General features: G+C 61.9%; 50 protein-coding genes and 2 pseudogenes (1 of these 52 cut by a window edge). 35 read left to right on the top strand and 17 right to left on the bottom strand.

From position 1 onward, the window contains the following. From ACN0X6_RS21620 to map, 6 genes are all read right to left on the bottom strand, one after another. On the bottom strand, positions 1-1,010 hold the 5' portion of the coding sequence (locus tag ACN0X6_RS21620) for an aminotransferase class V-fold PLP-dependent enzyme (protein ID WP_417707119.1). The gene continues 196 nt to the left of window position 1, outside the view; only the first 1,010 of its 1,206 coding nucleotides appear in the window; it begins with the start codon at positions 1,008-1,010; its stop codon lies off the left edge, out of view. A gap of 79 nt (positions 1,011-1,089) precedes the next feature. Further along, positions 1,090-2,124 (bottom strand): 2,3,4,5-tetrahydropyridine-2,6-dicarboxylate N-succinyltransferase, encoded by a 1,035-nt coding sequence (gene dapD / locus ACN0X6_RS21615; protein ID WP_417707117.1) that lies wholly within the window; start codon positions 2,122-2,124, stop codon positions 1,090-1,092. 38 nt (positions 2,125-2,162) lie between these two features. Continuing rightward, positions 2,163-2,510 (bottom strand): ArsC family reductase, encoded by a 348-nt coding sequence (locus ACN0X6_RS21610; protein ID WP_192985557.1) that lies wholly within the window; start codon positions 2,508-2,510, stop codon positions 2,163-2,165. Between the two features lie 290 nt (positions 2,511-2,800). Next, positions 2,801-3,997 (bottom strand): succinyldiaminopimelate transaminase, encoded by a 1,197-nt coding sequence (gene dapC / locus ACN0X6_RS21605; RefSeq protein WP_417707115.1) that lies wholly within the window; start codon positions 3,995-3,997, stop codon positions 2,801-2,803. Positions 3,998-4,034: 37 nt separating this feature from the next. Continuing rightward, positions 4,035-6,734 (bottom strand): [protein-PII] uridylyltransferase, encoded by a 2,700-nt coding sequence (locus ACN0X6_RS21600; protein WP_417707113.1) that lies wholly within the window; start codon positions 6,732-6,734, stop codon positions 4,035-4,037. Positions 6,735-6,819: 85 nt separating this feature from the next. Beyond that, positions 6,820-7,602, bottom strand: a complete 783-nt coding sequence (gene map, locus ACN0X6_RS21595) for a type I methionyl aminopeptidase (protein ID WP_417707111.1) — start codon at positions 7,600-7,602, stop codon at positions 6,820-6,822. Positions 7,603-7,883: 281 nt separating this feature from the next. On the opposite strand from map, the gene rpsB reads away from it, so the two are divergent. The 23 genes from rpsB to ispD all read left to right on the top strand — a co-directional run bounded on the left by rpsB (position 7,884) and on the right by ispD (position 33,980). Next, a complete protein-coding gene (gene rpsB / locus ACN0X6_RS21590; protein WP_017674791.1) occupies positions 7,884-8,627 on the top strand; it encodes a 30S ribosomal protein S2 in 744 nt (247 codons plus the stop codon). Positions 8,628-8,756: 129 nt separating this feature from the next. Next, positions 8,757-9,620 (top strand): translation elongation factor Ts, encoded by an 864-nt coding sequence (gene tsf / locus ACN0X6_RS21585; protein WP_160019647.1) that lies wholly within the window; start codon positions 8,757-8,759, stop codon positions 9,618-9,620. 188 nt (positions 9,621-9,808) lie between these two features. Beyond that, the gene (pyrH, locus tag ACN0X6_RS21580) at positions 9,809-10,552 is read left to right on the top strand and encodes a UMP kinase (RefSeq protein WP_004424012.1); all 744 of its coding nucleotides are present in this window, start codon (positions 9,809-9,811) and stop codon (positions 10,550-10,552) included. Next, positions 10,549-11,106: a ribosome recycling factor gene (frr, locus tag ACN0X6_RS21575; protein WP_160019646.1), complete on the top strand. Its 558-nt coding sequence runs from the start codon at positions 10,549-10,551 to the stop codon at positions 11,104-11,106. Before pyrH ends, frr begins: the two co-directional genes overlap by 4 nt. Before the next feature lie 17 nt (positions 11,107-11,123). Continuing rightward, the gene (uppS, locus tag ACN0X6_RS21570; RefSeq protein WP_160019645.1) at positions 11,124-11,870 is read left to right on the top strand and encodes a polyprenyl diphosphate synthase; all 747 of its coding nucleotides are present in this window, start codon (positions 11,124-11,126) and stop codon (positions 11,868-11,870) included. Next, entirely contained in the window at positions 11,870-12,685 is an 816-nt protein-coding gene (locus ACN0X6_RS21565; RefSeq protein WP_417707109.1) for a phosphatidate cytidylyltransferase, read from the top strand. Before uppS ends, ACN0X6_RS21565 begins: the two co-directional genes overlap by 1 nt. Continuing rightward, positions 12,682-13,866: a 1-deoxy-D-xylulose-5-phosphate reductoisomerase gene (gene ispC / locus ACN0X6_RS21560; protein WP_417707107.1), complete on the top strand. Its 1,185-nt coding sequence runs from the start codon at positions 12,682-12,684 to the stop codon at positions 13,864-13,866. The genes ACN0X6_RS21565 and ispC overlap by 4 nt, the downstream gene beginning before the upstream one ends. Positions 13,867-13,923: 57 nt before the next feature. Next, positions 13,924-15,276 carry a sigma E protease regulator RseP gene (gene rseP / locus ACN0X6_RS21555; RefSeq protein WP_417707105.1) on the top strand — a complete coding sequence of 451 codons (1,353 nt, stop codon included), beginning with the start codon at positions 13,924-13,926 and terminating at the stop codon, positions 15,274-15,276. 85 nt (positions 15,277-15,361) lie between these two features. Continuing rightward, a complete protein-coding gene (gene bamA / locus ACN0X6_RS21550) occupies positions 15,362-17,722 on the top strand; it encodes an outer membrane protein assembly factor BamA (protein ID WP_417707103.1) in 2,361 nt (786 codons plus the stop codon). Between the two features lie 44 nt (positions 17,723-17,766). After that, positions 17,767-18,270: an OmpH family outer membrane protein gene (locus ACN0X6_RS21545; RefSeq protein ID WP_013716416.1), complete on the top strand. Its 504-nt coding sequence runs from the start codon at positions 17,767-17,769 to the stop codon at positions 18,268-18,270. Next, positions 18,267-19,328: a UDP-3-O-(3-hydroxymyristoyl)glucosamine N-acyltransferase gene (gene lpxD / locus ACN0X6_RS21540; protein WP_417707102.1), complete on the top strand. Its 1,062-nt coding sequence runs from the start codon at positions 18,267-18,269 to the stop codon at positions 19,326-19,328. Before ACN0X6_RS21545 ends, lpxD begins: the two co-directional genes overlap by 4 nt. 47 nt (positions 19,329-19,375) lie before the next feature. Continuing rightward, on the top strand, positions 19,376-19,816 hold the full coding sequence (fabZ, locus tag ACN0X6_RS21535) for a 3-hydroxyacyl-ACP dehydratase FabZ (protein ID WP_003244215.1): 441 nt from the start codon (positions 19,376-19,378) through the stop codon (positions 19,814-19,816). Continuing rightward, the gene (lpxA, locus tag ACN0X6_RS21530; protein ID WP_160019638.1) at positions 19,813-20,589 is read left to right on the top strand and encodes an acyl-ACP--UDP-N-acetylglucosamine O-acyltransferase; all 777 of its coding nucleotides are present in this window, start codon (positions 19,813-19,815) and stop codon (positions 20,587-20,589) included. The genes fabZ and lpxA overlap by 4 nt, the downstream gene beginning before the upstream one ends. Positions 20,590-20,594: 5 nt before the next feature. Continuing rightward, the gene (gene lpxB, locus ACN0X6_RS21525) at positions 20,595-21,728 is read left to right on the top strand and encodes a lipid-A-disaccharide synthase (protein WP_417707100.1); all 1,134 of its coding nucleotides are present in this window, start codon (positions 20,595-20,597) and stop codon (positions 21,726-21,728) included. After that, positions 21,728-22,327, top strand: a complete 600-nt coding sequence (gene rnhB, locus ACN0X6_RS21520) for a ribonuclease HII (protein WP_417707099.1) — start codon at positions 21,728-21,730, stop codon at positions 22,325-22,327. The genes lpxB and rnhB overlap by 1 nt, the downstream gene beginning before the upstream one ends. A 215-nt stretch (positions 22,328-22,542) precedes the next feature. Beyond that, positions 22,543-26,073: a DNA polymerase III subunit alpha gene (gene dnaE, locus ACN0X6_RS21515; RefSeq protein WP_417707097.1), complete on the top strand. Its 3,531-nt coding sequence runs from the start codon at positions 22,543-22,545 to the stop codon at positions 26,071-26,073. A 137-nt stretch (positions 26,074-26,210) separates the two neighbouring features. After that, positions 26,211-27,161 carry an acetyl-CoA carboxylase carboxyltransferase subunit alpha gene (locus tag ACN0X6_RS21510; protein ID WP_417707095.1) on the top strand — a complete coding sequence of 317 codons (951 nt, stop codon included), beginning with the start codon at positions 26,211-26,213 and terminating at the stop codon, positions 27,159-27,161. A 161-nt stretch (positions 27,162-27,322) separates the two neighbouring features. Then, positions 27,323-28,645, top strand: coding sequence for a tRNA lysidine(34) synthetase TilS (tilS, locus tag ACN0X6_RS21505; protein WP_417707094.1), 1,323 nt, complete (start codon positions 27,323-27,325; stop codon positions 28,643-28,645). A gap of 152 nt (positions 28,646-28,797) precedes the next feature. Further along, positions 28,798-30,429, top strand: a complete 1,632-nt coding sequence (locus ACN0X6_RS21500) for a CTP synthase (protein ID WP_417707092.1) — start codon at positions 28,798-28,800, stop codon at positions 30,427-30,429. 3 nt (positions 30,430-30,432) lie between these two features. Beyond that, a complete protein-coding gene (gene kdsA / locus ACN0X6_RS21495) occupies positions 30,433-31,278 on the top strand; it encodes a 3-deoxy-8-phosphooctulonate synthase (protein ID WP_017674773.1) in 846 nt (281 codons plus the stop codon). Between the two features lie 150 nt (positions 31,279-31,428). Beyond that, positions 31,429-32,718 carry a phosphopyruvate hydratase gene (gene eno, locus ACN0X6_RS21490; RefSeq protein WP_417707091.1) on the top strand — a complete coding sequence of 430 codons (1,290 nt, stop codon included), beginning with the start codon at positions 31,429-31,431 and terminating at the stop codon, positions 32,716-32,718. Between the two features lie 288 nt (positions 32,719-33,006). Further along, positions 33,007-33,285: a septum formation initiator family protein gene (locus tag ACN0X6_RS21485; RefSeq protein ID WP_417707089.1), complete on the top strand. Its 279-nt coding sequence runs from the start codon at positions 33,007-33,009 to the stop codon at positions 33,283-33,285. Continuing rightward, positions 33,282-33,980, top strand: coding sequence for a 2-C-methyl-D-erythritol 4-phosphate cytidylyltransferase (gene ispD, locus ACN0X6_RS21480; RefSeq protein WP_417707087.1), 699 nt, complete (start codon positions 33,282-33,284; stop codon positions 33,978-33,980). Before ACN0X6_RS21485 ends, ispD begins: the two co-directional genes overlap by 4 nt. A gap of 15 nt (positions 33,981-33,995) precedes the next feature. Here the strand turns inward: ispD and ACN0X6_RS21475 are convergent, their stop codons facing one another. Both ACN0X6_RS21475 and ACN0X6_RS21470 read right to left on the bottom strand, forming a co-directional pair. Beyond that, on the bottom strand, positions 33,996-34,319 hold the full coding sequence (locus tag ACN0X6_RS21475; RefSeq protein ID WP_160019629.1) for an HPF/RaiA family ribosome-associated protein: 324 nt from the start codon (positions 34,317-34,319) through the stop codon (positions 33,996-33,998). Between the two features lie 142 nt (positions 34,320-34,461). Next, positions 34,462-35,358: a LysR substrate-binding domain-containing protein gene (locus tag ACN0X6_RS21470; RefSeq protein WP_417707084.1), complete on the bottom strand. Its 897-nt coding sequence runs from the start codon at positions 35,356-35,358 to the stop codon at positions 34,462-34,464. A gap of 186 nt (positions 35,359-35,544) precedes the next feature. On the opposite strand from ACN0X6_RS21470, the gene ACN0X6_RS21465 reads away from it, so the two are divergent. The 9 genes from ACN0X6_RS21465 to rpoS all read left to right on the top strand — a co-directional run bounded on the left by ACN0X6_RS21465 (position 35,545) and on the right by rpoS (position 43,697). Further along, entirely contained in the window at positions 35,545-36,657 is a 1,113-nt protein-coding gene (locus ACN0X6_RS21465) for an S-(hydroxymethyl)glutathione dehydrogenase/class III alcohol dehydrogenase (RefSeq protein WP_206418269.1), read from the top strand. Between the two features lie 80 nt (positions 36,658-36,737). Then, positions 36,738-37,580 carry an S-formylglutathione hydrolase gene (fghA, locus tag ACN0X6_RS21460; RefSeq protein WP_417707082.1) on the top strand — a complete coding sequence of 281 codons (843 nt, stop codon included), beginning with the start codon at positions 36,738-36,740 and terminating at the stop codon, positions 37,578-37,580. Positions 37,581-37,757: 177 nt separating this feature from the next. Further along, positions 37,758-38,231, top strand: coding sequence for a 2-C-methyl-D-erythritol 2,4-cyclodiphosphate synthase (gene ispF / locus ACN0X6_RS21455; protein ID WP_417707081.1), 474 nt, complete (start codon positions 37,758-37,760; stop codon positions 38,229-38,231). Continuing rightward, positions 38,228-39,286 (top strand): tRNA pseudouridine(13) synthase TruD, encoded by a 1,059-nt coding sequence (gene truD, locus ACN0X6_RS21450; RefSeq protein WP_417707079.1) that lies wholly within the window; start codon positions 38,228-38,230, stop codon positions 39,284-39,286. Before ispF ends, truD begins: the two co-directional genes overlap by 4 nt. After that, entirely contained in the window at positions 39,274-40,023 is a 750-nt protein-coding gene (gene surE, locus ACN0X6_RS21445; RefSeq protein WP_417707077.1) for a 5'/3'-nucleotidase SurE, read from the top strand. Before truD ends, surE begins: the two co-directional genes overlap by 13 nt. Before the next feature lie 38 nt (positions 40,024-40,061). Continuing rightward, positions 40,062-40,697, top strand: coding sequence for a protein-L-isoaspartate(D-aspartate) O-methyltransferase (locus ACN0X6_RS21440; RefSeq protein WP_417707138.1), 636 nt, complete (start codon positions 40,062-40,064; stop codon positions 40,695-40,697). Between the two features lie 25 nt (positions 40,698-40,722). After that, positions 40,723-41,661: a DUF368 domain-containing protein gene (locus ACN0X6_RS21435; protein ID WP_417707075.1), complete on the top strand. Its 939-nt coding sequence runs from the start codon at positions 40,723-40,725 to the stop codon at positions 41,659-41,661. 111 nt (positions 41,662-41,772) lie between these two features. Further along, positions 41,773-42,588 carry a peptidoglycan DD-metalloendopeptidase family protein gene (locus ACN0X6_RS21430; protein WP_417707136.1) on the top strand — a complete coding sequence of 272 codons (816 nt, stop codon included), beginning with the start codon at positions 41,773-41,775 and terminating at the stop codon, positions 42,586-42,588. A 101-nt stretch (positions 42,589-42,689) separates the two neighbouring features. Next, a complete protein-coding gene (gene rpoS, locus ACN0X6_RS21425) occupies positions 42,690-43,697 on the top strand; it encodes an RNA polymerase sigma factor RpoS (protein WP_004424060.1) in 1,008 nt (335 codons plus the stop codon). 457 nt (positions 43,698-44,154) lie between these two features. Here the strand turns inward: rpoS and fdxA are convergent, their stop codons facing one another. The 3 genes from fdxA to ACN0X6_RS21410 all read right to left on the bottom strand — a co-directional run bounded on the left by fdxA (position 44,155) and on the right by ACN0X6_RS21410 (position 48,581). Further along, positions 44,155-44,478 (bottom strand): ferredoxin FdxA, encoded by a 324-nt coding sequence (gene fdxA, locus ACN0X6_RS21420; RefSeq protein ID WP_021206625.1) that lies wholly within the window; start codon positions 44,476-44,478, stop codon positions 44,155-44,157. A gap of 139 nt (positions 44,479-44,617) precedes the next feature. Beyond that, positions 44,618-47,185 (bottom strand): DNA mismatch repair protein MutS, encoded by a 2,568-nt coding sequence (gene mutS / locus ACN0X6_RS21415; protein WP_417707072.1) that lies wholly within the window; start codon positions 47,183-47,185, stop codon positions 44,618-44,620. A gap of 91 nt (positions 47,186-47,276) precedes the next feature. Further along, positions 47,277-48,581, bottom strand: a complete 1,305-nt coding sequence (locus tag ACN0X6_RS21410) for a methyl-accepting chemotaxis protein (protein ID WP_417707071.1) — start codon at positions 48,579-48,581, stop codon at positions 47,277-47,279. Positions 48,582-48,692: 111 nt separating this feature from the next. Here ACN0X6_RS21410 and ACN0X6_RS21405 point away from each other — a divergent pair, with 111 nt between their 5' ends. From ACN0X6_RS21405 to recA, 3 genes and pseudogenes are all read left to right on the top strand, one after another. Then, the gene (locus tag ACN0X6_RS21405) at positions 48,693-49,193 is read left to right on the top strand and encodes a CinA family protein (protein WP_417707069.1); all 501 of its coding nucleotides are present in this window, start codon (positions 48,693-48,695) and stop codon (positions 49,191-49,193) included. Between the two features lie 87 nt (positions 49,194-49,280). Continuing rightward, positions 49,281-49,799: pseudogene (locus ACN0X6_RS21400) on the top strand (ATPase domain-containing protein); the annotation flags it as partial. A 103-nt stretch (positions 49,800-49,902) separates the two neighbouring features. Beyond that, the gene (gene recA, locus ACN0X6_RS21395) at positions 49,903-50,949 is read left to right on the top strand and encodes a recombinase RecA (RefSeq protein WP_045735105.1); all 1,047 of its coding nucleotides are present in this window, start codon (positions 49,903-49,905) and stop codon (positions 50,947-50,949) included. Between the two features lie 312 nt (positions 50,950-51,261). On the opposite strand, the gene ACN0X6_RS21390 is transcribed toward recA, so the two are convergent. The 6 genes and pseudogenes from ACN0X6_RS21390 to ACN0X6_RS21365 form a co-directional block, all read right to left on the bottom strand. Beyond that, positions 51,262-51,585 (bottom strand): hypothetical protein, encoded by a 324-nt coding sequence (locus ACN0X6_RS21390; protein WP_045735106.1) that lies wholly within the window; start codon positions 51,583-51,585, stop codon positions 51,262-51,264. A 285-nt stretch (positions 51,586-51,870) separates the two neighbouring features. Further along, complete coding sequence (locus ACN0X6_RS21385; protein WP_417707067.1) at positions 51,871-52,344, bottom strand: DUF1348 family protein; 474 nt, start codon at positions 52,342-52,344, stop codon at positions 51,871-51,873. A gap of 48 nt (positions 52,345-52,392) precedes the next feature. Then, positions 52,393-54,452: pseudogene (locus ACN0X6_RS21380) on the bottom strand (pyridoxamine 5'-phosphate oxidase family protein). A gap of 53 nt (positions 54,453-54,505) precedes the next feature. Beyond that, positions 54,506-55,135: a glutathione S-transferase family protein gene (locus tag ACN0X6_RS21375; protein ID WP_417707066.1), complete on the bottom strand. Its 630-nt coding sequence runs from the start codon at positions 55,133-55,135 to the stop codon at positions 54,506-54,508. A gap of 122 nt (positions 55,136-55,257) precedes the next feature. Next, complete coding sequence (locus ACN0X6_RS21370; protein WP_417707064.1) at positions 55,258-56,184, bottom strand: LysR family transcriptional regulator; 927 nt, start codon at positions 56,182-56,184, stop codon at positions 55,258-55,260. Position 56,185: 1 nt separating this feature from the next. Next, the gene (locus ACN0X6_RS21365) at positions 56,186-57,100 is read right to left on the bottom strand and encodes a LysR family transcriptional regulator (RefSeq protein ID WP_417707062.1); all 915 of its coding nucleotides are present in this window, start codon (positions 57,098-57,100) and stop codon (positions 56,186-56,188) included. Between the last annotated feature and the right edge of the window lie 105 nt (positions 57,101-57,205).

The raw sequence follows: 57,205 nt of genomic DNA, 5'->3' as shown, positions 1-57,205 counted from the left end.
ACGGCCTCGACGCAGAAACTGGCCAGGGCCAACTGCGGCGCGCCCAGCAGGCGAACACCATCACGCGCTTGCAGACCGGCCAGCAGTTCGGCATGCAGAGCCGCTTCATGCTGACTCACGGCCAGGTGATCCAGGCTGCCCAACCAATCGAGTGCAGCGCCCAGGGCGATGACCGCTGAAACCGCGGGTGTGCCGGCCTCGAAACCCAATGGAGCAGGGCGAAAGCGCGCGCTCTGGTAGTCGGCATCGAGCACCATCTCGCCGCCGAATTGCCAGTGCTGCAATTGGCCCAGCGCTTCGCGGCGCCCATACAGCAGGCCGACGCCATCCGGGCCGTAGAGCTTGTGCGACGAACACAGGTAGAAGTCGCAGCCCAGCGCCTGCAGGTCATGACGACCATGCACCGCGCCCTGGGCGCCGTCGACCACGCTGAGTGCGCCTTGCGTGCGGGCCAGGCTCAGCAGCTCGCTCAGTGGTTGCCAGCGCCCGAGGACGTTGGACAGCTGCGAAACCGCCAGCAAGCGGGTACGCGGGCCGATCAGGCGAGCCGCTTGCTGCAGATCGATGCTGCCGGCGTGATCCAGCGGCAATACCACCAACTCGAGATTGCGCCGCTTGGCCAGTTGCTGCCAGGGCAGCAGATTGGCGTGGTGCTCCAGCGCGCTGACGACGATCTGCTCGCCAGGCTGCAGCAGATGCTCCAGGCCATAGGCAAGCAGGTTCAGTGATTCGGTCGTGCCACGGGTAAAGATGATCTGCTCGGCGCTGGCCGCATTCAGCCACTGTGCCGCCTTGCCACGTGTGGCCTCGAAGGCGCGGGTGGCACGCTCGCCCGGCAGGTGCTGGGCGCGGTGCACATTGGCCACGCCGCCGGCCAGGTAGCCGAGCAGGGCGTCCAGCACTGCCTGCGGTTTCTGCGCAGTGGCGGCGCTGTCCAGATAGGTCTGGCCTTCGGCTTCGAGGGCGAGAATGCCGGGGAAGTCGGCACGCCAGGGGGAGATCAGTGACATGAGGAGCCTATCCCGTAGGGTGCGCCATGCGCACCGGATCGCATGGCTGAGCGGTGCGCACGGCGCACCCTACGTGGGATCAGTTGTGGGCGTGCAGGGCTTCGTTCAGCTCGATGGCCGACTTGTGGGTCTTGCACTCCACGGCGCCGGTCAGCGAGTTGCGACGGAACAGCAGATCCGGCTGACCCGCCAGGTCGCGCGCCTTGACCACCTTGACCAGGGCGTTGCCTTCGTCGAGCAGGTTCACCTTGGTGCCGGCGGTGATGTACAGGCCGGCTTCGACGGTGTTGCGGTCGCCCAGTGGGATGCCGATACCGGCGTTGGCACCGATCAGGCAACCTTCGCCGACGCTGATGATGATGTTGCCGCCGCCGGACAGGGTGCCCATGGTCGAGCAGCCGCCGCCCAGGTCCGAACCCTTGCCGACGAAGACGCCAGCGGAAACGCGGCCTTCGATCATGCCCGGGCCTTCGGTGCCGCCGTTGAAGTTGACGAAGCCTTCATGCATCACCGTGGTGCCTTCGCCGATGTAGGCGCCCAGGCGCACGCGGGCGCTGTCGGCGATACGCACGCCGGCCGGTACCACGTAGTCGGTCATTTTCGGGAACTTGTCCACCGAGAACACTTCCAGCAGCTCGCCCTTCAGGCGGGCTTCCAGCTGGCGCCCGGCCAGCTCGGCGAGGTCGACGGCGCCCTGGCTGGTCCAGGCCACGTTGGGCAGCAGCGGGAAGATGCCGGCCAGGCTCAGGCCGTGAGGCTTGACCAGGCGATGCGACAGCAGGTGCAGCTTGAGGTAGGCCTCCGGGGTGCTGGTCAGCGCGGCATCTTCAGCCAGGAAGGTGGCGACCAGCGGGTTGTGGCTTTCGGCCAGGCGGGTCAGCAGCGCCGCTTGAGCGGCGTCCAGGCCTTTCAGCGCTTCGGCCAGGTCGGCGGCCTGTGTGCTGGTGAAGGCGATGGCCTGGTTGCCGCCCTGGTAGCCGAGCTTCTCGGCGGCCTTGGCCACCAGTTCGCTGGCCGGGTTGAGCAGCGGCTGGGCGTAGAAGACTTCCAGCCAGTTGCCCTGGCGGTTCTGGGTGCCAACACCAAAGGCGATGCTGTAAAGGGAGGTGCTCATTGGATAGGGTTCCTTGCAACGAAATCGGGTGAGAGTGATCAGGCCAGCGCGGCTTGGTAGTTATCCGGCTTGAAACCGACCAGGGTCTTGTCGCCCAGATCGAGTACCGGGCGCTTGATCATCGAGGGTTGGGCCAGCATCAGTTCGATGGCCTTGGCCTGGTCGAGATCGGCTTTGTGCGCGTCATCCAGCTTGCGGAAGGTGGTGCCAGCGCGGTTCAGGACGGTCTGCCAGCCATGCTCGTTGCACCACTTTTCCAGGTTTGCACGGTCGATTCCGACGCTCTTGTAGTCGTGAAAGGCATAGTCGACCTGGTGTTCATCGAGCCAGGTTCTGGCCTTTTTCATGGTGTCACAGGCCTTGATGCCATACAGGACGTAACTCATTGATCTTCCTCTGATGAGTGGCGTGCCGGAAGGTCCGGGAAATACGGCGGGCCATTATGCCACGTCGCGTCCTGACGTGGCGGCGGCTGTCGCTGCTATGTGTTACAGGGCCGGCACTCGCCAGCCAGCGGCGATGACAGATACGCGTAGCCCGGATGCAATCCGGGGATAGCCGGCATACGGCGTCCCGGATTGCATCCGGGCTACGGAGTCGAAAGCTCGCGGCTGAAGCCCCTCCTGCAAGCCAAGTAGCTGTGGCAGGGGGCTTTAGCCGCGACGGTTGAAGTGGCTCAGGCGCTGCGGATGAAGCGGGCGATGCGCTCGGCGGCCTCGATGCACTCGGCCAGTGGCGCCACCAGCGCCATGCGCACGCGGCCGGCGCCCGGATTGACGCCGTTCACTTCACGCGACAGGTACGAGCCGGGCACCACGGTGACGTGCTCGGTGGCGAACAGGTCGCGGGTGAACAGGGTGTCGTCACCCGGTGTGCGTGCCCACAGGTAGAAGCCGCCATCGGGGCGCTGCACGTCCATCACCGGGGCCAGGATGTCCAGCACGGCAGCGAACTTCTCGCGGTACATGTCACGGTTGCTGCGCACATGCGCTTCGTCATTCCAGGCGGCCACGCTGGCCAACTGGGTTTGTACCGGCATGGCGCAGCCGTGGTAGGTGCGGTACAGCAGGAAGTGCTTGAGGATGCTGGCGTCGCCGGCGACGAAGCCCGAGCGCAGACCCGGCAGGTTGGAGCGCTTGGACAGGCTGTGGAACACCACGCAACGGGCGAAATCGCTACGGCCCAGTTCGGCGCAGGCGCTGAGCAGGCCGGGCGGTGGTGCGTCCTCATCGAAATACAGCTCGCTGTAGCACTCGTCGGCGGCGATGACGAAGTCATGCTCGTCGGCCAGGGCGATCAGCTTCTTCAGCGTCTGCACCGGGATCAGTGCGCCGGTGGGGTTGCCTGGCGAGCAGAGGAACAGGATCTGACAGCGCTTCCAGATCTCGGCCGGCACGGCATCGAAGTCCGGATTGAAGCCATGGGCTTCCAGACACGGCAGGTAGTGCGGCTCGGCGCCGGCGAGAAAGGCTGCGCCTTCGTAGATCTGATAGAAGGGGTTGGGGCTGACCACCAGGCCCTTGGCGTTGCGGTCGACCACCGCCTGGGTGAAGGCAAACAGGGCTTCGCGCGTGCCATTGACCGGCAGCACATGGCGCGCGGCATCCAGCCAGCCACTCGGCACGCCGAAGCGGCGTTCGCACCAGCTGGCAATGCTCTGGCGCAGTTCCGGCAGGCCGAGGGTGGTCGGGTAGACGGCGAGCTTGTCGAGATTGGCGGTCAGCGCCTGGCCGACGAACTCGGGCGAGCGATGCTTGGGTTCACCGATGGACAGGGCAATCGGGCGCTTGTCGGCGGCCGGCTGCACGCTACCGAGCAGTTCGCGCAGTTTCTCGAAAGGGTAGGGCTGGAGCTGGTCGAGGGCTGGATTCATCGTTATCTCGCGTACTTCGGAAAACGGGGCGGCGCAATCATATGTTGATCTGCAGGGTTTGCGGCTGAGCGCTGGGCTCGGACAGGCGGCGGACGATGGTTTCCTGCAGGCGCGCGCAGAGTTCGGGGTCGGACAGCGGCTGGTTGTTGGCGTCGGTGACGAAGAATACGTCCTCGACGCGCTCGCCGAGGGTGGCGATCTTGGCGTTCTGCAGCGACAGGTCGTATTCGAGGAAGATTCGCCCGATCCGCGCCAACAGTCCGGGCCGGTCCGGTGCGGTCAGTTCGAGGATGGTCACCGGGCGCTGCGCGTCGTTGTGGATGGTCACCTGCGGCGCGAAAGCGAAGTGCTTGAGCTGGCGCGGTACGCGGCGCTGGATAATGGTCGGGTAGTCGTCCGGGTTCTTCAGCGCTTCGATCAGGCCTTCGCGAATCTGCTGGATGCGTGCCGGGTTGTTGCCGATCGAGCCGCCGTCGGCATCCAGCACCACGTAGGTATCGAGGGTGAACTGGCTGGTGGAGGTGATGATCCGCGCGTCGTGAATGTTCAGGTTGAGCTGGCTCATCGCGGCCACGGTCACGGCGAAGAAGTCGTGCTGGTCCGGTGCGTAGATGAAGATCTGCGTGCCGCCCTCGAACTCGCGCTGGGTGGTTTCCTTCATCAGCACCAGCGGGCCGCCATCGTTGGGGTGCTGAAGAATGGCATCGGTATGCCAGGCCACGTCGGTGGCGGTGTGGCGCAGGAAGTAGTCGTCGCCGAGCTGGCTCCACAGTTGTTCGGCATCGTCCGGGTCGGTGCCGCCCCGTACCAGGGTGTCCAGGGCCGCGCTCTGGGTCTGGCGAATCTGCTCTTCACGATCCAGCGGGTTTTCCAGGCCACGGCGCAGGGCACGCTTGGTCTCGGTGTAGAGCTGGCGCAGCAGGCTGGCGCGCCAGGAATTCCAAAGGCTGGGGTTGGTGGCGTTGATGTCGGCCACGGTCAGCACGTAGAGGTAGTCCAGGTGGGTCTGGTCGCCGACGAACTGGGCGAAGTCGTGAATCACCTGTGGGTCGGAAAGGTCCTTGCGCTGGGCGGTGGTGGACATCACCAGGTGGTGCTGCACCAGCCAGACGATCAGTGCGCTGTCCCAGGCTGGCAGGTGATGACGGCGGGCGAAGGCTTCGGCGTCCACCGCGCCCAGTTCCGAGTGATCACCACCGCGGCCCTTGCCGATGTCGTGATACAGGCCGGCGAGGTAGATCAGCTCGGATTTGGGCAGCTTGTCGATCAGCTTGCTGGCCAGCGGGAATTTCTCCGCCAGCTCCGGCCAGCGGAACTTGCGCAGGTGCTTGATCAGGTTGAGCGTGTGCGCGTCGACCGTGTAGATGTGGAACAGGTCGTGCTGCATTTGCCCGACGATATGGCCGAACTCCGGCAGGTAACGGCCGAGAATGCCGTAGCGGTTCATCCGGCGCAGGTTGCGGTGAATGCCTTCCTTGCACTTGAACAGTTCGATGAACAGGCTGGTGTTGCGGATGTCCTTGCGGAACTCGTCATCGATCAGGTGGCGGCTGTCGCGCAACAGGCGGATGCTGTCGGCGCGTACACCTTTGATTTCCGGGTGCTGCGCCATCAGCACGAAAATCTCGATGATGGCGAAGGGCGTGCGCTTGAACACGTTCGGGTGGGTGACTTCGATGTAGCCGTCGCGCACCTGGAAACGGCTGTTCAACGGCGTGGCCTGGCCGCTTTCGCCGGCGCGCAGGATGACTTCCTCGAAGTGCTGGTTGATCAGGTCCGACAGCTCGGAAATCCCCATCACCACGCGGTAGTACTTCTGCATGAAGTGTTCGATGCTGCGTTTGCCGTCGCCGTCCTGATAGCCGAACAGGGCGGCGATCTTCACCTGGTAATCGAACAGCAGGCGGTCCTCGGCGCGCCCGGCCAGCATGTGCAGGGCGTAGCGCACCTTCCACAGGAACTCCTGGCTGGAGGAGAGCAGGGCGTATTCGCTTTCCAGCAGGAAGCCGTGGCTGACCAGGGCCTGCAGATTGAGCGTGCCGAACTGGCGGCGCGCCACCCAGAGCACGGTCTGGATATCGCGCAGGCCGCCAGGTGAGCCCTTGACGTTGGGTTCTAGGTTGTACTCGGTGTCGTTGTACTTGCCGTGGCGCGCCTTGCGTTCCTCGCGCTTGGCCAGATAGAAGTGCTTGCTCGGCCACATGGCGTCGGTGCTGGTCACCTGCTGCATGCGCTGGCGCAGGTGCTCCGGGCCGGCGATGGTGCGGCTTTCCATCAGGTTGGTGATCACCGTCAGGTCGGCGCGCGCCTCTTCGGCACATTCGTCGACCGAGCGCACGCTCTGGCCGACTTCCAGGCCGATGTCCCAGAGCAGGGTGAGAAAGCCTTCGATGGGCTCGCGAAAGATTTCGTGATCGCTGCTGTCGAGCAGGATCAGCAGGTCGATATCCGAATAGGGATGCAGCTCACCACGGCCGTAGCCGCCGACGGCGAGCAGGGCGATGTCGGCATCTTCACTCCAGGTGAAGCGTTTCCAGGCTTCCTGCAGGATCTGATCGACGAACCAGGCGCGGTCTTCGACCAGGCGGCGAATGTCGCGACCGGCTCGAAAACGCGCATCCAGCACCTCATGCGCGCCACGGATGGCCTTCTTGAATGCAGCGATGGGGCTGGATTTCAGGGCCAGCTCGGCCTGGAACTGACCACGGTCAAACAGTTCGGGGTCCATCTGCGGCATGCAGTTGCCTTCCTTATATAGAGTGGGGTGCGCTGTACGCACCACAAGCTTCGATGGGGCGCACGGCGCACCCTGCGGATCGCGGTCAGGCCGAGGTGCGCGGCAGGCTGTCGTCGCTGCGCAGGGTCAGGATCTCATAGCCGTCAGCGGTGACCAGCACGGTGTGCTCCCATTGTGCCGACAGCTTGCGGTCCTTGGTGATGGCGGTCCAGCCGTCGCCGAGCAGGCGGGTTTCCGGGCGGCCCTGGTTGATCATCGGCTCGATGGTGAAGGTCATGCCTTCCTTGAGCTCCATGCCGGTGCCGGCCTTGCCGTAGTGCAATACCTGCGGCTCTTCATGGAAGACCGCGCCGATGCCATGACCGCAGTATTCGCGGACCACGGAGAAACCGTTCTTTTCCGCGTGCTTCTGGATGACTTCGCCGATATCGCCCAGGCGGGTGCCGGGTTTGACCAGCTCGATGCCTTTATACATGCATTCCTGGGTGACCTTGGCCAGGCGCTCGGCCCACTCGGCGACCTTGCCGACCATGAACATCTTGCTGGTATCGCCGTGGTAGCCGTCCTTGATCACGGTGACGTCGATGTTCAGCACGTCGCCGTCTTTCAGCGGCTTGTCATTGGGGATGCCGTGGCACACCACATGGTTGATCGAGGTGCAGATCGACTTGGGGAAGCCCTTGTAATTGAGCGGTGCGGGAATGGCCTGCTGCACGTTGACGATATAGTCGTGGCAGATGCGGTCGATTTCCTCGGTGGTGACGCCTGGCTTGACGTGTTCACCGATCATCTCCAGCACTTCGGCGGCCAGACGGCCGGCCACGCGCATTTTCTCGATTTCTTCGGCGGATTTGATGGTGACGGTCATATGAAGCTCTCGGGCACGAACGGAAAGGGCGATATATTAGCAGCTTCACCGTGCCAGCCCCAAAGGCGCTGCAACCGCTGCGAGGCGTTACTGCGTTGTTTGCCAGCTCTTGTAGCCTGAGCCGGCATTGTGTGGTATAAAACGCGCCGCTTTACGGGCACTAAGCCCGAAAGCTCAAACCCACACACGTATCGACACGGTTTCCTGGGTGCCTTTCGACAAGTTCGAGGGTTGGAAGCTGGGATACGTGGAGGCCTAACCCGACTTATCAAGGAACTACCATGTCCCAAGTCAACATGCGCGATATGCTGAAGGCCGGTGTGCACTTCGGCCACCAGACCCGTTACTGGAACCCGAAAATGGGCAAGTACATTTTCGGCGCGCGTAACAAGATTCACATCATCAACCTCGAAAAAACCCTGCCGATGTTCAACGAAGCCCAGGCTTTCGTTGAGAAGCTGGCTGCTGGCAAGAACAAGATCCTGTTCGTCGGCACCAAGCGTTCCGCTGGCAAGATCGTTCGCGAAGAAGCTGCTCGTTGTGGCTCGCCGTTCGTCGATCACCGCTGGTTGGGCGGCATGCTGACCAACTACAAGACCATCCGCGCCTCGATCAAGCGTCTGCGTGAGCTGGAAGTTCAGTCCCAGGACGGTACTTTCGCCAAGCTGACCAAGAAAGAAGCCCTGATGCGTACCCGTGATCTGGAAAAACTGGATCGCAGCCTGGGTGGTATCAAGGACATGGGCGGTCTGCCGGACGCTCTGTTCGTGATCGACGTTGACCACGAGCGCATTGCTATCACCGAAGCCAACAAGCTGGGCATCCCGGTTATCGGCATCGTCGATACCAACAGCAGCCCGGAAGGCGTTGACTACATCATCCCGGGTAACGACGACGCCATCCGCGCCATCCAGCTGTACATGGGTGCCATGGCCGACGCCGTGATCCGTGGTCGCAGCAATGCTGGCGGCGGCACTGAAGAGTTCGTCGAAGAAGCCGCGGCTGCCGAGAGCGCCGAAGGCTAAGCGGTAACGCAAAGCATCTAGCGTTACGCGCTGTGCAAGAAGGGGGCTAAGCCCCCTTTTTGCCACTCACAGATTTGATCGCCCGCCATGCGGGTGAATGGTTGAAGACCTACCGAGAGGATTTTCAAGATGGCAGAGATTACTGCAGCCCTGGTTAAAGAACTGCGCGAGCGTACTGGCGAAGGCATGATGGATTGCAAAAAGGCCTTGACCAAGGCTGGCGGCGACATCGAAAAAGCCATCGATGACATGCGCGCCTCCGGCGCCATCAAGGCCGCCAAAAAGGCTGGCAACGTTGCAGCTGAAGGCGCTATCGCCGTCAAGGCCGACGGTCAGGCCGCGGTCCTTATCGAAGTCAACTCGCAGACCGACTTCCTGGCTCTGCAGGACGACTTCAAGAACTTCGTCACCAGCAGTGTGGACAAGGCATTCGCCGACAAGCTGACCGACGTAGCTCCGCTGATCGAGGCTCAGGAAGCCGAGCGTACCGCTCTGGTTGCCAAAGTAGGCGAGAACGTCAACATCCGTCGCCTTGTGCGCGTTGAGGGTGACGTTGTCGGTTCCTACCTGCACGGCAACAAGATTGGTGTTGCCGTTGTCCTGAAAGGCGGCGACGTCGAGCTGGCCAAAGACATCGCGATGCACGTTGCTGCAAGCAACCCGGAGTTCCTGCTGCCCAGCGACGTTTCGGCTGAAGCAATCGAGCGCGAGAAGGCTGTCTTCCTGCAATTGAACGAAGAGAAGCTCAAGGGCAAGCCTGCCGATATCGCCGAGAAGATGGTTGCCGGCCGTATCTCCAAGTTCCTGGCAGAAGCCAGCCTGGTTGAGCAGGCGTTCGTCAAGAACCCTGAGATCAAGGTCGGTGAGCTGGCCAAGAAAGCCGGCGCTGAAATCGTTTCCTTCACTTACTTCAAAGTAGGCGAAGGCATCGAGAAGCCGGTCGACAACTTTGCTGAAGAAGTTGCTGCCCAGCTGGCCGCCAGCAAGCAGTAATCGGTTTTTCGGCATGTGCCCCAAAGAGGCTGCCCGTTTACGCGGGCGGCCTCTTTGCCGAATAAGGGGTGACGAATAAAGTATCGGTCGTTTCAACGAACGGCCGTTGGCGCTGTCGAAGTGCCGGATAACTGCAGCCCTCAGAGGCGCTGCTGACGAATTTCATATCGCCGCAGGAGAGACTTGCAATGGCTCAGCAGACAACTGGTCGCCAACCTCGCTACAAACGCATTCTGCTCAAACTTAGCGGCGAAGCCCTGATGGGCTCGGAAGATTTCGGCATCGATCCCAAGGTGCTCGATCGCATGGCGCTGGAAGTCGGCCAACTGGTCGGTATCGGCGTGCAGGTTGGCCTGGTGATCGGTGGTGGCAACCTGTTCCGTGGCGCGGCGCTGTCCGCTGCCGGCATGGATCGCGTCACCGGCGACCACATGGGCATGCTGGCCACCGTGATGAACGCGCTGGCCATGCGTGATGCGCTGGAGCGCTCGAACATCCCGGCCATCGTCATGTCGGCGATCTCCATGGTCGGCGTGACCGATCACTATGACCGCCGCAAGGCCATGCGCCACCTGAAGACCGGTGAGGTGGTGATTTTCGCTGCTGGCACCGGCAACCCCTTCTTTACCACCGATTCGGCTGCCTGCCTGCGCGCCATCGAAATCGATGCGGACGTGGTACTGAAGGCGACCAAGGTCGATGGCGTGTACACTGCCGACCCGTTCAAGGACCCGCATGCCGAGAAGTTCGAGCGCCTGACCTATGACGAGGTGCTCGATCGCAAGCTGGGCGTGATGGACCTGACCGCCATCTGCCTGTGCCGCGATCACAACATGCCGCTGCGGGTTTTCAACATGAACAAGCCCGGCGCACTGCTGAACGTTGTAGTGGGTGGCGCCGAAGGAACTCTGATCGAGGAGGATGCACAATGATCAACGACATCAAGAAAGACGCTCAGGAACGCATGAGCAAGTCCCTGGAATCGCTGGGTCGTAACCTGGCCTCCATTCGAACCGGTCGTGCCCATCCGAGCATTCTCGACAGCATCAAGGTGCCGGCCTGGGGCAGCGACATGCCGCTCAATCAGGTGGCAGCGATCACCGTCGAGGACGCGCGCACCCTGAAGATCGTCGCACATGACAAGACCCTCGGCGCCGCCATCGAGAAGGCCATCATGACCTCCGATCTGGGTCTGAATCCGAGCAGCGCCGGTACCACCATTCGCGTGCCGATGCCTGCGCTGACCGAGGAAACCCGCAAGGGCTATACCAAGCAGGCGCGTGGCGTTGCCGAAGATGCCAAGGTCGCTGTGCGCAACGTGCGTCGTGATGCCCTGGCCGAGCTGAAGAAGCTGTCCAAAGCCAAGGAAATCAGCGAGGACGAAGAGCGTCGCGCCGCTGACGAGCTGCAGAAGATCACCGACAAGTTCATCGGTGATGTCGACAAGGCGCTCGAGGTCAAAGAAGCGGACCTGATGGCCGTTTGACGGCTGGGCGCCCATACATGGACAAGAACAAGCAGGGGGCGGTGCCGCGGCATGTCGCCATCATCATGGATGGCAACAATCGTTGGGCGAAGAAGCGCCTGTTGCCGGGTGTGGCTGGGCACAAGGCCGGGGTCGATGCGGTTCGCGCAGTGATCGAGGTGTGTGCCGAGTCGGGCGTCGAGGTACTGACCCTGTTCGCCTTCTCCAGCGAGAACTGGCAGCGTCCGGCCGACGAGGTCGGTGCGCTGATGGAGTTGTTCCTGGGGGCGCTGCGTCGTGAGGCCAAGCGCCTGCTGGATAACGACATCAGCCTGCGCATCATTGGTGATCGCTCGCGTTTTCATCCCGAGTTGCAGGCTGCCATGCGCGAAGCCGAGCTGCTGACGGCCGGCAATCGTCGTTTCACCCTGCAGATCGCGGCCAACTACGGCGGTCAGTGGGACATCGCCCAGGCCGCTCAGCGCCTGGCGCGTGAAGTGCAGGCGGGTCATTTGCAGCCCGAGGACATCACCCCGCAATTGCTCCAGGGCTGTCTGGCTACCGGTGACCTGCCTCTGCCCGACCTGTGCATTCGTACGGGCGGCGAGCGCCGCATCAGTAACTTCCTTCTGTGGCAGTTGGCTTACAGCGAGCTGTACTTCTCCGACCTCTATTGGCCGGACTTCAAGCACGAGGCCATGCGCAAGGCGCTGGCTGATTTCGCTACCCGCCAGCGTCGCTTCGGCAAGACCAGCGAGCAGGTGGAAGCTGAGGCGCGCTCTTAATGTTGAAACAACGAATCATCACGGCGCTGGTGCTGTTGCCCATCGCCCTGGGCGGTTTTTTTCTGCTCGACGGCGGTGCCTTTGCCCTGTTCATCGGTGCGGTGGTCACGCTGGGGGCCTGGGAATGGGCGCGCCTGGCGGGGTTCGAGGCGCAGCCCAGGCGCGTCGCCTATGCCGCAGTGGTGGCTGTGTTGCTCGGTGCGCTTTACCTGGTTCCGCTGTTCGCGCCAGTGCTGTTGGCGGTGGCTGTGCTGTGGTGGTTGGCTGCGACCTTCCTGGTGCTGACCTACCCCGATAGCAGTCGTTACTGGGGTGGTGTGCCGGGGCGTTTGCTGATCGGCTTGCTGATCCTGTTGCCGGCCTGGCAGGGGCTGGTCCTGCTCAAGCAGTGGCCGCAGGCCAATGCGCTGATCATCGCGGTGATGGTGCTGGTCTGGGGGGCGGACATCGGCGCCTATTTCTCCGGCAAGACCTTCGGCAAGCGCAAGCTGGCGCCCAAGGTCAGCCCGGGCAAGAGCTGGGAAGGGCTCTATGGTGGTCTGGCTGCCAGCCTGCTGATCACGCTCGTGGTCGGTCTGCAGCAGGGCTGGTCTGCTGGTGGGCTGCTGCTGGCTCTGGCAGGTGCTGCTGTGGTGGTGCTGATTTCCGTGGTTGGCGATCTGACCGAGAGCATGTTCAAGCGTCAGTCCGGGATCAAGGACAGCAGCAATCTGCTGCCGGGGCATGGTGGAGTGCTGGATCGTATCGACAGCCTGACAGCGGCCATTCCGCTGTTCGCCGCGTTGCTCTGGCTGGCAGGCTGGGGTTCGCTGTGAGCGCCGTGCAGCAGGTCACCGTACTGGGGGCGACCGGGTCCATCGGCCTCAGTACGCTGGATGTGATTGCGCGCCATCCCGGGCGCTACGGCGTCTTCGCGCTGACGGGTTTTTCGCGCCTGGCAGAGCTGCAGGTATTGTGCGTGCAACATCGGCCGCGCTACGCGGTGGTGCCTGATGACGCATCAGCGCTCGAGTTGCAGAACGCTCTGCGTGCTGCCGGGCTGGCGACCGAGGTACTGGTCGGCGAAGCAGGGCTGTGCGCGGTATCTGCCGACGCCGCCGTCGATTGCGTGATGGCGGCCATCGTTGGCGCTGCAGGCCTCAAGCCAACGCTGGCGGCGGTGCAGGCCGGCAAGAAGGTGCTGCTGGCGAACAAGGAAGCGCTGGTGATGTCCGGCGCCTTGTTCATGCAAGCGGTCAAGCGCAGTGGGGCGGTGCTGTTGCCTATCGACAGCGAACACAACGCCATTTTCCAGTGCCTGCCCGGTGACTATTCGCGAGGGCTTCCGGCTGTCGGTGTGCGTCGCGTACTGCTGACGGCTTCTGGTGGGCCTTTTCGCGAAACGTCCTTGGCCGATCTGCAGTGCGTCACGCCAGAGCAGGCCTGTGCGCATCCGAACTGGTCGATGGGGCGCAAGATATCGGTCGATTCGGCCAGCATGATGAACAAGGGGCTCGAGTCGATCGAGGCCTGCTGGTTGTTCGATGCCCGCCCCGAGCAGATCGAAGTGGTCATCCATCGGCAGAGCGTGATTCATTCGCTGGTCGATTATATCGACGGGTCGGTGCTGGCCCAGTTGGGTAATCCGGATATGCGCACGCCCATCGCTCATGCGTTGGCCTGGCCGGAGCGCATCGACTCGGGCGTGTCGCCTCTGGACCTGTTTGCCGTCGGTCGTCTGGATTTCGAGCGCCCCGACGAGCAGCGCTTCCCCTGCCTGCGCCTGGCGCGGGAGGCGGCGCAGGCTGGCGGCAGTGCACCGGCGATGCTCAATGCGGTCAACGAGGTGGCGGTCGAGGCTTTCCTGCAGCGGCGCATCCGTTTCGTGGATATCGCGCGTATGATTGAGTCCGTGTTGAACGCCCAGCCTGTGCACGCTGTCGAAGCGCTCGATGCGGTATTCGAGGCCGATGCCCGTGCGCGTGAACTGGCTGGGCAGTGGCTAGCTGGTCGTTGATGACGCCCGTATCGGCCTGGCCGGAACCTGAGCGGCTCGTAGAGCTGGAGAAGTGAAATGAGTGGGTTGTACATGCTGCTTGGCACCCTGATCGCATTGGGTGTCCTGGTGACCTTTCACGAGTACGGGCACTTCTGGGTGGCCCGGCGCTGCGGCGTCAAGGTGCTGCGCTTCTCCGTTGGCTTCGGCACACCGCTGTTGCGCTGGCACGACCGCCAGGGCACCGAATTCGTGGTGGCGGCCATTCCTCTGGGCGGCTACGTCAAGATGCTCGATGAGCGCGAGGGCGACGTACCGCCCGAGCTCGTCGAGCAGTCCTTCAATCGCAAGAGCGTGCGTCAGCGCATCGCTATCGTGGCCGCAGGTCCTCTGGCCAATTTCCTGCTGGCGTTGTTGTTCTTCTGGTTCGTCGCCATGCTCGGCAGTCAGCAGGTGCGGCCGGTTATCGGTGCCGTGCAGCCGGACAGCCTGGCGCAAGTGGCCGGGCTGCGTGCCGGGCAGGAGATCGTTGCGGTCAACGGCGAGGCCACCAGCGGCTGGGCGGCGGTCAATCTGCAGCTGGTAAGTCGTCTGGGTGAGAGCGGTACGCTCGATCTGCGTGTGCTCGAGCCGGGCTCCAGTGTCGAGACGTCCAAGCAGGTGCAGTTGGACAACTGGCTGCGCGGTGCCGACGAGCCGGACCCGATTGGCTCGCTGGGCATTCGTCCCTGGCGTCCGGTGCTGGAGCCGGTGCTGGCAGAGGTCGATTCCAAGGGGCCTGCCCATGCCGCGGGTCTGCAAGCCGGAGATCGACTGCTGGCGCTCGATGGTGAGCCGCTTGCCGATTGGCAGGACCTGGTCGACCGTGTGCGGGCATTGCCGGGCGAGGCGGTCACGTTGCGCTTCGAACGCGGCGGGCAAACGCAGGACGTGCAGCTGACCCTGGCTTCGCGCGGAGAAGGGGAGGCCCGCAGTGGCTACCTGGGCGCGGGTGTGCAGGGCGTCGAATGGCCGCCGGAAATGCTTCGCGAAGTGCGCTTCGGTCCGCTCGAGGGGGTTGTCGAAGGCATGCGGCAAACCTGGTCCATGAGCCTGCTGACCCTCGATTCGCTGAAGAAAATGCTGTTCGGGGAGCTCTCGGTAAAAAACTTGAGTGGGCCGATAACCATTGCTAAAGTGGCGGGCGCTTCAGCTGAGTCAGGGCTGGGGGATTTCCTGAAATTCCTTGCCTATCTGAGTATTAGCCTGGGGGTTCTCAATCTGCTGCCCATTCCCGTACTGGATGGTGGGCATCTGCTGTTTTACCTGGTCGAGTGGGTGCGTGGTCGCCCCTTGTCTGAGCGGGTTCAGGGTTGGGGGATGCAGATCGGCATCAGTCTGGTCATCGGGGTCATGTTGCTTGCCCTGGTCAACGACCTCAGCCGCCTGTGAGCATTGCTGAATACGTTCTTGAGATTTAAAAGAAGTGTCGCTTGAGCGGCAGTTTTTATCGTCAGTTGGAATAAGAAAGGACTTCATGAAACGTCTGCTGCTACCTGCGGTACTGTCCGCATTGATGATCGCCGAAGTTCACGCCGAGTCCTTCACCATCTCCGATATACGCGTCAACGGCCTGCAGCGGGTATCCGCCGGCAGCGTATTCGGCGCACTGCCCCTGAATGTGGGCGAACAGGTCGATGATCGCCAGTTGGTCGATGCCACTCGCTCCCTGTTCCGTACCGGCTTCTTCCAGGATATCCAGCTCGGTCGCGATGGCGACGTGCTGGTGGTTACCGTGGTCGAGCGTCCTTCCATCTCCGGTATCGAGATCGACGGCAACAAGGCCATCACCACCGAAGACCTGCTCAAGGGCCTGAACCAGTCTGGTCTGGCCGAGGGCGAGATCTTCCAGCGTGCCACCCTCGAGGGCGTGCGCAACGAGCTGCAGCGCCAGTATGTCGCTCAGGGCCGCTATTCGGCCGAGATCGAAGCCGAAGTGATTCCGCAGCCGCGTAACCGCGTGGCGCTGAAGATCACCATCAACGAAGGCACTGTTGCCGCCATCTCCCACATCAACGTGGTCGGCAACACCGTGTTCTCCGATGAAGACCTGGTCGACCTGTTCGAGCTGAAGACCACCAACTGGTTGTCGTTCTTCAAGAACGACGACAAGTATGCCCGCGAGAAACTGTCCGGTGACCTCGAGCGTCTGCGCTCCTACTACCTGGACCGCGGCTACATCAACATGGATATCAGCTCCACCCAGGTATCCATCACCCCGGACAAGAAGCACGTCTACATCACCGTCAACGTCGAAGAGGGCGAGAAGTACAGCGTCCGTGACGTGAAGCTGTCCGGTGACCTCAAGGTCCCGGAAGAAGACGTGCGGGCGCTGCTGCTGGTCAAGGAAGGGCAGGTCTTCTCGCGCAAGATCATGACCACCACCAGTGAGCTGATCACCCGCCGCCTGGGTAACGAAGGCTATACCTTCGCCAACGTCAACGGCGTGCCGGAAGCGCACGACGAGGACAACACCGTTTCGATCACCTTCTTCGTCGATCCGGGCAAGCGCGCCTACGTCAATCGCATCAATTTCCGTGGCAACACCAAGTCCGAAGACCAGGTGCTGCGTCGCGAAATGCGCCAGATGGAAGGTGGCTGGGCCTCGACCTACCTGATCGACCAGTCCAAGGTGCGTCTGGAACGTCTGGGCTTCTTCAAGGAAGTCAACGTCGAAACCCCGCAGGTGCCGGGCACCGACGATCAGATCGACGTGAATTACAGCGTCGAAGAGCAGCCATCCGGCTCCATCACCGCCAGCGTCGGTTTCGCCCAGAACGCCGGTCTGATCCTCGGTGGTTCGATCAGCCAGAACAACTTCCTCGGTACCGGTAACCGCGTCAGCATCGGCCTGACCCGTAGCGAATACCAGACCCGATACAGCTTCGGCTTCGTTGACCCCTACTGGACCGTCGACGGTGTCAGCCTGGGTTACAACGCCTTCTACCGCACCACCGACTACGATGAGCTCGATGTCGACGTATCCAGCTACTCGGTCGACAGCCTGGGTGCAGGTATCAACATCGGCTATCCGATCAGCGAAACCGCGCGTCTGACCTATGGCCTGACCGTGCAGCAGGACAGCATCGACACCGGCCGTTACACCGTCGACGAGATTTTCGATTTCATCGACGCCGAGGGTGACAATTACCTGAACTTCAAGGGTTCCATCGGTTGGTCCGAGTCGACCCTGAACCGTGGTGTACTGGCCAACCGTGGTCATTCGCAGAGCCTGGTGCTGGAAACCACCCTGCCAGGTAGCGATCTGTCGTTCTACAAGCTCGACTACCGTGGTCAGCTGTTCACCCCGATCAGCGACAACTACACCCTGCGCTTCCATACCCAGCTGGGTTACGGCGACAGCTATGGCTCTACCGCTGAGCTGCCGTTCTACGAACACTACTATGCCGGTGGCTTCAACTCGGTGCGTGGCTTCGAGGACAGTAGCCTGGGCCCGCGCAGCACGCCGAGCACTGGTACCAAACCCGGCACACTGGCTGACCCGGATCAGGATCCGCTGCCGTTCGGTGGTAACGTCCTGGTGCAGGGCGGTGTGGAGATGCTGTTCCCGCTGCCGTTCGTCAAGGATCAGCGTTCGCTGCGTACCGCATTGTTCTGGGACGTGGGTAACGTCTTCGATACCAACTGCTCGTCGACTCAGAAGAGACTCAGCGAGAGCTGCGACATCGATTTCAGCAACCTGGCCAGCTCCGTGGGTGTTGGCCTGACCTGGATCACCGCGCTGGGCCCGTTGAGCTTCAGTCTGGCCATGCCGATCAAGAAGCCGGATGATGCCGATACCCAGGTATTCCAGTTCTCTCTGGGTCAAACCTTCTAATCTCGTTTCACCGAAAGCCAACAGTTTTGTTGCAGGAGTGCATTGTGCGTAAGTTGACTCAACTGGTTCTGTTCACCGCCGCCCTGATCGCCACTCCGGCGTTCGCCGAGATGAAGGTGGCCGTGCTGAACTATCAGATGGCGCTGCTCGAGTCGGATGCGGCCAAGCGTTACGCAGTCGATGCCGAGAAGAAATTCGGCCCACAGCTGAACAAGCTCAAGACGCTGGAAAGCGACGCCAAGCGCATCCAGGATCGCATGGTCAAGGACGGCGAGAAGATGCAGCAGGCCGAGCGCGAGCGCCTCGAGCTCGAATTCAAGCAGAAGGCCCGTGACTTCCAGTTCCAGTCCAAGGAGTTGAACGAAGCCAAGGCCATCGCTGACCGCGAGATGCTGGCCAAGCTCAAGCCGAACCTGGACAAGGCCGTCGAAGAAGTGATCAAGAACGGTAACTTCGACCTGGTGCTCGAGCGCGGTGCGGTGATCGATGTCAAACCTCAGTACGACATCACTCGCCAGGTCATCGAGCGCATGAATCAGATGCGTTGAGCATGGCTGCGACATTTACCCTCGGCCAATTGGCCGAGCGCCTGGGCGCCACCTTGCGTGGCGCCGAAGCTAAGGTCATCACGGGCCTGGCCACCTTACAGGAGGCCGGGCCCGAACAATTGAGCTTCCTGGCCAATGCCCAGTACCGCAAGTTTCTGGCGCAGACCCAGGCCGGTGCCGTGCTGCTCACCGCAGCCGATGCCGAGGGCTACGCTGGCGATGCCTTGGTCGTTGCCAACCCTTATCTGGCCTACGCTCAGCTCTCGCACCTGTTCGATCGCAAGCCCAAGGCCGTTCCCGGCATCCATGCCACCGCCCAGGTTGCAGGCGACGCTGAGGTCGATCCGACTGCCAGCATCGGCGCCTTTGCGGTGATCGAGAGCGGCGCGCGTATCGGCGCCGAGGTCAGCGTCGGTGCGCACTGCGTGGTCGGTGCGCGCAGCGTGGTGGGTGAGGGTGGCTGGCTGGCTCCGCGCGTGACGCTGTACCACGATGTGCAGATCGGCAAGCGGGTGGTGATCCAGTCGGGCGCGGTGATCGGCGGTGAAGGCTTCGGCTTCGCCAACGAGAAGGGTGTCTGGCAGAAGATCGCGCAGATCGGTGGGGTGACCATCGGTGATGACGTCGAGATCGGCGCCAACACCACGGTCGATCGCGGGGCGCTGTCCGATACCTTGATCGGCAATGGTGTGAAGCTGGATAACCAGATCATGATCGCGCACAACGTGCAGATCGGTGACAACACTGCCATGGCCGGCTGCTGCGGTATTTCCGGCAGCACCAGGATCGGCAAGAACTGCATGATCGCGGGTGGTGTTGGCATGGTGGGTCATATCGAGGTGTGCGACAACGTGTTCGTCACCGGCATGACCATGGTGACCCGTTCGATCACCGAGCCGGGCGCTTATTCTTCAGGGACTGCCATGCAACCGGCGGGCGAGTGGAAGAAGAGTGCGGCCCGTATTCGTCAGTTGGATGATATGGCCAAGCGACTGCGTGAGCTGGAAAAACAGCTGGCCGCCGTGACCCAGACGGCAAACGTCTCATCTGATGCCTGAGCACGGCGTGACCGTGCTCTTTTCTTTTCTTACAGGCTTAACCGGACATGATGGACATCAACGAAATTCGTGAATATTTGCCGCACCGCTATCCGTTCCTGCTGGTGGACCGCGTGGTGGACCTGGACGTCGAAGGCAAGCAGATTCGCGCCTATAAGAATGTCAGCATCAATGAGCCGTTCTTCAACGGCCATTTCCCCGAGCACCCGATCATGCCGGGCGTTCTGATCATCGAGGCCATGGCCCAGGCGGCCGGTATCCTCGGTTTCAAGATGATGGGCGTGAAGCCGGCCGATGGCACCCTGTATTACTTCGTCGGTTCCGACAAGCTGCGCTTCCGCTCGCCGGTGCTGCCGGGCGATCAACTGACGTTGGAAGCCAAGTACCTGAGCGACCGTCGCAGCATCTGGAAATTCGAGTGCCGCGCGACTGTCGATGGCAAGGAAGTCTGCTCCGCTGAAATCATCTGCGCGGAACGCAAGCTATGAGTTTGATTGACCCTCGCGCGATCATCGACCCCAGTGCCAGATTGGCCGACGACGTCGTCGTTGGCCCTTGGAGCATTGTCGGCGCCGATGTGGAAATCGGCGAGGGTACAGTCATCGGCCCGCACGTAGTGCTCAAGGGGCCGACCGTGATCGGCAAGCACAACCGCATCTACCAGTTTTCTTCGGTCGGTGAAGACACCCCAGACCTGAAATACAAGGGCGAAGCGACGCGCCTGGTGATCGGTGATCACAACACCATTCGCGAAGGCGTCACCATTCACCGTGGCACCGTGCAGGATCGCAGTGAAACCACCATTGGCGACCACAACCTGATCATGGCCTATGCCCATATCGGCCATGACAGTGTGATCGGCAATCATTGCATTCTGGTCAACAACACGGCACTGGCCGGGCATGTCTGGGTCGATGACTGGGCGATTCTGTCCGGTTATACCCTGGTGCATCAGTTCTGCCGCATTGGTGCGCACAGCTTCTCGGGCATGGGCACCGCGATTGGCAAGGATGTGCCAGCTTTCGTTACCGTATTCGGTAACCCGGCCGAGGCGCGCAGCATGAACTTCGAGGGCATGCGTCGTCGTGGTTTCTCCAACGAGGCCATCGCCGCGTTGCGCAAAGGCTACAAGCTGGTTTATCGCCAGGGACTGACCGTCGAGCAGGCACTGGCCGAGCTGGCCGAGTCTGCTGCTCAGTTCCCGGAAGTGGCGATTTTCCGTGACTCGATCCAGGCCTCCACGCGCGGCATCACCCGCTGATTCCTATGAACAGACCTCTTCGCGTCGCACTGGTCGCCGGTGAGGCGTCCGGTGACATTCTCGGCTGCGGCCTGATGCAGGCCATCAAGCAGCGCTATCCAGATGCCGAGTTCATCGGTGTTGGCGGCGCGCGCATGGAAGCCGAAGGCCTCAAATCCTATTTCCCGATGGAGCGCCTGGCCGTGATGGGCCTGGTCGAGGTGCTGGGGCGTCTGTTCGAGCTGCTGGGGCGCCGTCGGCAACTGGCTCGCGACCTGATCGCCGCCAAGCCGGACGTGTTCATCGGTATCGATGCGCCCGACTTCAATCTGGGGCTGGAGCTCAAGCTGCGTCGTGCCGGCATCAAGACCGTGCACTACGTCAGTCCTTCGGTCTGGGCCTGGCGGCAGAAGCGCGTGCTGAAGATCCGTGAAGCCTGCGACCTGATGTTGACCCTGTTCCCGTTCGAGGCGCAGTTCTACGACGCGCATCAGGTGCCGGTGCGTTTCGTGGGGCATCCGTTGGCCGATGCCATTCCGCAGCAGGCTGATCGTGCTGCCGCGCGGGAGACGCTGGACCTGCCGCAGGACGAGCCGGTAGTGGCCCTGATGCCCGGCAGTCGTGGCGGTGAAGTCGCGCGTCTCGGTGAGCTGTTTCTGGATGCGGCGATTCGTCTGCGCGCGCTGCGCCCTGGCATTCGTTTCCTGCTGCCTTGTGCCACGCCCGAGCGCCGCGAGCAGTTGGAACAGATGCTGGCCGGGCGTGATTTGCCGCTGACGCTGCTCAATGGTCGTTCCCACGAGGCGCTGGCTGCCTGCGACGCGGTGCTGATCGCTTCGGGTACCGCGACCCTGGAAGCGCTGCTGTACAAACGGCCGATGGTGGTGGCCTACCGTGTGGCGCCGCTGACCTACCGCATCCTCAAGCGCCTGGTGAAGAGTCCCTATATCTCGCTGCCCAATCTGTTGGCCGAGCGTCTGTTAGTGCCCGAGCTGATTCAGGATGCGGCGACGCCAGAGGCGCTGGCCCAGGCCGTGGCACCGCTGATCGACGGTGGGCAGGTGCAGACTGAAGGCTTCGACGTGATTCACCGCGCGCTGCGTCGCGATGCCTCGTTGTCGGCGGCCGATGCGGTGCTCAAGCTCGCTGGGCGAGTCTGATGCAGCTGGGATTGGACTTCACCCTGGTCGAGGAGCTGGTCGCCGGCGTCGATGAAGTGGGCCGTGGCCCGCTCTGCGGTGCCGTGGTCACGGCTGCGGTCATCCTCGACCCTGCGCGCCCGATTATCGGCCTGAACGACTCGAAGAAACTCTCCGAGGCGCGTCGTGAAGCGCTGTTCGACGAGATTCGCGAGAAGGCTCTGGCCTGGTGCATCGCCCGCGCCGAGGTGGAAGAGATCGACCGCCTGAATATCCTGCATGCCACCATGCTGGCGATGCAGCGCGCCGTCGAAGGGCTGAGCGTGACGCCGAGACTGGCACTGATCGACGGCAATCGTTGCCCGCAGCTGGCGGTGCCGAGCGCCCCGGTCGTGAAGGGCGACAGCCGGGTACCGGCCATCGCCGCGGCTTCGATCCTGGCCAAGGTCAGTCGTGACCGCGAGATGCTCGAGATGGATCGTCTCTATCCCGGTTACGGCATCGCCGGTCACAAGGGCTACCCCACGCCGGTTCATCTCGAAGCGCTGATACGCCTGGGACCTACACCGATTCATCGTCGTTCCTTCGCCCCGGTGCGCGCACTGCTGGGGGCCGTGTAGGGCGTACTCGGCTTTGGCCTCCTGCGCCGCTCTACCTCCTACATCCTTGTAGTCGTCGCGAAGCAGTACGCCACTGGTGTTTCGATGGTGCGTGCTGTGACGGATGGATTCGACATGGTTCGGCGGACTGTTCGCTGCGCTACGAGCGGACGGCGATCCGGGCCGCCCTACCTGCTACAATCCGCGCTTTGTCGTTTTCACCTGCAAGGCCGCCCATGACTCACGCGTTCGTCCACCTGCGTCTGCACACCGAATACTCCCTGGTCGATGGCCTGGTGCGGGTCAAACCGCTGATCAAGGCCGTCGCCGGGGCCGGCATGCCGGCGGTGGCGGTTACCGACATGAGCAACATGTGCTCGCTGGTGAAGTTCTACAAGACGGCCATGGGCGCCGGGGTCAAGCCGATCTGCGGCGCCGATATCTGGATGGCCAGCGCCGAGGAAGACGGTCCGCTGACGCGCCTGACCCTGCTGGCGATGAACGCCAAGGGCTACCGCAACCTCACCGAACTGATTTCCCGTGGCTGGGCCGAAGGGCAGAGCAACGACCTGGTGATCATCCAGCGTGACTGGGTCAAGGGCGCCGCAGAAGGCCTCATCGCGCTCTCTGGTGCGCGTGAAGGCGAAGTCGGTCAGGCGCTGCTGGCCGGTGACGAAGCGCTGGCCGAAACGCGCCTGCGTGAATGGATGGCCGCGTTCCCGGATCGTTTCTATCTGGAAGTGCAGCGCACCAGCCGAGTTGGCGACGAAGAGTACCTGCACGCGGCGGTGGCGCTGGCCGATCGTGTCGAGGCGCCGCTGGTGGCGACCAACGACGTGCGCTTCATCAAGCAGGGCGACTTCGAGGCGCACGAAACCCGCGTCTGCATCGGTGAAGGTCGTACCCTCGACGACCCGCGCCGGCCACGGCATTACTCCGATCAGCAGTACCTGAAAAGCGCCGAGGAAATGTGGGAGCTGTTCTCCGACCTGCCCGAGGCACTGGAGAACACCGTCGAGATCGCCAAGCGCTGCAATATCGATGTGCAGCTCGGCAAATACTTTCTGCCGGATTTCCCCACGCCCAATGGCATGGGCATCGACGACTACCTGCGCCATGCCTCGTTCGAGGGCCTGGAGGAGCGTCTCGAAGTTCTGCTGCCCAAGGACATCCCGGACTATGAGGCCAAGAGGCAGGTCTACATCGATCGCCTCAACTTCGAACTCGACATCATCATCCAGATGGGCTTTCCCGGTTACTTCCTGATCGTGATGGACTTTATCAAGTGGGCCAAGAACAACGGCGTGCCGGTCGGGCCGGGCCGTGGTTCGGGCGCCGGTTCGCTGGTGGCCTACGTGCTGAAGATCACCGATCTCGATCCGCTGGCCTATGACCTGCTGTTCGAGCGCTTCCTCAACCCCGAGCGGGTGTCCATGCCCGACTTCGACGTCGACTTCTGCATGGACGGCCGCGACCGGGTGATCGACTACGTCGCCGAGAAATACGGACGCAACGCGGTGAGCCAGATCATCACCTTCGGCTCGATGGCGGCCAAGGCGGTGGTGCGCGACGTGGCTCGCGCCCAGGGCAAGTCCTATGGCCTGGCCGACCGTCTGTCGAAGATGATCCCCTTCGAAGTGGGCATGACCCTGGAGAAGGCTTACGAGATGGAGGAGCCGCTGCGCGACTTCCTCAAGAACGACGAAGAAGCCGCCGAAATCTGGGACATGTCCCTCAAGCTCGAAGGCGTGGTGCGTGGTACCGGCAAGCACGCCGGCGGCGTGGTGATCGCGCCCACCAAGCTCACCGACTTCTCGCCGATCGCCTGTGACGAAGAGGGCGGCGGCCTGGTGACCCAGTTCGACAAGGACGACGTCGAGCAGGCCGGCCTGGTCAAGTTCGACTTCCTAGGTCTGCGTACCCTGACCATCATCAAGTGGGCGATGGAAACCATCCACCGCATCCAGAAGCGCGACGGTGCCCCGGACGAGGATCTGGTCAACATCGACTTCATCCCGCTGGATGACAAGAAAACCTACGACATGCTGCAGAAGGCGGAGACCACGGCGGTCTTCCAGCTCGAATCACGCGGCATGAAGGAACTGATCAAGAAGCTCAAGCCCGACTGCCTGGAAGACATGATCGCACTGGTGGCGCTGTTCCGCCCCGGCCCGCTGCAGTCCGGCATGGTGGACGACTTCATCAACCGCAAGCACGGCCGCGCCGAGCTGTCCTATCCGCACCCGGACTACCAGTACGCCGGCCTCGAGCCGGTGCTCAAGCCCACCTACGGCATCATCCTGTATCAGGAGCAGGTGATGCAGATTGCCCAGGTCATGGGTGGCTACACCCTGGGGCAGGCGGACATGCTGCGGCGTGCCATGGGCAAGAAGAAGCCCGAGGAAATGGCCAAGCAGCGCGGCGGCTTCATCGAAGGTTGTGCCAGCAATGGCATCGACGCCAATCTGGCGGGCAACATCTTCGATCTGGTGGAGAAATTCGCCGGTTACGGCTTCAACAAGTCGCACTCGGCCGCCTACGGTCTGGTGTCCTACCAGACGGCCTGGCTCAAGGCGCATTACCCGGCGCCGTTCATGGCGGCGGTGCTCTCGGCGGATATGCACAACACCGACAAGGTGGTGATCCTGGTCGAAGAGTGCCGCAACATGAAGTTGCGCATCGATCCGCCGGACGTGAACGTGTCCGAGTTCAAGTTCACCGTCAACGACGACGGTCGTATCGTCTACGGCCTGGGTGCGGTCAAGGGCGTGGGCGAGGGGCCGGTCGAGGCCATCGTCGAATGCAGAGCCTCCGGTGGTCCGTTCAAGGACCTGTTCGACTTCTGCAACCGCGTCGACCTCAAGCGCATCAATAAGCGCACCCTGGAAGCGCTGATCCGCAGCGGTGCGCTGGATCGTCTCGGTCCGTACTATCAGGACGAGCTCAAGGCCTATCAGGCCAGCGTGGACAAGAACCGCGCCGTGCTGCTGGCGTCCATGGAAGAGGCCGTGCAGTCCGCCGAGCAGACCGCGCGCAGCGCCGAGAGCGGCCACATGGACCTGTTCGGCGGCCTGTTCGCCGAACCCGAGGCGGACGTCTACGCCAATCATCGCAAGGCGCGCGAACTGCCGATCAAGGAGCGCCTGAAAGGCGAGAAGGACACCCTGGGCATCTACCTGTCCGGCCATCCCATCGACGAATACGAAGGCGAGATTCGCCGTTTCGCCCGCCAGCGCATCGTCGAGCTGAAGCCGGCGCGCGACACCCAGACCATCGCCGGGATGATCGTCAACCTGCGGGTGATGAAGAACAAGAAGGGCGACAAGATGGGCTTCATCACCCTTGACGACCGCTCCGGGCGCATCGAAGCCTCCTTGTTCGCCGATGCCTTCGCCAGCAACCAGGCGTTGCTGCAGAACGATGCGTTGGTGGTGGTCGAGGGCGAAGTCAGCAATGACGACTTCTCCGGTGGCCTGCGTCTGCGTGCCAAGCGCGTGATGAGTCTGGAAGAGGCCCGTACCGGCCTCGCTGACAGCCTGCGGCTGAAGGTCGCTGGCGAAGCGCTCAAGGGGGATCGCCTGCGCTGGCTGGCCGAACTGTGCAGCAAGCACAAGGGCGCCTGCCCGGTGACGCTGGACTACAGTGGCGAGGAGGCACGCGCCTTGCTTCAATTTGGCGATGCCTGGCGAATCGACCCGGCCGACACTTTGATTCAGGCATTGCGTGACCAGTTCGGGCGCGACAACGTCTTTTTGCACTACCGCTGATGCAAGAGGGGAAAATACCCCTTTGTGTTGGCATCGACACCTGCGGGTGTCGACCCGCTGCGTCCTATCCCTTAAGGTAGGACGCCTAATGGATACAGCTCCCCGGCCACTTGGCCGTCGACGCAAGACGGATGACTATGAACCCGAATTTCCTCGATTTCGAACAGCCGATCGCCGACCTGCAAGCCAAGATCGAAGAGCTACGCCTGGTTGGTAACGACAACTCGCTGAATATCGGCGATGAGATTGCCCGCCTGCAGGACAAGAGCAGCACCCTGACCGAAAGCATCTTCGGCAACCTGACCAGCTGGCAGATCGCCCAGTTGGCACGCCATCCGCGCCGCCCTTACACCCTGGATTACATCCAGCACATCTTCACCGAGTTCGACGAACTGCACGGCGATCGTCACTTCTCCGACGACGCCGCCATCGTCGGTGGTATCGCCCGTCTGGGCGATCAGCCGGTGATGATCATCGGTCACCAGAAAGGCCGTGAAGTGCGCGAGAAGGTTCGCCGCAACTTCGGCATGCCGCGCCCGGAAGGCTACCGCAAGGCCTGCCGTCTGATGGAAATGGCCGAACGCTTCAAGATGCCGATCCTCACCTTCATCGACACGCCCGGTGCCTACCCGGGTATCGATGCCGAGGAGCGCGGCCAGAGCGAGGCCATCGCCTGGAACCTGCGGGTGATGGCGCGCCTGAAGACCCCGATCATCGCCACCGTCATTGGTGAAGGGGGGTCCGGTGGTGCGCTGGCCATCGGCGTCTGCGACCAGTTGAACATGCTGCAGTACTCCACCTACTCGGTGATCTCCCCGGAAGGCTGCGCCTCGATTCTCTGGCGTACCGCCGAGAAGGCGCCGGATGCCGCCGAAGCCATGGGCATTACCGCCGAGCGCCTGAAGGATCTGGGTATCGTTGATCAGGTCATCGCCGAGCCGCTGGGTGGCGCGCACCGTGACCCGGCGGCGGCTTCCGAGTCGATTCGTCAGGAGCTGACCAAGCAACTGGCCAGCCTGCAGAAGCACGACACCGACACGCTGCTCAAGCGTCGTTATGACCGTCTGATGAGCTACGGCATCGCCTGAGTTCGCTGGCATAGATGGCTTTTGTAGGGTGTCGCGGGGCCGCCCAGGCCGTGCGCACCCATGACAGTCGCGCCGGTATTTGGGTGCGCATGGCGCACCCTGCGTAATTTCATCGCACATCACCACGGGCCTTCGGGCCCGTTGTTGTTTAAGCTTGGCTGATGACTGCTCTCGAACTTCGCCTGCGCCAGGCCCTGCAGCCCTGGCGCGCGGCCCCGGCGTGGCGCATTGCCTTTTCTGGTGGCCTGGATTCCAGCGTGCTGGTGCACCTGCTCGCCGACTGGGCTCGGTGCGAGGAGCTGCCGCCGATTTCTGCCATTCATGTCCATCATGGCCTGCAGGCTGCGGCCGACGCCTGGCCCGAGCATTGCGCGCGTGTCTGCGAAAAGTTGGGCATCGCTCTCGACGTCGTCAGGGTTCGGGTCGCGCCAGGTGCCAGTCTCGAACAGGCCGCACGCAGCGCGCGTTACCAGGCTTTCAGCGAACGGCTGGGCGCGGGCGATGTGCTGCTCAGTGCCCAGCATCGCGACGATCAGGCCGAAACCCTGTTGTTTCGTTTGTTGCGCGGTGCCGGCGTGCGCGGGCTGGCGGCGATGCCGGCCAGTCGACCGTTGGGGCGGGGCAGCCTGGTTCGGCCGCTGCTCGACTGCTCACGGGCTGAGTTGCAGGCCCATGCGCAGCGTCATGGCCTTGCCTGGATCGAGGACCCGAGCAATGCCGACCAACGCTTCAGTCGCAATTTCCTGCGTCGGCACGTGATGCCGCTGCTGGCTGAGCGCTGGCCACAGGCGTCGAATACGCTGGCGCGCAGCGCACGCCATCTGTCTGAGGCTCAGCAGTTGCTGGAAGAGTTGGCCGAGATGGACCTGGCGGTTGCCCGTGGCGTTTCGGCATGTCCCTGGCTGCCACTTCCCTCTCTGGACTTGTCGGCGCTGAGCGCTCTGAGCGATGCACGTCAGCGCAATCTGCTGCGTCACTGGTTGGCGCCGCTGACGCGCATGCCCGATAGCGATCACTGGGCCGGTTGGTATGACCTGCGTGATGCCGGTCTGGACTCAGCGCCGATCTGGCGACTGGCCGACGGTGAGTTGCACCGTGCCGATGGTCGGCTCTGGTGGCTCAGTGGTCAGTGGCTGCGGCCGCTCGCCCCACTCGATCTGTCCTGCGACTCGTTTTGCGCGTCGGTCGAACTGCCTGGCAATGGTCATGTGCATCTACAGGGCGATCTGCCGCAGGGTCGCTGGCATTTGCGCTATCGCCAGGGCGGTGAGTCGTTGCCGCTGCCGGGGCGTGGCAGGCGCGATCTCAAGCGTCTGCTCAATGAGCTGCGCGTGCCGGCATTCGTCCGTCCACGCTTGCCGCTGCTATTCGATGGCGATGAGCTGATGGCGGTGGCGAATCTGTCGCCATCGTCAGTAATCGAGGCCGGCGGAGCGCGTCTGTGCTGGTCGCCGCCTATCGGCGCGCAAGGTTTGAGCTGGTAAGGCCTTTCGGGTAGACTACGCTCCCGTCTTACTACAGCTTTTGCCGACTCCCTCAGGGAGCTTGGCGAGCTTGCCATTGTTCGTACTGAATGGCGCTCCTTCGCTTTCCCCGGCGGCACTGACCGCTTAAACGCAGACTTCTAGGGTTTTTCATGACGCGCTACATCTTCGTCACGGGTGGTGTTGTTTCTTCATTGGGGAAAGGCATCGCCTCGGCTTCACTGGCGGCCATCCTGGAGGCGCGGGGCCTGAAGGTCACCATGCTCAAGCTTGACCCTTACATCAACGTCGATCCGGGCACCATGAGCCCGTTCCAGCACGGTGAGGTGTTCGTCACCCACGACGGCGCCGAGACCGACCTCGACCTGGGCCACTACGAGCGCTTCATCCGTACCACGATGAGCAAGAGCAACAACTTCACCACCGGCCGCGTGTACGAAGACGTACTGCGCAAGGAGCGCCGTGGTGACTACCTGGGTGCGACCATTCAGGTCATCCCGCACATCACCGACGAAATCAAGCGTCGCATCATCAAGGGTGCTGGCGATGCCGACGTGGCCCTGGTGGAAATCGGCGGCACCGTCGGCGACATCGAGTCGCAGCCGTTCCTCGAAGCCATTCGCCAACTGCGCGTGGAGGTGGGCGCCAAGCGCGCGATGCTGATGCACCTGACCCTGGTGCCGTACATCGCCACCGCCGGCGAGACCAAGACCAAGCCGACCCAGCATTCGGTCAAGGAGCTGCGCTCCATCGGCCTGCAGCCTGACGTGCTGGTGTGCCGCTCCGATCATCCGATCGACGTGTCCTCGCGGCGCAAGATCGCCCTGTTCACCAACGTCGAAGAGCGTGCGGTGATCAGCCTGGAAGACGTCGACACCATCTACAAGATTCCGGGCGTGCTGCATGCCCAAGGCCTGGATGACTTCGTCGTCGAGCGTTTCGGTCTGGAGTGCGGCGGTGCCGACCTGTCCGAGTGGGATCGCGTGGTCGATGCCAAGCTCAACCCGGAGAAAGAAGTCACCATCGCCATGGTCGGCAAGTACATGGAGCTGCTGGACGCCTACAAGTCGCTGATCGAGGCGATGAGCCACGCCGGTATCCAGAACCGTACCAAGGTCAATCTGCGTTATATCGACTCCGAAGACATCGAGAACCAGGGCACCGCGCTGCTCGAAGGTGTCGATGCCATTCTGGTGCCGGGCGGCTTCGGTCTGCGCGGCGTGGAAGGCAAGATCAAGACCGTGCAGTACGCACGTGAGCACAGGATCCCTTACCTCGGCATCTGCCTCGGCATGCAGGTGGCCGTGATCGAGTACGCCCGCAATGTCGTGGGCTGGACCGATGCCAACTCTTCCGAGTTCGATATGGCCAGCGCTCACCCGGTAGTGGGTCTGATCACCGAATGGCAGGACGCCGCAGGCAGCGTCGAGCAGCGCAGCGAGAGCTCCGATCTGGGCGGCACCATGCGCCTGGGCGCGCAGGACTGCCAGCTGCAGGCCGGCTCCAAGGTTCACGACTGCTACGGCAAGGACGTGATCGTCGAGCGTCACCGTCATCGTTACGAGGTGAACAACAACCTGCTGCCGAAGCTGACCGAGGCGGGCCTCAAGGTCACCGGTCGCTCCGGCGATGGCGCGCTGGTCGAAGTGGTCGAGGCGCCTGACCATCCGTGGTTCGTCGCCTGCCAGTTCCACCCGGAATTCACCTCGACGCCGCGTGACGGTCACCCGCTGTTCAGCGGTTTCGTCAACGCTGCTCTGGCGCAGAAAGCGAAGAAGGTCTGATCCATGGCACAGAAGATCATCAAGGTTCGTGACATCGAGATCGCCAACGACAAGCCGTTCGTGCTGTTCGGTGGCATCAACGTGCTCGAATCGCGTGACCTGGCCATGCAGGCCTGCGAGGAGTACGTGCGGGTGACCGAGAAACTCGGCATCCCCTACGTGTTCAAGGCCAGTTTCGACAAGGCCAACCGTTCCTCCGTCACCTCCTTCCGTGGCCCGGGCCTGGAAGAGGGCATGAAGATCTTCGAGGAGGTGAAGAAGACCTTCGGCGTACCGGTGATCACTGACGTTCACGAGCCGCACCAGGCGGCTGCTGTGGCCGAGGTGTGCGACATCATCCAGCTGCCGGCCTTCCTCTCGCGGCAGACCGATCTGGTGGTGGCCATGGCCAAGACCGGCGCGGTAATCAACATCAAGAAGGCTCAGTTCCTTGCGCCGCAGGAAATGAAGCACATCCTGGCCAAGTGCGAAGAGGCCGGTAACGATCAGTTGATCCTCTGCGAGCGTGGTTCCTCCTTCGGTTACAACAACCTGGTGGTGGACATGCTCGGCTTCGGCATCATGAAGCAGTTCGAGTACCCGGTGTTCTTCGATGTGACCCACGCCCTGCAGATGCCGGGCGGTCGCGCCGACTCCGCTGGCGGTCGCCGCGCCCAGGTTACCGACCTGGCCAAGGCGGGCATGAGCCAGGGCCTGGCAGGCCTGTTCCTCGAAGCGCATCCGGATCCGGAAAACGCCAAGTGCGACGGCCCGTGCGCCCTGCGCCTGAACAAGCTGGAGCCGTTCCTCACCCAGCTCAAGCAGCTTGACGATCTGATCAAGAGTTTTCCGCCGATCGAGACTGCCTGAACCGCACGCAATCCGGTAAAGTGCCGCCCCAGAAAAGATCCCCCTGACCCGTGAGTCAGACTGTGTCGCCGACCGCCCTTCGGGGTGGTCGGCGGCCCCGCGCAGCCCGCTGCTGCAGTCTTATCGTCAAACCTTGGAGTGCAAACAACAATGGCAAAGATCGTCGACATCAAGGGTCGTGAGGTTCTCGACTCCCGCGGCAACCCCACCGTGGAAGCGGATGTAATTCTGGAGGGCGGCATTGTCGGCAGCGCGTGCGCTCCGTCCGGCGCCTCCACCGGCTCGCGCGAAGCGCTGGAGCTGCGTGACGGTGACAAGAGCCGTTACCTGGGCAAGGGCGTGCTGAAAGCCGTCGCCAACATCAACGGCCCGATCCGCGATCTGCTGCTCGGCAAGGACGCCGTCGATCAGAAGGCTCTGGACCGTGCGATGATCGAACTCGACGGTACCGAGAACAAGGCGACTCTGGGCGCCAACGCGATCCTCGCCGTGTCCCTGGCTGCCGCCAAGGCCGCCGCCCAGGCCAAGGGTGTGCCGCTGTACGCACACATTGCCGATCTGAACGGCACGCCGGGCGTCTACTCCATGCCGGTGCCGATGATGAACATCATCAACGGTGGCGAGCACGCCGATAACAACGTCGACATCCAGGAATTCATGGTGCAGCCGGTAGGCGCCAAGAATTTCGCCGATGCCCTGCGCATGGGCGCCGAAATCTTCCATCACCTCAAAGCCGTGCTCAAGGCTCGTGGCCTGAACACCGCCGTGGGTGACGAAGGTGGTTTCGCGCCGAACCTGGCCTCCAACGAAGACGCCCTGGCTGCCATTGCCGAGGCCGTGGCCAACGCCGGCTACACCCTGGGTGACGACGTGACCCTGGCGCTGGACTGCGCATCGAGCGAGTTCTACAAGGACGGTCAATACGACCTGGCCGGCGAAGGCAAGGTATTCAGCGGTGAAGGCTTCGCCGACTACCTGGCTGGCCTGACCGAGCGTTACCCGATCATCTCCATCGAAGACGGCATGGACGAGTCCGACTGGGCCAGCTGGAAAGTGCTGACCGACAAGATCGGCGCCAAGGTGCAGCTGGTAGGCGACGACCTGTTCGTCACCAACACCAAGATTCTCAAGCGCGGCATCGACGAGCAGATCGGCAACTCGATCCTGATCAAGTTCAACCAGATCGGCTCGCTGACCGAAACCCTGGAAGCCATCCAGATGGCCAAGGCCGCCGGCTTCACCGCCGTGATCTCGCACCGCAGCGGCGAAACCGAAGACAGCACCATCGCCGACCTGGCCGTGGGTACTGCCGCCGGTCAGATCAAGACCGGTTCGCTGTGCCGCTCCGACCGCGTTTCCAAGTACAACCAGTTGCTGCGTATTGAAGAGCAGCTGGGCGGTAAGGCTCCGTACAAGGGTCGTGCCGAGTTCCGCGGCTAATGACTGCGTAGTAGAAGAGGGCGACGCAAGTCGCCCTTTTTCGTGGTTATCCCAGCGTTGGTGCTGCATGCTGTAGGAGCGGATTTATCCGCGATTCTTCGCGGCTGAAGCCGCTCCTACAAAGGCAGCGTCATTGCAGGCATGGCCTCTTTCGTGGACGCTTCGTCGATCCCTGGGAACCAATGCACGGATGCAGGTACCGAAACTCCATGTCACTCATCAGACGGCTCCTTTTCAAGCATGAACGCAGCCCCTACCATGCCGATGACTCAATCTGCGAGCCGCTCCATGCGTAGTCCGTATTGGCTGTTCATCGTGCTGATCCTGTTGCTGGTCGGTCTGCAGTATCGACTGTGGATCGGCGACGGCAGCCTGGCTGCTGCCAGTCATCTGCAACAGCAGATCGACGAACAGCGGAGCGAGAACGAGCGGCTGCTGGAGCGCAACCGCATCCTCGAGGCCGAGGTGATGGAACTCAAGCGCGGCATGGAAACCGTGGAAGAGCGCGCGCGTCAGGAGTTGGGCATGCTCAAAGAGGGTGAAACCCTCTATCTGCTGACCGAATGACCACGAAATTCTGGCTGGTGATCCCGGCCGCTGGCGTCGGCGCGCGCATGGCCGCCGACCGGCCCAAGCAGTACCTGCAGATCGCCGGCCGCTGCATTGTCGAACATACCCTGCATTGTTTTCTCGAGCATCCCGGCCTGTTGGGCGCGGTGGTGTGCGTGGCGGTGGATGACCCTTACTGGCCGCAACTGCAGGTGGCAAGCGATGCGCGTATCCGCCGGGCACCTGGCGGACGCGAGCGGGCCGATTCGGTATTGGCGGGGCTGCAGGCGCTGCTTGCAGAGGGTGCACGCGCCGAGGATTGGGTGCTGGTGCATGACGCCGCGCGTCCCAACCTCAGCCCTGCTGACCTGGATCGCCTGCTGGACAGTCTGGCCGATGATCCGGTCGGCGGCCTGCTGGCCATACCGGTGCGCGATACGCTCAAGCGTGCCGCAAGTGACGGCCGGGTGGCCGAGACCGTGGATCGCAGTCTGATCTGGCAGGCTTACACGCCGCAGATGTTCCGCCTGGGCGCGTTACGCGAAGCGCTGGCGCAAGCGCTGGAAGAAGGTGTGGCAGTGACCGATGAAGCCTCCGCCATGGAGTGGGCAGGGCAGTCGCCCCGTCTCATCGAAGGCCGGGCGGACAACCTCAAGGTCACCCGCCCGGAAGATCTGCACTATCTCCAGTCCATATGGCCGCAAGACCGTTGAACTGGATTGACCGCATCAGTGCGTCCAGGGTTTGGCATCTTTGCCAATAGTGCGATCCAGTGCGTTGGTCAGCTTGTTCATGGCGCCGTCGATCGCCTGCTGCAGTTCGCTGGCATCGTGGGACACCGTCAGCGGATCGCGTCCCTTCATCCGCGCCTCGACCTTGCAGCGCTTGTCTTGCGGGCCGCTCTTGAGCGCGTTCTCGTCGGAGAGGTGAATTTCGATCCGGGTGAGATGGTCCTCGTAGCGCTGAAGCTTGTCCCGGATGCGACTGCCAATGCCGTCCCTGAAGTCCATCGAGGAGGTGACGTGCTTACCACTGTTGACCAGAACCTGCATAACCATGTCCTCATGTCGCTGAGTTCGTGAGGCCCCGTTTGGGCGGGGGCATGGTGTGTGACGCGGTCGCCTCGCTCAAGTTTCGCGCCGGCTTGTGACATTCCGTGACCGTGCAGCCGGCTGACAAGGTCGTTGCAGAGCGTCAGACGGAGACGCTGTACTCGGCGCGCTGGCTCAGGCCCTTGCGCAGCGAGTCGATCAACTGGCGTACCTTGGGCGAGAGATGGCGCTGCTGTGGATAGAGCGCCCAGACCGCTGTATTGGGTGGGCGATGCTGTTCCAGCAGAGAGATCAGTCGTCCGCTGCGCAGGTGTTCCAACACGTAATAGTCCGGCAGCTGGCACAGACCAAAGCCGCGCAGCGCTGCGTCGAGCACGGCCTGGCCGCTGTTGCAGCGCCAGTTGCCCTGTATTCGCACCTGGGTTTCCCGACCGTTCTCGGCGAAGCTCCAGTGGTCGCTGCTCCCCACCAGGCAGTTGTGCCGGGCCAGCTCGGATAGCGAGTGCGGGCGCCCGTAGCGCTGCAGATAGTCGGGAGCCGCGCACAGATACATTTCGCGAGGCGCGAGGCGTGCGGCCATCAGCCGCGAGTCCTGCAGGCGCCCGAGGCGGATGGCCAGATCCAGGCCTTCGTGCAGCAGGTCGAGCTGGCGGTTGGACAGTTCGATCTCCACGCGCAGCTGCGGATGCTGCGCCATGAAGTCGTTGACCAGCGGCACGATGAAGCGCTCGCCGTACGCCACCGCACAGGTCATGCGCAACAGCCCCTTGGGTTCCGCCCCGAGGTCGCCGACCGCGCGCAGCGCTTCTTCGCGGGCATCCTGCAGGCGCTGGCAGTGTTGCAGGAACAACTGGCCGGCCTCGGTCAGGGCCACTCGCCGGGTGCTGCGATAGAACAGCCGGCTCTGCAGGCGTTCTTCCAGGCGTGCCACTTGGCGGCTGACCTGCGACGTGGACAATCCCAGGCGCTCGGCCGCGGCACTGAACTGCCCGCACTCGGCCACGGCGACGAATTCGTCGAGTCCTTCCCAGCGATTCATCGATGCTTGTTCTCCTGTGCTCCCGATTGCATCCGGCTGCACCTGTAGGAGCCCGCTTGCGGGCGATGTAAGGAGGCTCAATATTATCCCTGTACAGCAATAATGTTTTGCTCTGCTGCTGATTATCTCGTATTGGACATGAGCTAGACTGCCGACCACTGTCCACGCTCCCCTGAGAGAACTGCCATGATCAAGTCCCGCGCCGCCGTCGCCTTCGCCCCGAATGAGCCCCTGAAAATCGTCGAGGTCGATGTGGCGCCACCTCAGGCCGGCGAAGTGCTGGTGCGTATCGTCGCGACCGGCGTCTGCCACACCGACGCCTACACCCTGTCCGGGCAGGACAGCGAGGGCGTGTTCCCCTGCATTCTCGGTCACGAAGGTGGCGGTATCGTCGAGGCAGTGGGCGAGGGCGTTACCTCGCTGGCGGTCGGCGACCACGTGATTCCGCTGTACACCGCCGAATGCGGCGAGTGTAAATTCTGCAAATCCAACAAGACCAACCTGTGCAGCTCGGTACGCGCGACCCAGGGCAAGGGCCTGATGCCCGATGGCACCAGCCGCTTCTCCTACAACGGCGAGCCGGTCTACCACTACATGGGCTGCTCGACCTTCTCCGAGTACACCGTGCTGCCGGAAGTCTCCCTGGCCAAGATTCCCAAGGACGCACCGCTGGAGAAGGTTTGCCTGCTCGGCTGCGGCGTGACCACCGGTATCGGTGCCGTGCTCAATACCGCCAAGGTCACCGAGGGCTCCACCGTGGCCATTTTCGGCCTGGGCGGCATCGGTCTGGCTGCCATCATCGGCGCCAAGATGGCCAAGGCTTCGCGCATCATCGGTATCGACATCAATCCGGCCAAGGAGGCGGTGGCCCGTGAGCTGGGCATCACCGACTTCGTCAACCCGAAAGAGCACAGCAAGCCGATCCAGGAGGTCATCGTCGAGATGACCGACGGTGGCGTCGACTACAGCTTCGAGTGCATCGGCAACGTGCAGCTGATGCGCGCCGCGCTGGAGTGCTGCCACAAGGGCTGGGGCGAGTCGACCATCATCGGTGTCGCGCCGGCCGGTGCCGAGATCAGCACCCGTCCGTTCCAACTGGTGACCGGCCGCGTCTGGCGTGGCAGTGCCTTCGGTGGCGTCAAGGGGCGTACCGAGCTGCCCAGCTATGTCGAGAAGTCGCAGAGTGGTGAAATCCCGCTGGATACCTTCATCACCCACAACCTGCCGCTGGAAGACATCAACGAGGCGTTCGAGCTGATGCACGAAGGCAAGAGCATTCGCACCGTCATTCATTTCTGACCTCAGGGTGACCTGACTCTAGGGTGCGCCATGCGCACCAGGATCAAGCGGTGCGCACGGCGCACCCTGCGGAGATGCCCATGACCCTCGAAATCGTTTCCAGCAACAAGAGCTTCGGTGGCTGGCACAAGCGCTATCGCCATCGCTCCAGCAGCCTCAATTGCGACATGGTGTTTGCCGTCTACCTGCCGCCTCAGGCCGAGCAGGGCGCCAAGCTGCCGGTGTTGTACTGGCTCAGCGGCCTGACCTGCACGGACGAGAATTTCATGCAGAAAGCCGGCGCCCAGCGTATGGCCGCCGAGCTGGGGCTGATCATCGTCGCGCCGGACACCAGTCCGCGTGGCGAGGGCGTGGCCGATGACGCCAACGGCGCCTACGACTTCGGTCTGGGCGCCGGCTTCTATGTCAACGCGACCCAGGAGCCCTTCGCGCGGCACTACCGCATGTATGACTACGTGGTGCAGGAGCTGCCGGCGCTGATCGAGGCCAATTTCCCGGTTTCGGACAAGCGCGGCATCGCCGGCCACTCCATGGGTGGTCACGGGGCGCTGATCTGCGCGCTGAAGAATCCGGGGCGTTATCAGTCGGTGTCAGCGTTTTCGCCGATCAGCAATCCGATGAACTGCCCCTGGGGCGAGAAGGCCTTCTCGCTGTACCTGGGCGAGGAACGTTCGCGTTGGCGTGAGTGGGATGCCAGCGTGCTGATCGCCGAGGCCGGCGAGAAGCTGCCGATTCTGATCGATCAGGGTGATCGTGACGATTTTCTCGAGGGGCAGCTCAAGCCGCAGGCGTTGCAGGCGGCCGCCAAGGCTGCGGGTCATCCGCTGACGTTGCGCATGCAGCCGGGCTATGACCACAGCTATTACTTCATCGCCAGCTTTATCGACGATCACCTGCGTCATCATGCCGAGGCCTTGACCTAGGTCGTTCTGCGCTGCGCGCAGCTGGGCGAACCCTGGCCCTTGGTGCTCGTGGCGCACCCTGCAGCAGCACCCGGCGTCGCCCGGATGAAATCCGCGGTGCGATTTTCCCGGATTTCATCCGGGCTACGGGCAATACGGTTAGAATCACGCCCTGACTTTTTCAGGGCGTTGTTCTTTATGCGTATCGGTCATGGCTATGACGTACACCGCTTCGGCGAAGGCGATTTCATCACCCTCGGCGGCGTACGGATTCCCCATCAATTCGGTCTTGTCGCTCATTCCGACGGTGACGTGCTGCTGCACGCCCTGAGTGATGCGCTGCTTGGCGCCGTGGCGCTGGGCGATATCGGCAAGCACTTCCCCGATACCGATCCGACCTTCAAGGGCGCTGACAGCCGCGCGCTGTTGCGCCATGTGATGGGCCTGGTGCGTGCCAAGGGCTACGCGGTGGGTAACGTCGACGCCACCATCATCGCCCAGGCGCCGAAGATGGCGCCGCACATCCACGGCATGCGCGAGCGCATCGCCGAGGATCTGGGCATCGAGCTGGATCAGGTCAACGTCAAGGCCACCACCACCGAGAAGCTGGGTTTCACCGGGCGTGAGGAAGGAATCGCGGTGCACGCCGTGTCCCTGCTGGTCAAGGCATGAACGAGCTGCAACTGCTCGGGCCGCGTGCCCACGGCGAGGCCTGCGGGCGCGCGGTACTCAAGGCCACGGCCGAGGACTTTCAGGTCGACGAGGTGCTCGACATCCCGCTCACTGGTCAGGGCGAGCATCTCTGGCTGTGGGTGGAAAAACGCGGTCTGAATACCGAGGAAGCCGCTCGGCGTATCGCCCGCGCTGCCGGCTTGCCGCTCAAGGCGGTCAGTTATGCGGGGCTCAAGGATCGTCAGGCGCTGACCCGCCAGTGGTTCAGCCTGCACCTGCCGGGCAAGGCCGATCCCGATCTGGCAGCCGCGCAGGGCGATGATCTGGTCATCCTGCGCAGCCAGCGGCACAACCGAAAATTGCAGCGTGGTGCCCATGCCGCCAATGGTTTCACCTTGCGCCTGACTGCCCTGGAGGCGGACCGCGATGCGCTGGAGCAGCGCCTGCAGCGTATCGCCGCGCAAGGCGTGCCCAATTATTTCGGCTTGCAGCGCTTCGGCTTCGATGGCGGCAATGTCGAACAAGCCCGCGATTATGCTGCGCGCCTGGAGCTGCCGGTGCAGCGCAACCTGCGTTCGCGCCTGCTGTCCTCGGTGCGCAGCCATCTGTTCAATCAGGTGCTGGCCAAGCGCGTGGCTAATGGCACCTGGAACCAGGCACAGAGGGGTGACCTGCTGGCGTTCACCGCCAGCCGCAGTTTCTTCATGGCCGGTGAGGCCGAGTGCGTTGACCCGCGCCTGGCCATTCTCGACCTGCATCCCACCGGGCCGCTGTGGGGCGATGGCGCTCTGCCGACCAGCGGCGCTACCCAGCAGCTCGAGCAAAGCGTGGCCGATGACGCGACGCAGCTGGTGCAATGGCTGATCAAGGCGGACATGGCGCACGAACGGCGAATTCTGCGCCTCCCCATTGGCGGCCTGTCATGGCATTATCCCGAACCCGATATTCTGCAACTTGCATTCGTCCTGCCGGCCGGGTGTTTCGCCACCGTGGTGGTGCGCGAATTGCTCGATCTGGTGCCAGCAGGGCAGACGGATACTCCATGCGAATTCTGATTTCCAACGACGACGGGGTGAACGCGCCCGGTATCGCTGCGTTGCACCAAGCGCTGGCCGACTATGCCGATTGCGTGGTGATCGCGCCTGCCGAAGACAAGAGCGGTGCCAGCAGTGCGCTGACACTCGATCGTCCGCTGCATCCCATGGCCCTGGCCAATGGCTACATCAGCCTCAATGGCACGCCGACCGACTGTGTGCACCTGGGCCTCAATGGCCTGCTCGAGCAAGCGCCGGATATGGTCGTCTCCGGCATCAACCTGGGCGCCAACCTGGGTGATGACGTGCTCTATTCCGGCACGGTCGCCGCAGCGCTGGAAGGACGTTTCCTGAACAAGCCGGCGTTCGCGTTCTCGCTGCTCTCGCGCCTGCCCGACAATCTGCCGACTGCGGCCTATTTCGCGCGCAAGCTGGTCGAGGCACATGCGACCCTGGATTTGCCACCGCGCACGGTGCTCAACGTCAATGTGCCGAACCTGCCGCTGGAACATATCCGTGGCGTGCAACTGACCCGTCTCGGGCATCGCGCGCGCGCGGCTGCACCGGTCAAGGTGGTCAACCCGCGTGGCAAGGAAGGTTACTGGATCGCTGCCGCCGGTGATGTCGAGGATGGCAGTCAGGGCACCGATTTTCATGCCGTGATGCAAGGTTATGTATCGATCACGCCGCTACGGCTCGATCGCACGTTCAATGAAGCCCTCGAATCTATGGATGGCTGGCTGGAGGGCATCTTCTGATGCGTGGACAGGACGAGATGCAGCGCAGCGGGATCGGCATGACCTCGCAGCGCACCCGCGAACGATTGATTCAGCGCCTCTATGAGGAGGGGTTGTCCAACGCGCAGGTACTGGAAGTGATCCGCCGTACGCCGCGCCATCTGTTCGTCGACGAGGCCCTGGCGCATCGCGCCTATGAAGACACTGCACTGCCCATCGGCCATAACCAGACCATTTCCCAGCCCTACATGGTCGGCCGCATGACCGAGCTGCTGTTGGCTGCCGGCCCGCTGGACAAGGTGCTGGAGATTGGCACCGGTTCCGGTTACCAGACTGCCGTACTGGCGCAACTGGTCGAGCGGGTATTCTCGGTGGAACGCATTCAGGGGCTGCAGGACCGCGCCAAGGAGCGTCTGGCCGAACTCAAGCTGCGCAACGTGGTCTTTCGCTGGGGCGATGGCTGGGAAGGCTGGAACGCGCTCGGTCCCTACAACGGCATCATCGTCACCGCCGCCGCTGCGCAAGTGCCGCAGGCCTTGCTCGATCAACTGGCTCCAGGTGGACGTCTGGTCATTCCGGTCGGCAGTGGCGATGTGCAGCAACTGCTGTTGATCGTACGTGAGGCGGATGGTTTTTCCCGTCACGTGCTCGATGCCGTGCGCTTCGTGCCCCTACTCAACGGGCCGCTGGCTTGATCGCTTTTTCGCTGCGGAAGGATCCATGAAGAAACATTTTCTGCTCTATGCCAAGGGTTTGGCGATGGGCGCTGCAGATGTCGTGCCCGGTGTTTCCGGTGGCACCATCGCTTTTATCAGTGGCATTTATGACGAGCTGCTGCGCTCCATCGCCAGTATTCCCGAAGCGTTCCTGCTGCTGCTGCGAGGCCGCATCAAGGACGCCTGGCAGATGGCCAACGCGACATTCCTGCTGGTGCTGCTGTGCGGCATCCTGACCAGCATCCTCACGCTCGCGCGGCTGATCACCTATCTGCTGGAGCACCATCCGATTCCGGTATGGTCGTTCTTTTTCGGCCTGATCCTGGTGTCCACCTATCTGGTCGGGCGAGAGATCAAACGCTGGAACTGGAGCAGGGCGGCGAGCTTTCTGCTTGGCCTGGCTTTCGCTTACTGGATCACCGTCGCCGCCCCAATGCAGTGGGGCAGTGACCTGCCAACCCTGTTCCTGGCCGGCGCCATCGCCATCTGCGCGATGATCCTGCCGGGTATCTCGGGCAGCTTCATCCTGCTCTTGCTCGGCCTCTATTCGGTGGTGCTGGGTGCGGTGAAGGACCTCGATATGCTGGTCCTGGCGGTATTCGCCTGCGGCTGTCTGGTTGGCATCCTCAGTTTCGCTCGCTTGCTCAGCTGGCTGCTGTCACGCTGGCGTGACATGAGCCTGGCGTTTCTGGCCGGCCTGATGCTGGGTTCGTTGAACAAGGTCTGGCCCTGGAAAGAAACCCTGAGCTGGCGTACCGACAGCAAGGGCGAGCAGGTACCGCTGCTGGAGCACAATCTGCTGCCGGGACAGTTTGCCGAAATCAGTGGTCAGGACCCGCAGCTGTTGCTCGCCGTGGTACTGGCGATCGGCGGTATCGTCCTGGTGCTGGGCCTGGAATGGCTGGCAAGTCGTCGGCCGGTCGATGCTGGCCGCACAGAATAAATACGGCACAATAGGCGCCGTACTCGGAATCATTCAGGGAGCAGTTGGGTGAGTCGGACCGTCCTTCACGTGCTAGTCCGCGCAGTTGCAGCCGTTCGTCTGCCGCTCGCGATGCTTGCTGCCTCTGCATTGGTCGGCTGCGTCAGCTCGCCTCCTGGCGGCGTGCAGGTCGTCGACCGTGGGCAGAATCAGGGACGTGCTCCGGTGGTGCAGCGTCAGCCCGTGCGCAACGGCCACTATGTGGTGCAGCGCGGCGATACGCTCTATTCGATAGCCTTTCGTTTCGGCTGGGATTGGAAGGCACTCGCTGCTCATAACGGCTTGCGCGATCCTTATCTGATCCGCGTGGGGCAGACGATCCGTTTCGACAACCGCCCGTTAGGCAACAGTCAGCCAGTCGTTTCGAAACCGTCTCCAGCCAGCTCGCCCGTTGTCACCCGGCCAGTGCCCAGTCGTCCACCGGTTGCCGTGACTGCACCGCCTGCCACTCAGCCTGCACGCCCGCCTGTGGCCAATACGCCAGCGACTACGCCAGTGACACCGGTGAGTCGTTCTGCCAGTGGCTGGTCCTGGCCAACCGAGGGCGCGGTGATCAGTCGTTTTTCCTCAAACGGTAGTTTGAATAAAGGCATTGATATCGCAGGGCAATTAGGACAGCCTGTTTTAGCTGCGTCTGATGGTTCAGTGGTGTACGCCGGGAGTGGTTTGCGGGGCTACGGCGAGTTGATCATCATCAAGCACAGCGATACCTACGTAAGTGCTTACGGTCATAACCGCAGGTTGTTGGTACGGGAGGGGCAGCAGGTCAAAGCCGGGCAAAGTATTGCCGAAATGGGGTCCACAGGGGCCGACCGGGTGAAGCTGCACTTCGAGATTCGCCGCCAAGGTAAACCTGTCGATCCGCTGCAATATCTGCCACGTCGTTGATCCGTCGCTGACCCGTTCCATCACGTAGGAGGGACGGGCTCAGGTGTGGCCAGGATGGTTCCGCCAGAGTCTGTTGTCGAACTCAGCTAGGGACAACAACAATGGCTCTCATCAAAAAAGAAGCGCCGGAGTTTGACGTCGACGATGAACTGCTCCTCATGGAGCCAGGCATCGTTTTCGGCGAGGTTCAGGGCGATGAGGTGGAAGCACCGGTCGCACGTACCAAGGCCAAGAACGCCACCCCCTCCAAGCAGCACAAATACATCGACTACACCCGGGCGCTAGACGCCACTCAGCTCTACCTCAACGAAATCGGTTTCTCTCCCTTGCTCACTCCCGAAGAGGAAGTGCACTTCGCGCGTCTGGCGCAGAAGGGCGATCCTGCCGGGCGCAAGCGCATGATCGAGAGCAACCTGCGCCTGGTCGTGAAGATCGCTCGGCGTTATGTCAATCGTGGTCTCTCTCTGCTCGATCTGATCGAGGAGGGCAACCTCGGCCTGATTCGCGCCGTGGAGAAATTCGATCCGGAGCGGGGGTTCCGTTTCTCGACCTATGCAACCTGGTGGATCCGCCAGACCATCGAACGCGCCATCATGAACCAGACGCGAACCATCCGTCTGCCCATTCATGTGGTCAAGGAGCTCAACGTATACCTGCGTGCGGCTCGGGAACTGACCCAGAAGCTCGACCATGAGCCTTCTGCGGAAGAAATTGCCAACCTGCTGGAAAAACCGGTGGGCGAGGTCAAGCGCATGCTCGGCCTCAACGAGCGAGTGTCCTCGGTGGACGTCTCGCTCGGTCCGGACTCGGACAAGACGCTGCTCGACACCCTGACCGATGATCGTCCGACCGATCCCTGCGAGCTGTTGCAGGACGATGATCTGTCGCAGAGCATCGATCAGTGGCTCTCCGACCTGACCGACAAACAACGGGAAGTCGTTGTGCGTCGCTTCGGCCTGCGTGGCCATGAAAGCTGTACCCTGGAAGAAGTGGGGCAGGAGATAGGCCTGACTCGCGAGCGGGTGCGGCAGATTCAGGTCGAGGCGCTCAAGCGTTTGCGGGAAATCCTGGAGAAGAACGGCTTGTCCAGCGACGCCTTGTTCCAGTGAGGCTTCGCTTCGATCACGAACCCGGCTGCGGCCGGGTTTTTTTATGTGCGTCCCTGTAAGTCATCGCTTACAGGTGCTGTCAGTGTTTGTGCTGAAAAGCCCGGCTTTTTACCGGATAAACTTATAACTAATTGTTTTTTAAAGATTTTTAAATTATCTGCGCAGGCGGGATGAGTGTTGGTCGGGTTGTGCAGGCGCCTGAAACGGCTAATATCACGCCCGTGCACAGGGACAAGCACAGATCATCAGGATGATGATCAGGAACATCGCAAGAAGCGATTCATCAGGACGATGAGTTGGGAAACAAAGGGATGAGGGAATAAAAGTGGGCGGCGCAAGCCGCCCCTTTTTTTGCCCGCCATTCTTGGCGGCAACCCTGTTGGGCGTTGCCAGTCACGACATCGGCTCTGAAAGTAAAAGACCCGCACTTGGCGGGTCTTCGTGTTTCTGGGCGAACTCAGCGCTCCAGATGCTGCAGCTTGTCCTTCACGCCATCCCACTCTTCGGCATCCGGCAGCGCATCTTTCTTCTCGGTGATGTTCGGCCACACTTCGGCCAGATCGGCGTTCAGCTCGATGAACTCCTGCTGATCGTCCGGTACCTCGTCTTCCGAGAAGATCGCTTGCGCGGGGCACTCCGGCTCGCACAGGGCGCAATCGATGCACTCGTCCGGGTGAATGACCAGGAAGTTCGGGCCTTCGTAGAAGCAGTCCACCGGGCAGACTTCCACACAGTCGGTGTATTTGCACTTGATGCAGTTGTCGGTGACGACGAAGGTCATGTCTGATTCTCTCCTCGGGCGGCGGCCTGGGCCCTTTCTGTGAAGGGCTGCCAGGCGCTCTGTATGTGGCCGCGGCTCAGGCTGTAAACCGGGCGGTCGTAAAATTGCGCGCGATTCTAGCAGTTTGTTGTATTGAGCGTTAGATCTGCGTCTTCCATGTATATAACAGCTCCAGCGCCTTGCGCGGAGTCAGATCATCCGGATTGATCTTGTGCAATTGCTCCAGTAGCGGGTGTGGCGCGCTGGCGAACAGATCGCTCTGCATCGGCGCTTGCGGCTGGCCGGGCTCCTGGCGTGGCAGGTCGTGCGGCAGGCTGGTGGCTTCCAGGCGCGCCAGGTGCTCGCGCGCACGGCTGATCACCGTGCCGGGTACGCCGGCCAGTTGCGCCACGGCCAGGCCGTAGCTCTGGCTCGCGGGGCCTGGCTGAACGTGGTGGAGAAAGACGATGCGCTCGTTGTGCTCGGTGGCCGAGAGGTGCACGTTGGCCACCACCGGCTCACTTTCCGGCAGCACGGTCAGCTCGAAATAGTGGGTAGCGAACAGGGTGAAAGCGCGCAGGCGCGCCAGGTGCTCGGCTGCCGACCAGGCCAGCGACAGGCCGTCGAAGGTGCTGGTACCGCGTCCGACTTCGTCCATCAACACCAGGCTGCGTTCGCTGGCGTTGTGCAGGATATTGGCGGTTTCGCTCATTTCCACCATGAAGGTGGAGCGGCCGCCGGCCAGGTCGTCGCTCGAGCCGATACGGGTGAAGATGCGGTCGACCAGCGACAGCTCGCAGGCCGCTGCCGGGACGAAGCTGCCGATATGGGCCAGCAGCACGATCAGCGCGGTCTGGCGCATGTAGGTGGATTTACCGCCCATGTTCGGCCCGGTGATGATCAGCATGCGGCGGCTGTCGTCGAGATCCAGGTCGTTGGCCACGAAGGGCGTGGTCAACACCTGCTCGACCACCGGGTGACGGCCCTGGTCGATGCGCATGCACGGCTCGTCGACGAAGCGCGGGCGATTCAGGTCGAGATTCAGTGCGCGCTCTGCCAGGTTACTCAGTACATCCAGTTCCGCGAGGGCGGCGGCGCTGTCCTGCAGTGGCGCCAGGTGGCCGATCAGGCGCTCGAGCAGCTCGTCGTAGAGCATCTTTTCCCGTGCCAGGGCGCGGCTCTTGGCCGACAGTGCCTTGTCTTCGAATTCCTTCAGTTCCGGGGTGATGAAGCGCTCGGCGCCTTTGAGCGTCTGCCGGCGGATATAGTCAGCCGGCGCCGACTCGGCCTGCTTGGTCGGCAGTTCGATGAAGTAGCCGTGCACGCGGTTGTAGCCGACCTTGAGGTTGGCCAGGCCGGTGCGTTCCTTCTCCCGCGCTTCCAGATCCATGAGGAACTGTCCGGCGTTCTCGCTCATGGCCTGCAGTTCGTCCAGCTCGGCGTCATAACCGGTCTTCAGCACGCCGCCGTCGCGGATCACTGCCGGCGGGTTGTCGATGATGGCGCGGGCCAGCAGGTCGGCCAGTTCCGGGTAGGTGGCGATGCTGCTGGCCAGTTGTTGCAGATGGGGGGTATCCAGCGCGGTCATCGCCAGTTGCAGCTCGGGCAGCGCCGCCAGGGCATCGCGCAGGCGGGCGAGGTCGCGTGGGCGGGCGTTGCGCAGGCCGATACGGGCGAGGATGCGCTCAAGGTCGCCGATTTCCTTGAGCTGCGGCTGCAGCGTTTCGAAGCGATAGCCATCGAGCAGGCGGGCGATGGCGTCCTGGCGTGCTTCCAGCACCGCACGATCACGCAGCGGGCGGTTCAGCCAACGGCCCAGCAGGCGGCTGGCCATGGCGGTCTGGCAGCGATCCATGACCGATTGCAGAGTGTTGTCGCGGCCGCCAGCCAGGTTGATGTCCAGCTCCAGGTTGCGGCGGCTGGCTCCGTCGAGGATCACCGTGTCATCGAGGCGCTCGTGGCGCAGGCTGCGCAGATGCGGCAGGGCGGTGCGCTGGGTTTCCTTGGCATAGCTGAGCAGGCAGCCGGCGGCGCCGATGGCCAGGGTCAGGTTCTCGCAGCCGAAGCCTTTCAGATCCTGAGTGCTGAATTGCTGGCACAGACTCTTGAAGGCACTGTCGCGGTCGAAATCCCACGGCGCACGGCGGCGCGAGCCCTTGCGTTTCTCGGCAGGCAGGCCCTGCGGCCAGTCGTCCGGGATCAGCAGCTCGGCGGGGCTCAGGCGCTCCAGCTCGGCCAGCAGGTTTTCCCACCCTTTGATCTCCTGCACGCTGAAACGGCCGCTGGTGATGTCCAGCACGGCCAGGCCGAACAGGCGTTCGTCGCCGAGTACGGCGGCCAGCAGGTTGTCGCGGTGCTCATCGAGCAAGGCTTCGTCGCTGATGGTGCCGGGGGTGATGATACGCACCACCTGGCGCTCGACCGGGCCCTTGCTGGTGGCCGGGTCGCCGATCTGCTCGCAGATCACCACCGACTCACCGAGTTTGACCAGCTTGGCCAGATAGCCTTCGAGCGAATGGAAGGGAATGCCGCACATGGGGATCGATTGGCCGGCCGACTGGCCGCGTGCGGTCAGGGTAATGTCGAGCAGCTTGGCTGCCTTCTTCGCGTCTTCGTAGAAAATCTCGTAGAAGTCACCCATGCGATAGAACATCAACTGATCCGGGTGCTGGTTCTTCAGCTTCCAGTACTGCTGCATCATCGGGGTGTGAGCGGAGAGATCGGTCATGCCGGGCCTTACGTGCGATGGGTGTGACGAAGCCGGGAATTTTCCCATACTTCGTCCCTCACGTGGGCTGCGAATCTGACGCAATTCCCCTTCAGTCGGTGAAGGTCACCGAGAACTGGGCCACCGCCTCGACCACACGTTGCGACTCGCTGCGTATCTCGCGGATCACCTCGCCGGCCTGGTTGGCGAGGTCGACACCGGTACGCGCGCGTTCTCGCGTGGTAGCCATGCTGGCCACTGCATTGCGCGTGAGGTTCTGGTTCTGCTGAACGACGCCGTTGATCTCCTGAGTCGCCTGGCTGGTGCGCGAGGCCAGTTGACGCACTTCATCGGCCACCACGGCGAAGCCGCGGCCCTGTTCGCCGGCACGTGCCGCTTCGATGGCCGCATTGAGTGCCAGCAGATTGGTCTGATCGGCGATACTGCGGATGACCTGGACGATGCTGGTGATCTGCTCGGATTGCTTGTTGAGGCCTTCTATCTGTTCGGCCACATGAGCCAGTTCGCTGGCAATGTCGGCGACCACCGCGACGGTCTGCGCCACTGTGCGTGTGCCGTGATCGGCGGAAACGTCGGTCTCCTTGGCGATGTCGTGAGCCAGTTGGGCAGCGGCGGCCTCCGAGTCGCGGCGCTCGACCTGGGCGGTGATGTCGCTGGCGAATTTCACGACGCCATAGACACGGCCGTTGGCGTCGTACAGCGGGTTGTAGGTGGCGCGCAGCCAGACCTGGCGGCCTTGCTTGGTCAGCCGGCGAAAACGATCGGACATGAACTCGCCTTTGTTCAGGCGGGCCCAGAACTGACGGTAATCGTCGCTATGGCTGTCTTCCGGCAAGCAGAAGAGTCGGTGATGCTGGCCGATCACCTCGTCGCTGCGATAGCCCATCAGATCGAGGAAGTTCTGGTTGGCGCTCACTACCTCGCCCTCAAGGTTGAACTCGATCACCGCCATGGAGCGGTCGATGGCCTTGATGTAGCTCTCGTGCATGTGTTCGGCCGCGACCTGGCGGGTGATGTCGGTGGCGATCTTCATCACCTTGATCACTGTGCCCTGATTATCCCGGATCGGCATGTAGGTCGCTTCCAGCCAGACCTCCTTGCCGTCTCGTGTCAGCCTTGGAAAGCGATCACTGAAGTGCTCGCCCTGCCGCAGGCGCTGCCAGAACTGTTGATAGGCGAGGCTCTCGCTCAGGTCGCGCGAGCAGAATTGACGATGGTGCTTGCCGACGATCTCTTCCAGGCGGTAATTCACCACGCCGAGAAAGGCAGGGTTGGCATCGAGGATGATGCCGTCCGGGGTGAACTCGATCATCGCCATCGATTGGCGAATGGCCTGTAGCTCTGCCGCTCCCTGATCCTGCGCTTCCCTGTGTTCCTTGTTCCGTGACAGCCACATTGCAGTGCCTCCTAGTACACCCTAGCCCGTGATAACAGTAGACGAAATTTGCCGTTTCCACTGGCATGTGAAGCTGTGTAGGGTTTGCCGTTCGATGAGCGAGGAGCGGATATGGACAGAATCAGCCAACTGGCCGAGCAACTGGGCGTGGCATTGCAGGCGCAAGCTGCTCAGGTCACCACTGCAGAGTCCTGCACAGGCGGCGGTATCGCCGAGGCGATCACTCGCATCCCCGGCAGTTCGGCCTGGTTCGAAGCCGGCTATGTGACGTACTCCAACGCCCAGAAAACCAAGCAGTTGGCTGTATGTGCCGACTTTTTCGTCAGTGTGGGCGCCGTTAGCCAGGAGGTGGTCGAGGCGATGGTGCGTGGCGCTCAGGCCAATAGCGGGGCGCGCTATGCCGTGGCTGTCAGTGGGGTGGCGGGGCCGGGCGGTGGTTCCGCGGAAAAACCGGTCGGTACCGTCTGGTTGGCCTGGGGCGATGGCGAGCGCCTTCTCAGTGTGCGCAAACAGTTTTCTGGAAATCGTGGCGAGGTGCGCCGACAAACGGTCGAGACCGCACTGGCGGGGCTTTTGCGCCTGCTGACGGAGGAAAATCCGCTGATGGGGTAGGCGGGCGACTTGCCCTGTGGAATAATACTGGCTACTTATACAGTTGTTGGCGGCCCTCGAGGCCCTTGTTAATACGTGAGGATGGTAATGGACGAGAACAAGAAGCGCGCTTTGGCGGCTGCCCTGGGTCAGATCGAGAAGCAGTTCGGCAAGGGCGCGGTGATGCGCATGGGCGACCATGAGCGCCAGGCCATTCCGGCCATCTCCACCGGTTCGCTGGGGTTGGATATCGCTCTGGGCATCGGCGGTTTGCCAAAAGGCCGTATCGTCGAGATCTACGGCCCGGAATCCTCTGGCAAGACCACGCTGACCCTGTCGGTGATCGCCGAGGCGCAGAAGCTTGGCGCCACCTGTGCCTTCGTCGATGCCGAGCATGCGCTGGATCCGGATTATGCCGGCAAGCTCGGCGTCAACGTCGATGACCTGCTGGTATCGCAGCCGGACACCGGGGAGCAGGCGCTGGAAATCACCGACATGCTGGTGCGCTCCAATGCCATCGACGTGATCATCGTCGACTCCGTGGCGGCCCTGGTGCCCAAGGCGGAAATCGAAGGCGAAATGGGTGACATGCACGTCGGTCTGCAGGATGCAGTATTAGCCACTGCGGCATAGTTTTGGTTCACTTAGGAGGTATTCCTTTCTTATTAGGGAAACGTCCTAAGCTAATCAGTAAGACCCGATTAATTATTAATTTAAATGGTCATCAAGAATGGATCAGGCAAAAAGCAAGGCGTTAGAAGCGGCTCTTTCTCAAATTGAGAAGCAGTTTGGTAAGGGTTCCATCATGCGGCTGGGCTCCGACCGCACTATGGATATAGATGTTATATCGACTGGCTCACTCGGCTTGGACATCGCCTTGGGGGTGGGTGGGTTGCCGCGCGGCCGTATCGTTGAAATCTATGGGCCGGAGTCTTCTGGTAAAACCACGCTTACGCTGTCGGTGATTGCTGAAGCGCAACGTCAAGGTTTGACTTGTGCATTTGTCGATGCTGAGCACGCGCTTGATCCGATCTACGCAGCCAAGCTCGGCGTTAATATTGACGAACTCCTGTGCTCACAGCCTGACACTGGTGAGCAGGCACTTGAAATCGTAGACATCTTGACGCGTTCTGGGGCGGTCAATCTTATTGTCGTTGACTCTGTTGCTGCTCTTGTTCCGAAGGCTGAGATTGAAGGCGAAATTGGGGATTCCCATGTAGGCCTTGCCGCCCGAATGATGTCGCAGGCGATGAGGAAGATCACTGGTAACCTGAAGAACTCCAATACTATGTGTATCTTCATTAACCAGATTCGTATGAAGATTGGTGTAATGTTTGGCAGTCCTGAAACCACCACTGGTGGTAACGCCCTGAAGTTCTACGCCTCGGTGCGCCTGGATATCCGCCGTACCGGCGCAGTCAAGGAAGGCGACGAAGTAGTAGGCAGCGAGACCCGTGTCAAGGTGGTGAAGAACAAGGTAGCTGCTCCATTCAGGCAAGCAGAGTTCCAGATCGTTTACGGTCAGGGTATTAGCAAGGCCGGTGAGATTGTTGACCTCGCTGTTGCTAACAACTTTGTTGAAAAGTCCGGCGCTTGGTACTCCTTCGAAGGTAACAAGATCGGCCAAGGTAAGGCTAACACCATGAAGTGGCTGCTGGACAACAAGCAAACCATGGACAAACTGGAAAGTCTGATTCGCGACAAACTGATGTCCAAGCCGCAGGCTGAAACCTCTGCCAACCTCGCGGCCTTAGAAGAGCCGGCTGACGAATATTGATATCTCGTAGCGGTTTAAGGTCGCTGATGACAATCGATAGTTAAGCTTCTACCCCATATAAAGCCTAGCCTCCCCAGCTAGGCTTTATACTTGATGCCGCATCAGGTTTCTTTCCGATCAAGGTTACTTACAGGTTCGCTTCCCGCTCAGCTACTCTCCATAATTATCTTCAAATTCTTTTTTAATCAAAACAGCTTTCCCCTCCTCAATCCAAAACGGATACCCTCGTCCTAGGGCGAACCTGGAGAAGACTTTCGGTTTCTGGTGAAATACGTCGATCTCTATGCCTCGCAAAGTTAAATAGCGCTACCGCTAGTTCTTGGGATATTTCTCAATGTTGCTCTTCAGCTCTTCCGGCAAGCGGTTGTAACGCAGCGTGCTCACGCTTCCATCATCCCGTTTGACCTGATAGGCCACACCGGTTTGACCAGTGACCTGTTGTACGCCACCACCGGTGAAGTAACCGATTGCGGCTCCAGCCAGGGCGCCGACAGGCCCACCGGCTGCGCCGCCCAGAAGCACACCGACACCGCTGCCAAATACTTCACCCACGCGATTGTCCGGGCCGGTGCCTATGATTTCGGCTGCGTGAGCCATTGGCGCTAGCAGTACAAAGCTAAGCAGTAGTTTTTTCATGAGCCTGTTCTCCAGATCGATTGATTAAGGCCTGTTGGCCGTCGGATACAGTCTCTCGCTAATGATTCGCCGCAAGAATTATCAGTTTGCGGATTACTTAATTTCATCTAAGGAAACTCTGAAAAAGCTCCCGTTTCGCGAAATCGCTGCCCTGTAACCCTCGTGGTTGCTGGGCTGCATTTTTCGAGAAAGGGCTTTTTCAGACCATCCCTAAGGAAATTATTGGCCTGAGCGAATGCCTGACTCCGGGCGGAATCAGGCATGTGCCGAGTTTGTTCTATGCGGTCAAAGCCCTAGTTCGCTAAGGCCAGGGTGATCGTCCGGACGGCGGCCTTGGGGCCAATGGAATAGACGTTCGCTGGCCTGGATCGGCAAGTCGTTGATGCTGGCATGCCGGGTTTGCATCAAGCCTTGCGCATCAAATTCCCAGTTTTCATTACCGTAGGAACGAAACCACTGCCCACTGTCGTCATGCCATTCGTAAGCGAAGCGCACCGCGATGCGATTATCCTGAAAGGCCCAGAGCTCCTTGATCAGACGGTACTCGTGCTCGCGGTTCCATTTACGCGTCAGAAACGCTCGGATCTGTTCACGCCCCTGGGGGAATTCACTTCTGTTACGCCAGCGACTGTCGACGGTATAGGCCAGCGCGACGCGGTTGGGATCGCGCGTATTCCAGCCGTCTTCGGCCAAGCGTACTTTTTGCGTCGCGCTGGCAAGATCAAACGGTGGGTAAGGCGGGCGTGCATTCTCTGTCATGGATAGCTTCTCGCTAGTGGGTTAAAGCATCGTAAATTCAGCCTGCGTCTACAGGTCGAGTACCAGGGGGTGGAGGCCCGTTGCAGTGGCAGCCGGCACGGCACGGCACAGCAGAGCAGGGCATGACCATCGGCAGGCTGTTCAGGTGGTTGATGCAGATAAGTCACAGCGCCGCTCAGCACTGCGGTCTTGCAAGTCCCGCAGTTGCCGCTTCGGCAGCTGAATTCAGGGCTCAGGCCACGTGATTCGGCTAACTCAAGCAAGCTACCGCTGTTTGGTGTCCAGCGGGCTTCCTTGCCCGAGCGCTGAAACAGCACGGGCACGGCAACCGTTGCTGGCGACAATGTCGGGGCGCTATTCAGTGCGTCCCCTGAGCGGCGCAGGCTGGCGGGACCAAAACTTTCGGCATGAATCCGCTGATCGCTGACATTCAGCTCGCGCAATCCATCATAGAGGTTCTGGGTGAAGGCCCCCGGCCCGCATAGATAGAAGTCGTAATCATCCCAAGGCAACCAGGCTTTGAGCAGCGCGACATCCACATGCCCGGCCAGGTCATAGTCCTGCTCCAGGCGGGCTGTTGCTTCGGGCTGGCTAAGTACGCGGAGCATGTGCAGCGGTGTGTCGCCCGGTTGCAGCAAGTCGGCCAGTTCTTCACGAAAGATCAGCTCACTTGCACTACGAGCAGCTTGAATCAGCCATACGGTGCGATGTCGGCGTAGACGGCGGTTCTGATAGAGCGTTTCACGCAGCATCGACAGCAGGGGAGTAATGCCTATCCCCGCAGCGAGCAGCACCAGGGGGCGGCGTTGTTCGGTATCCAGGCGCAAATGCCCTTGGGCCGCTCGCCCTTCAAGCAGGCTGCCGACCTGCAGATGCTCATGCAGATAGGTCGATGCCTGCCCTTCGCGCTTGACGCTGATGCGCATGAATCGATCGGAGGGTGCGCTTGACAGGCTGTAGGTACGGATTAGCGGCCTTGGCTGCCCGATGAGATTGAGCCGCAGCGCCATGTGCTGGCCTGCAATGAAGCTGGGCATTCCAGCCCCATCGCTCGGCTCAAGATAAAGGGAACGTACGCTGGGACTTTCTTCGACAATCCTCACTACTCGCCAGGGCCGCCATTGCTGCTGCAAGTCCATGGCCGCCAGGCGAGCCTGGGCTTCTGCCCAGGAGCCGGTCATCAGGCTGTTGGGTGAGTAGTCCGCGAAGTGCCAGCGCAGATGTAGTGACGCCGGACGGCGCACGACCTGCTCAACTTGCACATGCCATAACCGCTCGGCGCCCTGAAACGCCTGCACCTCTTGCCCTTCCAAGACCAGTTCGGTGGTTCCGCTGAGCTGGAGCAGGTCACCGCTGCTGAAATCGATAAAGAGCAGGCCAGCGCGCGGGTTGAGTAGCAGATTGCCGAGGGTGTTGAAGTGCAGGTTACCGGCAAAGTCTGGAATGCTTAGACGGTTGCCTTCAACGCGAACAAATCCGGCCTGACCGCCACGGTGTGATACATCCACGGCCAATTGGCCATTGGCCTGCTCGATATAGCTGGCGACGAAGAAGGTATCGGCTCGACTAATCATCGCCTGGTCAGCAGGGCTGAGCTGGTTCGCGCGCTCGACCGGCAGGGCTTCGTGGGGCTCGGCCTTGGCTGCTTGCAGCTGGCGTAGCTGGATATATTGCGGACAATTACCAAAGCTCTGCTCGACCACCATCGCCAGATGATCATGCTCGCGCCTGATCAGCCGGCCATTGAGTCGGTTGCGGCGACGGCTGTGCAGTTCAATACCCAGCAGGCCAATGGCTTTGCCCGCAGTCAAACCGCTGCTGCACGGGTCGTCCGCATCCAGATGGGTTTCCAGGCGCAGTGTCTGCGCTGTGGGGGAGTGGGCGAACCCGGGCTCGCCAGCCAGTATGCCGGCCCATGGAAGTCCCTCGGGAGAGACTGTGCCCATAAGGATAAAGGGTAATTGCTGGTAGAAGGCGCGGTGTTGCTCCGGCAGGTGGTCGCGGATCACCTTGCGGCCGAAAACCTCCATTTGTTCGGCCACGCCGACCCGGGCCTGCAACTGCTTTTCTCCAAGATGCCAAGGTGAGGGGATATTGGCGTCTGACATGGCCGTGGCTCCAGGCGTTAAGGCTGGCCCCATGGAGCGGGGCCAGTTAGGTATCAGGCGCTTTGCAAGCCTGCAGCTGTGCGTTGCATGGGCACGAACCCTGGCAGCGCCTCGATCCGCTGCAGCCAGCTGCGCAAGTGCGGGTAATCACTCAGGGCTACGTTTCCTTCCGGGGCATGGGCAATGTAGGAGTAGCAGGCCACGTCAGCGATGCTGGGATGGTCGCCGACTAGGAATGGGCTAGCAGCCAGTTCCTGCTCAATCACCTTGAGTAGTGCATGGGCGCGCGCAATGGTCGATTCAGCGTCATAGGGCGCGCCGAACACGGTAATCAAACGTGCAGTTGCAGGGCCTGAGGCCAGAGGGCCGGCCGCCACTGACAGCCAACGTTGTACCTTGGCGGCGGTAAGGGGGTCTTCCGGCAGCCAACGGCCACTGTCGTCATACTTCTTGGCCAGATAGACGAGGATGGCATTGGAGTCGCTGAGCACTGTGCCGTTGTGGTCGATTACCGGCACCTGGCCAAAAGGGTTCATGGCGAGAAATTCGGGTTGTTTGTGCGCCCCCTTGGCCAGGTCGACGAAAACCAACTCTGCCGGTACATCGAGCAGTGAAAGCATCAGCTCGACACGATGAGCGTGGCCCGAGAGAGGGTGACGGAACAGTTTGATGGTGTCTGACATGATGAGCTCCAGATAGTCCTAGGGAATGACTCAGGCGGTGGCATAGGCCAACGGATATCGCGCTGATGGACGCATCATGCTGTCAGTTGAAGAGTTGAAGAATCGTCAAAAATGGCAATCATTTATTTCGCTGAGTGAAATAAAGTCGCTTCGTTAAGGGCGGGGTGCTGACGCAGCCGTGCGACTACGAAGTCGATAAAGCTGCGGACTCGCTCGGTTGCCCGTCGCCCTTCGCGGTAGACCAGGTGGATATCCAGATCGGCAGGGGCATATGGGGCAAGTACGCTGCGCAGTTGCTTCGTGCCGAGCTGTTCATGCACCTGATAGGCCATGCAGCGAGCCAGCCCAGCACCCTGACACGCGGCGATAATGGCTGCCTGACTGGTTGTACAGCGCAATCTCGGCGCGATACGCACGCTTAAAGGTTGGTCGCCCTGGCGGAAAGTCCATTCCGATGTCTGCGCATCGCTACTGGTGTGGATGATCGAGTGAGTCCGCAGCTCAGAAGGGTGTTGCGGTTCACCATGAGCGAGCAGATAGGCTGGGCTGGTACAAATAACGGGGCGAGAGCTGCCGACCTTGATCGCGAACAGGGATGAGTCGGGCAGGGGGCCGATAGCCACCGCCACATCCACGCCTTCTTCATGCAGGTTGGGGTAATGTTCCTGGTACTGCACGCAAATCTGCACCTGAGGGTACTGCGTCAGGTATTCAAGCAGGACGGGAGTGAACAGAAATTGGCCAAACAGCAGGGGCATGCTCAGATTGATGCGTCCACACACGTTGTGGTGCAGCCCTCTGGCAGACGCTTCTGCGGCCCAGACCTCGCCAAGAATGCGCTGGCTGTCATGCCGGAATTGTTCGCCGGCCGCTGTCAGGGTCACGCCTTGGGTGCTGCGCTGGAGCAATGGGATACCCAGGCGGTTTTCCAGGGCGTCCACGGCCCTGGTCACGGTGGCCGATGACAGGTGCAGATGCTTGGCCGCAGCAGCCAGGCTGAGTGTCTCGGCCACGGCCAGAAACACCTTCATCTGCTGATAACGGTTCATTTCAGGCGTCCTGCACCGGGTTGAGTGCCGGGTTCTGTTGCAGGGTGCTGGTGCAGAAATCGACAAAAGTGCGAAGCTTGGCCGATAGCTTGCGCCCGCCTTGGTAGACCACATGGATAGGCAGCAATGGCAGTTCATAGTCGGCCAGCACGATTTCCAGCTCGCCAGCCTCGACTTGCCGGGCAATCTGGTATGACAGTACGCGAGTCAGTCCCCAACCGGCGCATGCAGCACGGATCGCTGCCTGATTGGCCGAGACCACCAGTCGGGGTTGGGGCCTGACCGTGATCGCACCTTCAGGCCCCATAAATTGCCAGTCGCTGACCAGCGTGCTGCTCGCGGCCAGAACCACTGAGGCGTCACGCAGGTCATTGGGATGTTGCGGGCGGCCGTATTCGGCCAGAAAGTCAGGGGAGGCACAGATGACCCGACGCACTGTACCGACCCTAACTCGGTGCAGATTGTTCTCGGGCAGATCTCCGATGCGTATGGCCACATCGATATCTTCTTCCGTCATATTGACTACACGATCGACCAACAGCGCCTTGGCCTGGACCTGCGGATATTGATCGAGGTAATCCACCAGCAGCGGTGTCACGAACAGTTCGCCGAAAAGTACGGGAGCGGTCACGTTCAATTGACCACGGGCAACCGCATGACTGCCGGCCGCTGACTCTTCGGCCTCTTCCAGCTCGGCCAGAATCCGCCGGCAGTCTGCCAGATAGCGCTGACCGGCCTCGGTGATATGCAGGCTGCGGGTTGTTCTGGCGAGCAATCGAGTCCCGATGCGTTCCTCAAGAGCCGCCACGGCACGGGTCACACTGGGGGCGGACATGTTCAGCCGCCGCGCGGCCGAGGCAAAACTCTGCTCATCGGCTACCGCGACAAAGACCTGCATTTCCTGAAAGCGATCCATGTTCAGCTCCTGTTTTCTCCCGCAGAGCCTGGGGTTTGGGGAGCAATGGAACCAAAAACCAACGTAAGCCCTACCAACGCTTTTCGGTGTCTTCTTCCCAGGCGC

Origin of the sequence: Pseudomonas sp. (genome assembly GCF_048269965.1) — a bacterium.
In the GTDB taxonomy this organism is placed as follows: Bacteria; Pseudomonadota; Gammaproteobacteria; order Pseudomonadales; family Pseudomonadaceae; genus Aquipseudomonas.
Note: the sequence above shows the minus strand (reverse complement) of the source record. Positions and strands in the feature narration are given on the sequence as shown.

Bases quoted from the DNA above. Each gene is read 5' to 3' on its own strand.
- dapD (WP_417707117.1), bottom strand. From the start codon at position 2,124: ATGAGCACCTCCCTTTACAGCATCGCCTTTGGTGTTGGCACCCAGAAC.
- ACN0X6_RS21610 (WP_192985557.1), bottom strand. From the start codon at position 2,510: ATGAGTTACGTCCTGTATGGCATCAAGGCCTGTGACACCATGAAAAAG.
- dapC (WP_417707115.1), bottom strand. From the start codon at position 3,997: ATGAATCCAGCCCTCGACCAGCTCCAGCCCTACCCTTTCGAGAAACTG.
- ACN0X6_RS21600 (WP_417707113.1), bottom strand. From the start codon at position 6,734: ATGCCGCAGATGGACCCCGAACTGTTTGACCGTGGTCAGTTCCAGGCC.
- map (WP_417707111.1), bottom strand. From the start codon at position 7,602: ATGACCGTCACCATCAAATCCGCCGAAGAAATCGAGAAAATGCGCGTG.
- rpsB (WP_017674791.1), top strand. From the start codon at position 7,884: ATGTCCCAAGTCAACATGCGCGATATGCTGAAGGCCGGTGTGCACTTC.
- tsf (WP_160019647.1), top strand. From the start codon at position 8,757: ATGGCAGAGATTACTGCAGCCCTGGTTAAAGAACTGCGCGAGCGTACT.
- pyrH (WP_004424012.1), top strand. From the start codon at position 9,809: ATGGCTCAGCAGACAACTGGTCGCCAACCTCGCTACAAACGCATTCTG.
- frr (WP_160019646.1), top strand. From the start codon at position 10,549: ATGATCAACGACATCAAGAAAGACGCTCAGGAACGCATGAGCAAGTCC.
- uppS (WP_160019645.1), top strand. From the start codon at position 11,124: ATGGACAAGAACAAGCAGGGGGCGGTGCCGCGGCATGTCGCCATCATC.
- ACN0X6_RS21565 (WP_417707109.1), top strand. From the start codon at position 11,870: ATGTTGAAACAACGAATCATCACGGCGCTGGTGCTGTTGCCCATCGCC.
- rseP (WP_417707105.1), top strand. From the start codon at position 13,924: ATGAGTGGGTTGTACATGCTGCTTGGCACCCTGATCGCATTGGGTGTC.
- bamA (WP_417707103.1), top strand. From the start codon at position 15,362: ATGAAACGTCTGCTGCTACCTGCGGTACTGTCCGCATTGATGATCGCC.
- fabZ (WP_003244215.1), top strand. From the start codon at position 19,376: ATGATGGACATCAACGAAATTCGTGAATATTTGCCGCACCGCTATCCG.
- lpxA (WP_160019638.1), top strand. From the start codon at position 19,813: ATGAGTTTGATTGACCCTCGCGCGATCATCGACCCCAGTGCCAGATTG.
- lpxB (WP_417707100.1), top strand. From the start codon at position 20,595: ATGAACAGACCTCTTCGCGTCGCACTGGTCGCCGGTGAGGCGTCCGGT.
- rnhB (WP_417707099.1), top strand. From the start codon at position 21,728: ATGCAGCTGGGATTGGACTTCACCCTGGTCGAGGAGCTGGTCGCCGGC.
- dnaE (WP_417707097.1), top strand. From the start codon at position 22,543: ATGACTCACGCGTTCGTCCACCTGCGTCTGCACACCGAATACTCCCTG.
- ACN0X6_RS21510 (WP_417707095.1), top strand. From the start codon at position 26,211: ATGAACCCGAATTTCCTCGATTTCGAACAGCCGATCGCCGACCTGCAA.
- tilS (WP_417707094.1), top strand. From the start codon at position 27,323: ATGACTGCTCTCGAACTTCGCCTGCGCCAGGCCCTGCAGCCCTGGCGC.
- ACN0X6_RS21500 (WP_417707092.1), top strand. From the start codon at position 28,798: ATGACGCGCTACATCTTCGTCACGGGTGGTGTTGTTTCTTCATTGGGG.
- kdsA (WP_017674773.1), top strand. From the start codon at position 30,433: ATGGCACAGAAGATCATCAAGGTTCGTGACATCGAGATCGCCAACGAC.
- eno (WP_417707091.1), top strand. From the start codon at position 31,429: ATGGCAAAGATCGTCGACATCAAGGGTCGTGAGGTTCTCGACTCCCGC.
- ACN0X6_RS21485 (WP_417707089.1), top strand. From the start codon at position 33,007: ATGCGTAGTCCGTATTGGCTGTTCATCGTGCTGATCCTGTTGCTGGTC.
- ispD (WP_417707087.1), top strand. From the start codon at position 33,282: ATGACCACGAAATTCTGGCTGGTGATCCCGGCCGCTGGCGTCGGCGCG.
- ACN0X6_RS21475 (WP_160019629.1), bottom strand. From the start codon at position 34,319: ATGCAGGTTCTGGTCAACAGTGGTAAGCACGTCACCTCCTCGATGGAC.
- ACN0X6_RS21470 (WP_417707084.1), bottom strand. From the start codon at position 35,358: ATGAATCGCTGGGAAGGACTCGACGAATTCGTCGCCGTGGCCGAGTGC.
- ACN0X6_RS21465 (WP_206418269.1), top strand. From the start codon at position 35,545: ATGATCAAGTCCCGCGCCGCCGTCGCCTTCGCCCCGAATGAGCCCCTG.
- fghA (WP_417707082.1), top strand. From the start codon at position 36,738: ATGACCCTCGAAATCGTTTCCAGCAACAAGAGCTTCGGTGGCTGGCAC.
- ispF (WP_417707081.1), top strand. From the start codon at position 37,758: ATGCGTATCGGTCATGGCTATGACGTACACCGCTTCGGCGAAGGCGAT.
- truD (WP_417707079.1), top strand. From the start codon at position 38,228: ATGAACGAGCTGCAACTGCTCGGGCCGCGTGCCCACGGCGAGGCCTGC.
- surE (WP_417707077.1), top strand. From the start codon at position 39,274: ATGCGAATTCTGATTTCCAACGACGACGGGGTGAACGCGCCCGGTATC.
- ACN0X6_RS21440 (WP_417707138.1), top strand. From the start codon at position 40,062: ATGACCTCGCAGCGCACCCGCGAACGATTGATTCAGCGCCTCTATGAG.
- ACN0X6_RS21435 (WP_417707075.1), top strand. From the start codon at position 40,723: ATGAAGAAACATTTTCTGCTCTATGCCAAGGGTTTGGCGATGGGCGCT.
- ACN0X6_RS21430 (WP_417707136.1), top strand. From the start codon at position 41,773: ATGCTTGCTGCCTCTGCATTGGTCGGCTGCGTCAGCTCGCCTCCTGGC.
- rpoS (WP_004424060.1), top strand. From the start codon at position 42,690: ATGGCTCTCATCAAAAAAGAAGCGCCGGAGTTTGACGTCGACGATGAA.
- fdxA (WP_021206625.1), bottom strand. From the start codon at position 44,478: ATGACCTTCGTCGTCACCGACAACTGCATCAAGTGCAAATACACCGAC.
- mutS (WP_417707072.1), bottom strand. From the start codon at position 47,185: ATGACCGATCTCTCCGCTCACACCCCGATGATGCAGCAGTACTGGAAG.
- ACN0X6_RS21410 (WP_417707071.1), bottom strand. From the start codon at position 48,581: ATGTGGCTGTCACGGAACAAGGAACACAGGGAAGCGCAGGATCAGGGA.
- ACN0X6_RS21405 (WP_417707069.1), top strand. From the start codon at position 48,693: ATGGACAGAATCAGCCAACTGGCCGAGCAACTGGGCGTGGCATTGCAG.
- recA (WP_045735105.1), top strand. From the start codon at position 49,903: ATGGATCAGGCAAAAAGCAAGGCGTTAGAAGCGGCTCTTTCTCAAATT.
- ACN0X6_RS21390 (WP_045735106.1), bottom strand. From the start codon at position 51,585: ATGAAAAAACTACTGCTTAGCTTTGTACTGCTAGCGCCAATGGCTCAC.
- ACN0X6_RS21385 (WP_417707067.1), bottom strand. From the start codon at position 52,344: ATGACAGAGAATGCACGCCCGCCTTACCCACCGTTTGATCTTGCCAGC.
- ACN0X6_RS21375 (WP_417707066.1), bottom strand. From the start codon at position 55,135: ATGTCAGACACCATCAAACTGTTCCGTCACCCTCTCTCGGGCCACGCT.
- ACN0X6_RS21370 (WP_417707064.1), bottom strand. From the start codon at position 56,184: ATGAACCGTTATCAGCAGATGAAGGTGTTTCTGGCCGTGGCCGAGACA.
- ACN0X6_RS21365 (WP_417707062.1), bottom strand. From the start codon at position 57,100: ATGGATCGCTTTCAGGAAATGCAGGTCTTTGTCGCGGTAGCCGATGAG.